The following is a 57671-nucleotide window of genomic DNA, read 5'->3' on the forward strand; positions in this document are numbered from 1 at the left end:
ACCGCCACCACCGCCGGAAAAACCGCCGCCACCAGATCCGGAACCAGAACTGCTTCCTGAACTTGAAGGTTGTGTCGCTGAAGACTGTATAGAATTGGTTAAACTTGAATTAAGCACACTTGCCATCGCAAAATGATTCATTGATGAGCCAACATACCAATTGCTTTGATATTCATAAGACATTTTTTTGAGCAGATCATCGAATTTCTTACCCCAAATTTCATCAACTCCTAAAACCATTGCAAAAGGCAACAGTTTTTCGAAAGACTGCGGCGTCATTTCCGGAGGATTGTGAAATTTAAGCTGTTGATTTTCGGCAGCTCCCATGTACATTTTAAAGCCTTCAATTAAAGATTTCTTTCTCAGTTTTTCTTCTGAAGGACGTTTAATTAAAAACTGATAAATCACCAGAGACATGAATCCTAAGACAATAAAAATATAACAAATATTAAAATTGTTGTCGATTGTAAAATCGCTTCCTTTATAAATAAGCATTCCTAAAAAAACAAAGGCAATGACAGGAAAAACCAAGAAAATCTTAAATAAACCAGGGAAAAATTTAAACAAAATAATTACAACCACAAAAGCTATCGTTAAAACTGCAAGAAGGAAAATTCCTAAAAACACTTTTTCAAATTCCGGGAAAATGGTAAAACTTATAAAAAGTCCGAGAAAATAAACTCCTAAGATCACTAAGATCGGTAAGATCAATTTTTTAGAATTATTCCCTTCGTTTAGCATTTTATCATGTTGAAATTTTAGAGCTGATTGAAAGCTGCGAACCGTTTGCTCGATTTTAGAATCGTATTTTCCGTCAAATTTTATACTGTCGGAAATATTAGAGAACAAACTGTTCATCAGATTAATTTCCTCTTTTGGCAAATTCTGATCTGCATTTTTCAGCTTTTTTACCGTAAACTGTTTCGATTTAAACAAACCAAAAACTCCTGCATCTTCATTTTCAATAATCTGCACATATCCTTTTATAGCCAAATTGACCAAAGCAGCCGTGAGATATTTATTTTTAAAACTTTCATTATGAATATAACCTAAAGAAGCCGGTGACAAATCATCGGGCGAGTTGAATTGTGGATAAACCGTAGGCGTTTCAGGATCGACGCCATATTTTTTCCAGGTTGAATAATAATATAACAGCAGTCCTAAAAAGATGATAATTCCGGCAATCAGAATTCCGAATTTCTCAAGAAAAGTGGGCGGCGGTGGTGGAACCATAATTCCTTTTTTAAAACCAACGGCAATCGTCAAACCTTCACCAGAACCTAGATTTTTCGCACTCCATTCAATTGAATGTTCTGAAAGCATTTTAGCAATACAATCCTGAGAAGTACTTCCATAAACGCCTTTATAACAAGAATTCTGAATAATTCCGGCTCCTTGCGGAAGATTTACTGTTGCTGAAATACTGTCAACGGGAAAATTCCATTCTGTTCCGTTGACGTTCCAATACAATTCGTCATACTTTTCAAAAAAACCGATTTGCTTTTCGGTGGTATATTTTATTTCGTAATTGTAATCTCCCGGAGATAAGATGACATCTTTGTTTCCGACATATACTTTAAGGAAACCATCTTCAATTTCTTCGTGAAAATCTTCATCAACCCCATCTTTCTTTACAGAAATAATATTGTATTTTACTTTCTGAGTCTGGCTATTGAGATTTCTCACTACAGGAAGAGTGCGAAAAATCCCCCGTTTAATTTCTTGACCGAGACTGTGAACTTTTATTTTCTCTGTAATGCTCAGTTTAGAATTTTTGTCAACATCTATATCTGCATGAAAATTGACAATTCGTTCGGAGCCACTAACGAAACCGCTCGACTCTTCACCAACAGCTACCGCTCCTTCAGCTTCCTGAGCAAAGCCTAGACAAAAGAAGATAAGAAAAAGAAATGCGAAAATATTTTTCATTCCTTAGAATTTTACTGAGGGAACTTCTCTGTCGGCAATATTTTCAAGCTCGAAGAATTTAGACTTCTCAAACTTATACATATTGGCGATAATATTGCTTGGGAAAGACTCTACCAAAGTATTGTTTTCTCTTACCGTTCCGTTGTAATATCTTCTGGATTTTTCTATATCGTTTTCGATTGAACTCAACTCAGCTTGCAGTTGCTGGAAGTTTGCATTGGCCTTTAAATCGGGATATTGCTCTGCGACAGCAAATAAATTCATCATTGCCTGGTTCAGATTTTTTTCTGCTGCTTCTTTAGCTTCCACAGAATCTGCTCCCACAGCCAAATTTCTTGCTTTGGTAACATTTTCAAGAGTTTCACGTTCGTGAGTAGCGTAACCTTTTACCGTTTCAACCAAATTTGGAATCAAATCGTGACGTTTTTTAAGCATCACATCAATACTGCTCCAAGCTTCCTGAACGAGATTTCTCAATTTTACGAGGCGATTGTAAATAGATACTCCGTACAATAAGGCAATAACCAAAACACCACCAATAATAAGTGCAATCATAATTTTGTAATTTAATTTAGATTAAAAATAATCTTTTTCTTGGAGAATTGAATAAAAATTTGAATTTCATCAATAATTCAATTTGATTATTTATTATCTGTTACAGTGCTTGATTTTAACGCAAAGTTTACAAAGTTTTATTAACAATTTTCTGTTTTTAAGTTCGCAAAGGCGTTTCACTCAGCAAAGAACACAAAGGGTTTTCAACTACACAGATTTCTGAAAATCAACTAATTGATTTATATATATATCCTTTAAGGCTTCGACTCCGCTCAGCCTGACAATGCTTAAATGTTACTATTTAATTAGAGATTCTTTAGGTCATAACTTCCTAAATAAAATCACATGTTTCAACATAAAATCCAATAAAAAAAGCGCTCAATAAATTGAACGCTCCTCAAACTATATGGACGTACAGCTTTATGAATACTTTCTGCAGGTATATTCGACAGTGGTATTCAAGAGTTTATTATGATTAAGGAAAAATTCTAATTCCTGAGATTCTTCATCTGTTGCATTGATGTATAATTGAAATGAGCCAAAATTGTTTCCGTTCATATACTCCACATTTGCGCTTAATACTTTGTAACAAATTCCCATCTGCTGATAAATAGCATTTAAAAGATGATCGAATTTCATTTTCCCGTTCAGTTCAACTTCAAGGATCAGTTCTTTTCTGATAAGGTTTACATTTTTTGGCAAAGCCTGCACATTGGCTGTAATCATAACTAAAACATTTTTGATTAAATAATACTTGTTGAATTACATATTTTTAAATATTTTCTCATTAATTCTTTCACAAAAGTATAAAAAAATATTAGTCCACCAAATTAGTAGACTAATATTTTTTAATTTTAACATAAAAAAAGAGAAGCCTTTCGGTTTCTCCCATTTTTATAAGGCTCAAATGATCACAAAAGCCACGAATGCACGAATATAATTCAATCTAGTTAAAATTAAATTCGTGTATTCATGGCAAAAAAGATCATTATAATTCTTTTATTCTTTCAATTTTATCTGAAGCAGCCAAACCATTTGGGTTACAGCCCGGTTCTCCTTCCGGAACTTTTAGATCTTTTTTAGTATAAAACTCTTCCCAGAACACATTTGTTTTTCCTGTTTTAGGATCAACGAAAGTCATTGGTTCTAATTTGAAGATCTTATCTTTTCTAAATGCTCGTTCGATATAATCTGAACAGTAATAGGAATTTTCATCTAAAATATAGTTGAAATTGTAAGGTTTTCCCAACATAGAATTTGCCTTTTCAATTGCATCAGGAATATTTTTCTGATACTGGGGCTTTAATCTGTAAGCAACAACTTTTTGTCCGTCATTCGCCTGATCTTTTAGAAAATCCTTCAGATCCTGTTTTTGAGAACCTCCTTTTGGGGCCGCATGAAGAACAAAAGTTCCGCTTTTATCTTTCTGCAAAATTCCGATATGATCAAACGAAGCATTTTTCTGTTTTTGGGTCACATTATTGATCGCTCCCGACAAACCGCTTTCTTTTGCCGTAACAAACAACAGATCTCCATTTTTCAAACCTAAGGTCTGAGAATTTTTACAACTTACAACAAAAAGTAAAATTGAAAAGAAGAGAGCTAAGTTTAATAGAGATTTATTTTTTAAGATTGCTTTCATAAATATTGATCCATTCATCTACAGTCATTTTTTTACTCAGTTCGGCAATTAATTCAAAAGGAATTTCATCCATTTTTTTGAAACGGATACAAGATTTTCCCATATCCAGTTTTCTTTTTGAATGTTTCGGGAATTCGGTTACAAACCAGTCTAAAAGCTCAGGTTTTGCATACATTCCCATGTGATACAAAGCGATAAAATTTTTCTGAGAAGCAAGACTCATAAAAGGAAGCGCCGAACCTGGTGTACAATAATAGCCTGCAGGAAAAGTTTCTAAAGGAACATTCCATCCTACCATTCCGTAACTAACCCCTTTCTCAAAACCTTGTGGTAAATTATCGTTGACCGTATCAAACATTTTTTTGAAAACATCCTGTCTTTCTTCAGGAATTTTTGAGATATAATCTTCTACTGATGTCGATGGAATTTGCATTGTTTCAATTTTTAACAAATTTAAAATAAAAGGCTTTATTAAATTACAATCTTACAAAAAAATAAAAACAGCCTTACATAAATGCAAGGCTGTTAAAAAAAAATAATTCAAAAATAATTTACTTTTTAATGGCTTTCACAGTAGCCTGAGAACCATCTTTAAAATATGTTGTAATCAAATACAGCCCTGATCTTAATGAGCCTAAACTGATTTCTTTTGAAGGACCTTCAATAGTTTTCACTACTCTTCCCGCTAAGTCGAATACTTTTACTGTTTTCAAATCTTTAGTTTCAGAAAGATATACGACATCGTTGAATGGGTTTGGATAAACAGATATTTCTTTATTCTTTGTTGCAAGATCTGAAGTTCCTAATGCATCTGTAACTTGAAGTTTAAAATCAAGATACTCTCCTCTAGTAGTTGGCCCACAAGCGTTAGAAGGTGCCGTTGCATTGTAATCACACATTACTCTCATTCTGTAATTTCCTAGAGCCGTTCCTGCCGGAATAGCAATTGACGCAGTAGAAGGTGTAGTTGTTTCATATGTACTTGTAACATACATTCTTTCAGTAGAACTGAATACTAGATCATTATTCCAATCAACCCAAACTGCCATTCCACAAGTTGGGCCACCTGCTGTCATAGAAATTGAAGTTGTACTTCCTGCAACATTTGCAATTGTATTGGTAGTTGCAGATAAATTTCTATACCCATTCGTTCCGGTAGCTGCAGTTGCAGAAGAATATGCCATATTTGTAATTGCTCCTGTTGAAGTAAATGCAGATATCCAAGAATTTTGGTTAGAAGAAGATGGTAAACAATATCCAGTGAAAGCATTAACCGACCCTACCCAAATACTTTGATCTGTAGCCGAACAATGAGATCTTACCCAGAAATAATAAACCGTTTCAGAAGCCAATCCCGGAACCGTAACTGTAGTTGTAGAAGAAGTTACAGAGTTGGTAGCATTCAAAACAGTACTTGTAGTAGGAGCTGTATTGGTTGTACTATAATAGATATCATAATTATTTACAGGAACCGTTGCGCTATCTGTCCAGGACAAGTTTACCGAAGTCATATTTTGTCCTGTAACCGCCAATGAAACTGGTTCTACACAAGATGGAATAGCTTCCACAGTAATATCATCAAGATAAATTGTTCTGTAAGTTCCTCCTAAATTATGTCTGATAGCTAAATAAGAGCCTCCTCCCGATGGAATATTAACAGTATACTGAGCGTAATTTGCAGTAATCGTTGTGGTATTGAAAGAAACAAATGTAGAAGGATCAGAAGGGTTCGTTAAAGTACCTACCTGTAAAGTATAGTTTGCACTACCTTTTGCATAAAATTTCACTCTCTTGGTTCCATCAGATAATGCAATCGTTTGAGGCGACACTAACATTTGATTTCCTGTACTTGCCGAAGTATTAGAAAGAGAATAACTGTTTGATGGTGAATTTGAATTACCGCTGGTAACATATCCGTATCCGGCAAATCCACTTGTTTCTAAATAAGACCAACAATTTGGTGCATTGGTATTCGAACTAGACCCAGTTGATGTGGTATCAAAATTTTCAGAATAAGGTACTGTAAATGTAGAACAAGGAGTTGTAAATGTTGTACCGTAAGACCATTCTCCCACATTACCACTACAGTTTGATCTTATCCAAACATGATATTTGCTATTAGAAGTGATTCCAGTTGTGATATTTGTAGCAACTCCGGTAACTCCAGATACCGTAGGTGTAGTAGCGCTATTGGGAGCAACTGTAGAAGTAGTATAATAGATACTGTAGCTTGTAGGTACCGTTGCAGGAGCCGTCCAACTTAGAGTAGCAGAGTTTGCTGTAACCGTAGGAGCTGTAACCGCAGTAGGCGCCAAACAAGTTGTATACCTATTTGCTGAAACTCCGAAAATGTTAACAAAACCGGTACCTGAAGTCTTACTAAAAGTAATGCTCTGTACAGTTTTAGACTGATTCGCAGAAGATATCGTTAAAGGGATCTGATAAATTCTAGGATTTGTACCTCCTCCATCTTCCAATGCATTAGTGGTAATTTTTATTCTCCCAATTCCCTGTATTGCAAAATTTGCCTGATCGTACCAGTCACCGACTGATAAACTTGTAAATGTTTCGCTTGTTCCGTCTGAAAAATTAACAACGGCACTCACAACACCCGATCCACTTCCGCCAGTTGCTAAGAAAAATAAATTAAATGCTGCGGTTGGTGTAGCAAAAGTTAATGTTCCAGAATCAGCAACAGCATTCAGTTTTAAAGCATTATTACTGCTGTAGGAAGCCAATTGATAAGTTAATCCCGGCGTAGTACCGACAACAGTCATAAATTGCCCAGATACAGGAAGTCCATAACCGAGAACGGGGCTTGTTGCAGTAGCCTGAAAATCTTTTGCTACATAAGCATAGTCTACTGCATCTACAGAAGCAGTGGTGCTTACAGAAGCATTTCCTACTCCATTCGCAATTACATCTTTAGTAAATCCAGTGACAGCAACAGGGTGATAGTATTGGGCAAATACCATTGGCGCATAGAACAGCGCACAAAGATTCACCAATCCAAAGAGTCTTTTTCCTTTCATAATTATTTTTTATTTAGTTCGGCGTAAAACTATGAATTAAATCTAAAAACGCAACACTTATTTTGTGTTATTTTCAGTATATCAACAATATTAACATATTATAATTAAAACAAAAAGACTTATATCTTTTTTAATTGTGTAATTTCCGAATTATTAACATCAAAAATACAATTACAATCCACCGCATAATATTGTCAATATCGATTCATATATTTTCTCATGAGCCGAAATATTTTGTTATTTTTGTGCATACAAATTTTAGATAATGCCAAACATTTCAAACAGAGCACAACAGATGCCGGCTTCACCGGTAAGAAAACTGGTCCCTTTTGCCTTACAGGCTAAACAGAGAGGAACAAAAGTATATCACCTTAACATCGGACAACCGGATATCGAAACTCCTGAAACTGCTCTGAATGCTTTAAAAAACATTGATTTAAAAGTATTAGAATATGCTCTTTCAGAAGGAAATATTGAGTACAGAAAAGCATTAACAGAATATTATCATTCTTTAGATTTTACAGACCTTACTCCTGATAATTTCATTGTAACAAATGGTGGTTCTGAAGCTTTAAATTTTGCCATTTCTACTCTTTGTGATGATGGTGACGAAGTAATTATTCCAGAACCTTATTATGCAAATTATAACGGATTTACAAGCACATTCAATGTGAATGTAGTTGCAATTCCTTCTTCTATTGATACTGGTTTTGCTCTTCCTCCGATTGAAGAATTTGAGAAGAAAATCACTGCAAAAACAAGAGCAATCGTAATCTGCAACCCTGGAAATCCTACTGGATATCTTTACACTCGTGAAGAACTTCAGAAATTAGCTGAAATTGCTTTAAAATATGACATCGTTGTTATTTCTGACGAAGTTTACAGAGAATATGTATATGACGGAAAGCAACAAGTTTCAATGCTTGCTTTTCCTGAATTGGCAGAAAACTGTATCATTATCGATTCTGAATCTAAGCGTTATTCGATGTGTGGTGTAAGAATCGGTTGTTTAATTACCCGTTCAAAAAAGATTCACGATGCTGCAATGCTTTTTGCACAGGCAAGATTAAGCCCAGTACTTTTGGGACAAATTGCTGCAACTGCCGCTCACCAGAATGACGGAGCGTACATCAGAGCCGTAAGAGAAGAATACACCCACAGAAGAAATGTTTTGGTAGATTTACTAAACGAAATTCCGGGAGTTATTTGCCCTAAACCAAAAGGAGCATTCTACTGTGTTGCTGAGCTTCCGGTAGATGATACTGAAAAATTCGCACAATGGCTTCTTGAAAAATATACTTTAAACAACGAAACGATTATGGTTGCGCCTGCAGGTGGATTCTACAGTAATCCTGAATTAGGAAAAAAACAGGTAAGAATTGCTTACGTTTTGAAGGAAGAAGATTTAAGAAAAAGTGCAGAGATTCTAAAACATGCACTTGTACAATACAAATTAGAGTTTAATCTTTAATAATACAAATATGTCGGCAGTAAAAATAAGTGATTTGAAAATTTTCGTTTCAATGTTTTTACTGCTGATTTTTTTTTCATGTGGTGAAAAAGCTGCTGATAAAAAATCAGATTCTAAAACTGAAGAGGTCACATTTATTGGCTTATCGGAAATTGGTGGTCAGCTAGGCTTTTACAGAGTGATAAAAGTAACCAAAGACTCCATTCATTTCGAAACGGGAGCGACCTCAACCAAGAATCACAAAGAATGGCATTCCGCCATCAAACCGGAGACCTGGAAAAGTATGATTTCTTCTTTTAAAATCAAAAATCTAGACAGCATTAAAAGTTCACCCAGCATTCAACCGATTGACGGGATTGACGAGAGCTTTCAAATCAAAACCAATAAGAAATCTCACGTTTACGTCAACGCACAAAACGATGTTCATTACAATCAGTTTGCTCGTTTCAAACAAGAGCTTTTAAAGATCATTCCTCAGGAATATCAATAAAATTTTATTTTTAAATTAATTCTAAAACATTTACTCAATCTAATGCAAGAAAATTTTTCATTAAAACCTTTCAATACTTTCGGAGTAGAAGCAAAAGCAAAATATTTTGTAGAAGTAAATACTGTAGAAAAATTAATTGAAACTCTAAAACTCTCCCACACCCAAACTCTCCCACTCCTATTCTTAGGCGGCGGAAGCAATATTCTTTTTACAAAAGATTTTGACGGTTTAGCAATACAATTAAATTTAAAAGGAGTTTCTGAAGAATTATTAAATGAAAATGAAGTTTTAGTAACAGCAAAAGCTGGAGAAAACTGGCATGAATTCGTCATGTTTTGCCTGAATAAAAATTATGGCGGACTTGAAAATCTTTCTTTAATTCCTGGAAATGTAGGCACTTCACCAATGCAGAATATCGGAGCTTACGGAACCGAGATAAAAGATCATTTTGTAAACTGTAAAGTTTTAAACTTAAAGACGTTAGAAGTAGAAACTTTTGATATGGAAAAATGCAGATTCGGGTACAGAGATTCTATTTTCAAACAGGAAGGAAAAGATCAGTATGTGATTTTAGAAGTTAGTTTTAAATTGACCACTCAAAACCACACCATTAAAACCGAATACGGTGCTATACAATCTGAACTGGAAAATTTAGGAATAGTAAATCCAACAATTCAGGATGTTTCAAAAGCGGTGATCAACATCAGACAAAGCAAACTTCCCGATCCGAAAAAAATTGGTAACGCCGGAAGTTTTTTTAAAAATCCAACTATTCCTTTAGCACAGTTTAAAGATTTAAAATTAAAATTTGAAAATATTCAAGGATACCCAAACGGAAATCTCGTAAAAGTTCCTGCTGGCTGGCTTATCGAACAATGCGGCTGGAAAGGAAAACAGATTGGAAACGTTGCTTCTCATCAATTACAGTCTTTGGTGATTATTAACGCTACAGGAAATGCTTCTGGAAAAGAAATCTTCGACTTTTCAAGTTTAATTATTGATTCCGTTAAAGAGAAATTCGGGATTGAATTGGAAAGAGAGGTTAATATTTTATAGTCTAAAAAACTCCCTCATGTCCTGTCTGACATTTGTCACTTATTTTAATTTATTCTAAATAAATTTCATATCCGTAGATTTAATTCTTATTTTTGCGGTCGATTTTGCTTTCGATAAACTAAAATAATGACGATCAGGCTTTTAACATTTATAATACTTTTTTTCTCGGGCTCTCAACTTTTATTGGCTCAAAACGAGAAATTACAATTAAGCATCAGTATTTCCGGTGAAAATCAACAAAAACTAAAAGGTGTTACCGTAAAAAGTTCTCAAAACTCTGCAGTTACGGATGAAAATGGTAATGCAATTTTGGTTTTAAGTGAAGGAAAATATCATATAAAAATCACTCACTCTAATTATCAGGAAAAAGAGTTTGATGTTAATCTAAATAGTTCAAAAACATTCAATTTCCAGCTTCAACCTGTAGATAAACTTGAAGAGATTATTATTTTCTCGAAAGAGGGGAAAGGTTTAACGACAAAAACCATTATCGACAGAAAAGCAATGGAACATTTACAGCCTTCAAGTTTTACAGACCTGATGGAACTTTTACCGGGTGGATTGGCAAAAACTCCATCATTAAGTGTAAATAACCGACCACTACTTCGTGAAAATAGAGGGGGTTTGAGTAACGAACCTGGAAAATACGATACTTCATCCCTTGGAGTCCAGTTTATGATAGACGGAAATGTCATCAACTCTAATGCAGATATGCAGGTTTCACTAGACAACAGACAATTTGGATATTCACCTGAAGCTAGAGAAACTGCAACAACAGGAGTTGACATGAGAACTATCTCAACCAATGATATTGAAAAAGTAGAAATTATCCGAGGAATTCCTTCAGCATCTTATGGAGATTTAACATCTGGCGTAATCAAAATAGAAAGAAAAATCGGCGAATCTCCTTTACAGGCGAGATTTAAAGCAGACGGTTTTAGCAAACAATATTACGTAGGAAAAGGTTTTAAAATTAATGACAATTGGCAAATCAGTGCTGGTGCAGATTTTTTAGATTCTAAAGCTGACCCGACGGATAATTTCGAAAACTACCAGAGAATAACCGCTTCTATTCGTTCAAAAAAGAAAGGAAATCTTTGGTCTAATCCTTTAGAATGGCGTTCAAATATTGATTTTTCATCAAATATAGATTCCAAAAAAAATGATCCGGATAATGGTGTTCCGGATATTGACCGTTATAAACAAACCAGAACAAGAATTAGTTTCACCAATAACTTTTTATACAGTTTAGAGAAATCTTCATTTTTTGATAAAATTATTTTAAATACTGCAATCAGACAGGGATTTGAAAAAATAGATCAGACAAAATTGGTACAATTGTCGGGACCAAGATCTTTTTCTTTAGCCACAGAACAGGGAGAAAATGTGGGAGTTTTTCCAGTTCTACGATATATCAGCGAGTATAGTACAGAAGGAAAACCGCTTGACATTACAGCTCTCCTTCAAACGACTGGAACAAGAAATACTTTTGGGATCAATCATCAGTATGAAGCCGGTTTAGACTGGAGATATTCTAAAAACAACGGACGAGGTTTGATTTACGATATGAATTCACCTTATGCAGCTGAATTAAACAATTTAAGACCGAGACCTTTTAACGACATTCCTGCCTCAAATTTGATGGCTGCATTTTTAGGAGATCAGATGAGCTTTGCGGTTGATGAGCATAAGTTTACCTTATACACAGGATTAAGATTCTCAAAACAAATGGGAATCGACAAATCTTATGCGATCAGCAAGAAAATTTTTGTAGAACCAAGAATAAATCTACAGTATAATCTTCCTCATTTAATGATCAATAATTCTCCTTTAAAAACAGATATTACTTTAGGATACGGACAATTTTATAAACAACCTACTCTTTTGATGTTGTATCCGAATAGAAAATATTGGGATTATACTCAACTGAATTATTACCACAATGATGCGCAATATCGTTATGTAAATTTCATGACGTATGTTCAGAATCTTGAAAATAAAGCGTTAGAAGCAGCAAAAAGCATCAAAAAAGAAATCAGATTAGATCTTTCGTACAAAAATCACAGCATATTTTTAACTTATTTCAAGGAAGATATGAGCAATGGTTTCCGTCAGATGAAACATACTGTTTTACATACTTATAAACAATATGATGCTTCACAAGTTGATCTTTCGCAGTGGAATAACGGACCTAATTTAGCCAACACCCCATACATTGAAAAAAAAACCAACGCCAACTATTCTTTAACTGAAAACGGAAGTGCAACCATTAAAAACGGTATTGAATTCGGTTACACTTCTCCACGTATCAAAGCTATTAACACAAGATTTACTTTAAGCGGTGCTTATTTTAAAACACAATATAGAAACTCCATCCCTGTCATTGAGCAGCCTACTGCTTCGATAGGATCGGACGGATTTCCTTACTACGGAATTTACCAAAATGATACTGGCTATGTGAATTCTAACATGAATTACAACCTTTTCGTTGATACTTATATCCCTAAACTGGATTTAACGATTTCTGCATCATTTCAGGGAAGCTTTTTCGATTATAACAGGAATGATCAAAGAATTGCAGAACCAATATCTTACTATGGAATTGACGGCATTATACATCCTTTTACCGAAGCAGATAAAACCGATACTTACAAACAATGGTTGGTAAGAAATGTCTCAACCTCAGATAATTTAGCAAGAGAATATACTTTTACTTTCGGAGCCAATTTAAAAGTAACCAAAAGTATTTATAAAGATATCAGAACCTCCATGTTTGTCACCCGAATCTTCAATTATAATGCACCTTATTATTTCAACAATTTAAAAATTGAAAGAAAAGGAACAAACAGACCTTATTTCGGGATGGAATTAACCTACAATTTTTAATATAATTTAAACAAATAGAAAACGACATGAAAAAAAGAGTTTTATTACTAAGCTTAGCAGTAGCTTTAGTAACAGGATTTACGACAACATCTTGCTCAAGCGATGATGATTTTGGAAAATCTGTTTCTCAGACAGGAGTTTTAACAATGAATTTCACAGGTGAAGAGATTGCAACTTACAAAACTTTAGATATTTCAATTAAAGAAATCAATACAGGAACTCTAACTGAATTTACAATTCAAAACACTAATGCGCATTCTATTGAATTGCCTTTCGGATCTTACAACATTACCGTAAACGGGATTGTTGTGAAAACAGATTCGGAACAGATCAATGTAGGAGCAACTGCAGTTACTGATATTAAAGTAAATGCTACCAATATCACTATTCCGCTTTTAGCAAAAAGATTTGGTAATGATTTTATTATAGAAGAAGTATTCTTTACAGGAGTAAGAACTCCGGATAATAAAAACTACAATTCAAGCAGATATTTTAAAATCACCAATAACACTGACAAAGTTTTAGATGCCGCAAATTTAATTATCGGGCAATCTAATTTCTACACAACATCAAACGATAATCCGACACCATACAATATTAATGATTATTTTCCTGTAAAGGCAATAATGATTTTGAAAAGCACTGAAAAAAAATGGGTTCAGCCAGGTGACTTTATTGTTGTGGCTGACAATGCAATCAATCATTCACAAAATACTTCAACAGCTTATAATTTACAAAACGCTGATTGGGAATTCCCGTCTACAAATCCCACTTTGGGACAGGTAGATAATCCTAGTGTGCCAAATGTAGATGTTGCTTACACTGAAATGACTTACAATATGTTTTTCCTTCACAACAGAGGTTTTGAAAGCTATGTAATTGCCCGTTTTCCTGCAGGAGAAGATAGAAATACCTTCCTTCAAAATCAGAAATACGATTACACGTTCGTAAATAGTGCAGGAGTAGTAAAACCAGTGAGCAGATACAAAATTCCAAACTCTTGGATTATTGACGGAGTAAATAACAGTATCCCTACCAATTTTGTTCAGACCCTTACATCAGCAAGTATAGATGCTGGTTGGACGTCAGTGGGTTCTATGGATAATGACGCAACACGTTACGGAAAATCTGTAAGACGTAAAGTAATCGGAAAAACTTCTGAAGGCAAAAATGTTTACAAAGACACCAACAACTCATCTTCAGATTTTGTAAAAGACTCTCAACCGAGCTTAAAAAACGGGATTGTACATTAATCTCGGTTTAAAATTTATTTAAAACATATTTATGTTCAATATTAAAACTTCTTTCGCAGCACTATTTGTTATTTGCTCTTCTTTGTTGAAAGCTCAAGACAGCCTTGATTTTTTTAATAAATATCGCAATCAGTACAGTGCGGAAAGAAATTTAAAATCTCAGTTTTACTATAATCCGGCTTCCATGTCGGATTATAGTTCTACTTCTTTCTCAGAATTCCGAATTGGTTATCATTCAGAAAAAAAAGATATTTACAGAGAACAGCTTGGCTCAGGAGATAAAGGTTTAAAAATTTACGTCAACTCTTTTCAAAAACTCAATAAAAAAAGAGCAGTTTGGGGAAAAGCGAGTTACGAAAGTCTAAAACAATTAAATATTAAATGGAACGAAAATCTCGATTTTAATCGCGTTGCGCCTTATGTTTTGGCAGATTCTGTAGGCGGAGATTTAAAATTGGAAAGATATTCTTTTGCAGGAGGTTATTCTGAGAAATTCAACCGTTTTACTTTAGGACTTGAAGCCAACTATACCGCACAATTGGGTTACCGCTCAAGAGACCCGAGAATTAACAATACAACATCAGATTTGTATGTAAATCTAGGCTTAAATTACAACGTTTTCAGAGAATATGAAGTCGGCGTTTTTGCAAGATTAAATAAATATACCCAAAACAGCAGCATCTCATTCGTGAGTCTTTTAGGAAATCCTTACCTCTACCAAATGGTAGGATTAGGATATTCTAACAACTTTTTTAACGGAGGAAAAAATGCTATTGCATTTGAAGAATTAGGTTACCAAGTAGGAGCTCAGATTAACAATAAAGCAGGAAAATATTTTTATATTCAAGCCATTGCTGGAAATTCTAAAAACACCAAAAATATTCAAATAAATAATCAATTTTTTGAAGCATCAGACTTACAGAACGAGCAGTTTATTTTCGAAGGTGCCAAGTTTTTCAATCTAAACAACCATCACAGATTCGGAATTTTCGCCAATTACTCTGCTTCTGTAAAGACAGGGACTGAGTTTGGTTATTCTATCAACACCCAGCGTACAGAACAAATTTTTCAGAGAAAAGCTTATCGCAATGAGACTTATGCTTCTTTATTTAAACTGATGTATCAATTCTCAAAAGATAATTTTACGTTAAATGCAACACCATTTTTCAGTCATCAGGAAATTAAAGAAAGAAGATTATATCCGGTTTCGGGGCAAAAATTCGTTTACAATTATTTTGGAATTAATGCAGATTTCCAGCAAAAATTAAACGAAAATCAAGTATTAAGCTTTAGTCCTTTTTTCACAAAACGAGTTGTAAATAAATCAATTTCTGCCATTACATCAGTTGGAAATGCTGCCATCAATGATTGGGTTCTTCAGGATTACCAATTTCAGGCGAGCGACATCAGTACTTTTGGTGCATCTTTAAGATACGACATTAAACTGGAGAAACTTCCGGCATTTTTTGTAAGTGCAGAATATCAATCACAGAAAATTCAGAAAAAAAACAATAATTTTGTCGGCGCAAGTTTAGGAATTACATTCTAAGGGGCTATTTAAATTTGATGTATATTTTTAACATTAAGAAATTGAGACCATTTAGCTTAAAATCTTAATCAAAATCAATGCATTGATTTCTTAACATTATCGGGCTTAATTAACTGAAATACTTAATGTTTAAAAATAGAATAAACAAAGTTTATTTTAATTAAGAAATCGAAAATTCGACATAGTCAAAATTAAGATAAAACAGTTAGTAATAGAAAACATTTGCAGACTTTGCATTAAGAAATTTATCAAAAAAGAATATTTAATTTAAAATGAAAAGAGGAATTTATTGGAGTTTAGGATTGATTTTATTTATTCTTTGGAGTTTCACTTCAAAAGTCGGAAACGAGTTATCAAACATTCAGGAGCCATCTATAGAAGACATTGTAAAAAGCTACAAAAAAGCAATTACAGAATGGCCAAAACCCAACATCGACAAAGGTGTAAAATGGTCAGAATTTGCTCCAATCAAAAGCGATTCCGCTTATTTTACAGAGCAGGATAAGCCAAATGTTATTTTAGGAAAAATGCTTTTTTTTGATCCTAAATTATCCAAATCAAACCAAATTTCCTGCAGTACTTGTCACGATCCTGAAATGGGATGGCAAGACCGAAGACGTGTTGCCCTTGGAAACGATCACCTTTTAGGAAACAGAAATACCATTTCTCTTTACAACATTGCCGAAAGAACTTCTTTCTTTTGGGACGGAAGAGCCAAAACTCTTGAAGAACAGGCTTCAGGACCACTTGGAGCACATCACGAAATGGCAATGGATGTGAAAACACTTCCTGCAAAAATTCAGAATATAAAAGGATACAAACCGCTTTTCAAAAATGCTTACGGAACTGAAAAAGTAACGTATGAAAAAATTGTAAAAGCCATTGCCGATTTTCAGAAAACCATAAAAAGCCAACCAAGCCGTTTTGATAAATTTCTTGAAGGAAAATACAGCTCGCTAACAGACGAAGAGATCTACGGAATGCATATTTTCCGTACGAAAGCTCGTTGTATGAACTGTCACAGTGGAAAATATTTAACTGATGAATCTTTTCACAATATCGGATTGGCTTATTATAAAAGAAAATACGAAGATCTTGGTTTGTATAATATCACCAAAAAAGCAGAAGATGCCGGAAAATTCAAAACTCCACAACTAAGAGATCTAACTCTTACTCAGCCTTGGATGCATAATGGACTTTTCGACAGCCTTGAAGGCGTTGTTAATATGTACAACAGCGGAATGCATCAGCTCGACCCCAATGCAGAGAAAAAGTTGGCAGATCCCCTTCACCCTTCAACAGATCCTTTGTTGCAAAAACTAAATTTAAATAAAGAAGAAGTAAAAGCTCTAGTTTCTTTTCTTGAATCTCTTTCAGGAACAAAATACAAAATGAGAAGACCTGAGTTTCCTGTGGAATAAATTAATTGCTTTTTAAAACCAATTCTTCGTTCGTTTTGGCAGAATAGCTTATTTTAGTTCAAATATTTCTAAAATAGCTATGGCAGATAAAATGCATTCTGACAAAGAATTAAAAAAAACGATTCAGGATCACCTCACTAAAACGCATTATGTAAAAGTTTTCTTTTCCGAAGAATGCCCGGAAGAGTTTACTTCAGGCTTTATTCTGAATGTATCTGAAAAGTTTTTAATGATTCAGGAGTCTCACAATTTTACTTTAGACGGAATTAAAATTATCCCTTTTAATAGAATTTCAGGGATCCGTCACAAGAAATTTGAAAAAACTTCTGAGAAAATATTTTCAGAAGAAGGTTTGATCAATTTCAATCAAAAGATCATCAGTAATACTTCGTTAAAGAATTTTGAATCCTTATTTAAATCTTTAAAAAAGCAAAATTTTCACTGCATCGTCGAAAGTTCCACAAAAAAGAAAAACATATTTTCTATCGGCGAAATTTTAGAAATAAATGAAAGATATGTAGTGATCAAAAACTATGATGCTACCGGAAAAATTGAAAAAAAATCTGACAAAATCCCATTTAAAAATATCCATTTCATTACTTTTAATGACCGATATTCACTAACGTTCAGAAAATATTTAATTGAATAAATAAAAACACAAATATGAAAATTGCCATCATCGGAGCCGGAAATATGGGTTTATCTTTTTCAAGATCATTTTTGAAATATGAACTCATTAAACCTGAAGACCTTCATCTGATCACAAGAAGCCAATCTAAGATCCCGAAAATAAAAGAAGAGTTTCCCAAATCTGAAATTTCTGTATTTGAAGAGGTTAAAAATTTGGATGCAGATCTTATTATCGTTGCCGTAAAACCACAGGATTTCCAAAAAACAGCGGAAAGTTTTCAGTTTTCATTAAACGAAAATCAGATGGTCTTGTCGATCATGGCAGGAATTAAAATTGAAAAAATTCAGAGATCATTAAACCACAAATCTGTGGTAAGAGCAATGCCCAACTCCCCTACTCTTTTGGGAATGGGAATTACAGGTTACACTTCTGCAGAAGGAATTTCCTTTAATCAGTTGATGAATATCGAAAGACTTCTGAACAGTACCGGAAGATCTGTTTATTTGGAAAACGAAGACCTCTTAGACGGAGTTACTGCTCTTTCAGGAAGCGGCCCAGCGTATTTTTATTATATCGTAGACGCGATGATCAAAGCCGGAACAGAAATGGGAATTGATGAAAATCTGTCTAAACTTTTTGTAAAGCAAACGATGTTGGGCGCTTATCATTTGATCAATAATTCTGATAAAAGTTTGGAAGATCTGATAAAAGATGTTGCTTCAAAAGGTGGTACAACGGAAGCCGCATTAAAAACTTTTGAAGAAAATAATTTTAAAGAAATTCTACAGCAGGGAATTTTAAATGCTGAAAAACGTGCTAAAGAATTAAATGGATAAACTTACTTGTTTTTTGTTTAAATCTTTGATAATAAGTACTAATAATAATTAAACCATACATTTTGAAAAGTAATATGATTGCAGCCCGACCTGAGTGGAAATCCTTTTTTGTTGCTGGAAAAACGAGGGCAAAAAAGATTGGGAACGGAGGGCGGAATAGCTGCCCAAAAATATATTGTTAATTGTTTCAACCTACTTATCTCTCGCTGATTTTGCTGATTAAGCAGATTTTTTCAATATTTCAATCTGCTAAATCTGTATGATCTGCGAGAATTTTTAAAATAAACAATTCTAAAAATCTCATTTTGATTCCTGCTGAATGACAAACCTGGCGTTGAATTATTCAACTACAAATTTGCTGAATCTAGTTTCTAATATTTTTTTCATTTGCCAACCCAGAAAAACACCAAAAGTATTCAGCAAAACATCATCCACATCAAAGACTCCCAATCTTGAAAAATACTGTAGAGCTTCTATGATCACAATGGTGGAAACAAAAGCGATGATTAGATCTTTTAAATTTTTTAGCTGAGGAAAAATCCAGCCTAAAAAGCCAAAAGGAATAAACATTACCACATTTCCTAAGACAATTCTAATAATATCAAGCCAGCTTATTGTTTCCTGAATAAACCAAATTGTTGAAACAATCGGTTTAATTCTCACAATATTATCATCATACTGCATTCTTCCCATCCCGAAAAACATCAGATAGAGCAGAAAAATAGTGTATGGCAAAATGATGAATTTATAAAATTTCTTTAACATCATTTGCAAAGTTATTCATTTCAAAAGCATTAAATTTGGTGTGTTAAACTAATTTAATGAAATACGTCTTACTTACGCTCATTTCAGCGATGTTGCTATCGGTTTCTTGGCCGACTTACGGAGTTCCGTTTTTTATATTCTTTGCCCTCGTTCCGCTTCTGATGATGGAACATGGTGTTTCTAAATTTTCAAATTACAGTAGAAAAAGTTGGATCGTTTTCGGTCTTTCTTATCTGTGCTTTGTCATTTGGAATGTTGTTACCACAGGCTGGTTGTACGGATCAAAAAATCCGGATGGAAGTCATTCGATGATGGCGGTCTTATTTCCGGTTTTGGTCAATTCTTTTTTATATTCACTCGTTTTTCAATGTTATCACTGGTATAAAAATGCACAGGGAACGTATTGGGGAATGGCTTTTTTAGTAGCGATCTGGATGAGTTTTGAAAAATTCCATCTCAATTGGGAATTAACGTGGCCTTGGCTGAATCTTGGAAATGCTTTTTCGGATTATCCGAAACTGATCCAATGGTATGATACTTTGGGATCAACCGGTGGAAGCTTCTGGATTTTATTGGTCAATTTACTCATATTTTACACCATCAGAATTTGGGAAGCCGGAAGAAAAAGAAAAGATCTGATCATTAATGTTTCTGCAACGGCACTTTTGATTGGTCTTCCGATGATCATTTCATTAATAAAATTCAATAGTTTTAATGAAAAACCGATTGGTGAAGTCAGTGTTTTAATGTTGCAACCAGATCTCGATCCTTACAACGAAAAATATTCTAAAGACAGCATTACGATCCAGAATGACCTTTTAGCTTTGGCCGAAAATAATACCAAAGGAAAAATTGATTATTACATTGCTCCCGAAACGGCACTTCCGGGAAGAGGTTCTATTTCTGAAACCGCTTTTGAAAAAAGTGAACTTTTAAATAATGTAAAAGGTTTTCTTACGAAACACCCAGGTTCTGTTTTTACAACAGGAATTTCTTCGCACAAATATTTTTTAGATAAAAATACAGCTCCAACAAATGCCTATCAAATCAACGTCAGAGTTTGGGTAGAAAGTTACAATTCTGCGGTGCAGATCATCCCAAATCAGAAAGTTGAAGTCTATCACAAAGGCAAGCTCGTTCCGGGTGTTGAGATTTTTCCTTACATGAGTGTTTTCAAGCCTCTTTTAGGTGATGCAATGATCAATTTGGGAGGAACGGTTGCTTCTTTGGGAACTGATAAAGAAAGAGTTGCATTTTCAAATCCTTATAATAAAGGAAAGATTGCACCAATCATTTGTTATGAAAGTATTTATGGTGAATTTGTAACCGATTATGTAAAAAAAGGAGCTAATTTTCTTGGAATTATGACCAATGATTCTTGGTGGGGCGTTACAGAAGGTCACAAACAGCTACTTTCTTACGCAAGAATGAGAGCCATCGAAACCCGAAGAGAAATTGTACGAGCTGCAAACAGTGGAATCTCTGCGCATATTAATGCAAAAGGAGAGATTTTAGGAGACACTTTTTACGGTGATCAGACTACTTTATTCGCTAAAGTTAATCTTTATGAAGGCAAAACATTTTATGTAAGAACCGGAGATTTTCTTTCCCGAGTTTCTATTTTTGCTTTAGGATTTTTGCTGTTTTATTTCCTGATCAAAAAGCTTCAGAATAAAATGAAGAAAGAAAACGGAAAGTAAACTTTTAAATATTGAAAGCTTTATATAAATAAAACCAGCCTTTTTCGGCTGGTTTTCTCAGTTTAATTTAAGTTTAAAAATCAAATTCAAACTACTATTTACTTGATTATTAGTTTTTGGGTCACCCAGTTGTTGTTAATTTTAATTTTCAGAATATACATTCCTTTTGGAAAATCAGAAACAGTTACAGACTGATCGCTGTTAAGCTGCACATTCAACTTTTTCCCATCCATTGAATACATTTCCACCGCAGTTGCCTTTTCACCTTTAATGAATACCTTTTCAGAAGCCGGATTTGGATAGATCGACAGTTTTGTTTTTGTTGAAAAATCATTGACACCCAACGTATTTTCTACCGATGGATTAGAATAAACTTTTGATGCATCAATGGATTTTACGCTCCAATATACTTGCTGAATAGAAGGATCTAGCGTCAAAAACCAAGAAGGCGTGGTTACAATATACTTTGCCACATCTTGCGCTCCCGGACTTGTCCCAACTTTAATTTCATATTGTAAAGCATTGACCGGAGTTTTATCATCCGTTGCACCACTCCATGTAAAATTGAATGTATTTCCATTTTTGTTTACATGTAAATTGGTTGGAGCAGTTGGTTTTAAATTGATTTCTGTAGAAGTATTCTGATAAAGTTTGGTGAATGAATTTAAATTGGGATCAGCCCAATCGAAGCCCGTCATTAAAACATCCAAATGATCATTTCCGTCATAATCAAAGAGTCTTATATTTCCTGTTCCACCCAAATTATACAAAGACGTATTGCTCGCTTTTGTAAAAGATTGAGAAGCCGGATCGTAAAGAAAAACATTCACCGCTCCGTCATTATTTTTATCATCACCAATGACTATAAAATCGTAATACCCATCATTATTAAGGTCTCCAACATCCACACTTGAAGCAGAAAGCCCTTCTCCGGAAATTTCATGAGTTGTAAACTGCCCCGTTCCGTCATTCATAAAGACACCAAGATATTCATCATAATTTCCATCCTGACCAATCGCCACCAAATCTAAGAAGCCATCTGCATTGAAGTCTGCATACGCTAATTTCCCGCTTGCTAAAGGCAATAAAGTTTGAGATTCCTGAAGAGTACCATTCGAATTTAAATATACTTTAAAAACAGGATCTGTATTTTTATCATAACCAAAAATGACTACATCCAACAATTGATCATTATTCAGATCTAAAACTTTGAAACTTCCGTTTTGCGTCCCTGGAAGCCAAGATTGAGTTAATTGAAAACCATTTCCTGAGTTTTGGTAAAGACTTAAATCATAAACAAAACCAGTTCCGTGCATATATTGAGGTCCGTTGATCGCATAATCTTGCTTACCATCATGATCAAGATCAAAAACCTCTATTGATCCAAAAGTTTTTCCGGCGGTATCTTCTACTTTTGAAAAACCTATTCCAGTATTTAAAAAGCGATAATGCTTATAATTAACGATATCCTGATAGCTCAATCCTGTAGAAATAATATCGAGTAAGCCGTCATTATTGTAATCTATGAATTCAATATCTCCTGAATGAGTAGCATCGATTCCTAAGTCTGCATACGCTGAAAAAACGCCATTATTGTTGGTAAAGATCTCATTGAATGTAACATCTGCAGCTCCGTCTGCATCTATATCTATTGCACCATTATACACAACATCCAGCTTTCCGTCATTATTAAAATCACCAATATCACTGGATCCGTAATAGAAGTTTTTTATATTCGTTGAAACTTCAGAAAAAGTCTGAGCCTGAAAAACCATTGGAATAAAAAAAGCAAAAACATACAACTTTTTCATTTTATTTTTATTTAGATTAATTAAAAACAAAGATAGTGTCAAATATTATTTTAGGCTTAAAATTGATACTGATATTTATCACATGACCGCATCTGACAGACTTTAAAGAAAATTAATGAAACGCTAAGTCATTAAAAATGATAAATATTTATTATAAAATTTACACAAAGACTTGTCTATCTAAAAAAATCTTCGTTATTTTGCAACCTCAAATATTATACAAATAAGAACATCGAGATATGTCAAGAATTTGCCAGATAACAGGAAAGCGTGCAATGGTTGGTAACAACGTTTCCCACGCTAATAACAAAACGAAGCGTCGTTTTGAAATTAACTTATTGGAAAAGAAATTTTACCTTCCAGAGCAAGACAAGCACGTTACGCTTAAAGTTTCAGCTCATGGATTGAGAATCATTAACAAGATTGGAATCGAAGAAGCTATCGAAAGAGGCATCAGAGAAGGATTGATTAAAAAGAACTAAGATCATGGCAAAAAAAGGAAATAGAGTTCAAGTAATACTTGAATGCACAGAGCACAAAGAAAGCGGTATGCCAGGAATGTCTAGATACATTTCTACAAAAAATAAAAAGAACACTACAGAAAGATTGGAATTGAAAAAATACAATCCTGTTCTTAAGAGATCTACCCTTCACAAAGAAATCAAGTAATTTATAAATATAATTTACCATGGCAAAGAAAGTAGTAGCAACCCTACAAAGCGGACAGTCTAAGAAAATGACTAAAGTCGTGAAAATGGTGAAGTCTTCTAAATCAGGAGCTTACGTTTTCGAAGAAAAAGTAATGAATGCAGACGAAGTTGAAGGTTTTTTGAAAAAATAATCTAGAACTTTATTTACAATACAAAAACTACTCATATTTTGGGTAGTTTTTTTGTTATCTTTGCTTTTCTAAGCTGGAAGCCAGATGTTGGAAGCTGGATGTTTACAATCATAATGTTTTATTTTGTAAGCATCCGGCTTCCTGCGCCCCGCTTCCAACATTAATTAAAATTCCGAAATTCATACAATGAGTTGGTTTAAAAATATTTTCAAAAAAGAAGAAAAAGAAACTTTAGACAAAGGTTTGGAAAAATCTAATCAGGGCTTCTTTGAAAAAATGACTAAAGCCGTAGTCGGCAAAAGCAAAGTAGATGACGAGGTTCTGGATAATCTGGAAGAAATATTGATTGCTTCAGATGTTGGTGCTTCTACGACCATTAAGATTATTGAGAGAATTGAAGAACGTGTTGCCAGAGACAAATATGTCGGTGTAAACGAATTAGACCAAATTCTACGTGAAGAAATCTCAGGACTTCTTTTGGAAAATCCTCACGCAGGAAGCGGAAATATCGATACTTCTAAAAAACCATACGTTATTATGGTTGTTGGAGTAAACGGTGTAGGAAAAACTACCACTATCGGAAAACTGGCGCATCAGTTTAAATCTGAAGGTAAAAAAGTAGTTTTAGGTGCTGCAGATACATTCAGAGCCGCAGCTGTTGACCAACTTGTCATTTGGAGTGAAAGAGTGGGCGTTACGATTGTAAAACAGGAAATGGGATCTGACCCTGCTTCAGTTGCTTTTGACACCGTACAAAGTGCCGTTGCTCAGGAGGCAGACGTTGTTATTATTGATACCGCAGGAAGACTTCACAATAAGATCAATCTTATGAATGAACTTTCTAAGATTAAGAGAGTAATGCAAAAGGTTATTCCTGATGCTCCTCACGAGATTTTATTGGTTCTTGATGGTTCTACAGGGCAAAACGCTTTTGAACAGGCAAAACAGTTCACAGCAGCTACTGAAGTGAATGCTTTAGCCGTAACAAAATTAGACGGAACTGCAAAAGGTGGTGTTGTCATTGGTATTTCAGATCAGTTTCAGATTCCGGTAAAATATATTGGGGTTGGCGAAAAAATGCAGGACCTTCAACTTTTTAATGGTACAGAGTTTGTAGATTCGTTCTTCAAGAAAAGATAAATTCTTTTTTTGAAAACAAATCATTCAAATTTATTAACATTAAAAAATTAAAATCATGGGATTTATTACATGGATTATCTTTGGCCTATTGGCAGGAGCACTTGCTAAAGTGATTATGCCCGGAAAACAAGGCGGCGGTTGGCTGATTACGATTATCTTAGGTATCGTTGGTGCTTTCGTCGGTGGCTTGATTGGAGTATATATTCTTCACTGGGGCGATGTAGATTCTTTCTGGAACTTCAGAAGCTGGTTCCTTGCCATTGGAGGGGCAATCATTGTTCTTTGGCTTTATGGAATGGCTACCAGAAAATAAAATTATATTTTTTAATAAAAAACAAAGATCCCGATTTGAAAATTTCAAATCGGGATCTTTTATGAACAATATAATTTAGTCTATTTTGATTCTGTAAGGCATTTCCATTTTTACCTCAGATTTTAATTTCTCGCTGGTAAGCTGCTCTAAGATTTCATAGTTGGCTTTACCAATTTTATTTTTAATCACTCTTGCAGAGATATCGTCTTCATTCATGTCTTCAAAAATTTGCTCAAAAGCCGTCATCTTTTTAGGATATGAAGCAACATTGTAAGATTTCAGGTTTGCTTTTTGTGCTGCAAATTTTACAGCATCATTTAAAGTTCCCAATTCGTCTACCAAACCAATTTCTTTTGCACGAACTCCACTCCAGACTCTTCCACCTCCGATGTTATCAATCTGCTCAAAAGTCTGCTTTCTGTTCTGAGTTACAAAATGTACAAATCTTTTGTACGTTCCTTCAACGCTTCTTGTCATTAAATTCACTCCGTAAGGTGTAAGACCATGCAATGAAGAATAATAAGCTGAATTAGCGTTGGTTGCAACAATATCAGAACGTACTCCGTTTTTGTTTGCAATATCTTTAAAGTAAGGTAATACTCCAAAAACTCCGATAGACCCTGTTAACGTATTCGGTTCAGAATAAATTTTATCTGCCGCCATTGCAATATAATAACCACCTGAAGCTGCATAATCACCGAAAGATACCACAAGAGGTTTCTTCTTTTTTAATTGTTGAAGCTCGAATAAGATCTCGTCAGAAGCATTAGCACTTCCTCCCGGAGAATTAATTCTTAAAACAACCGCTTTTACTTTATCATCTTCCTGAAGGTCTTTGATATATTTAATATATTTTTCGGAATAAATTTCATTGTATTCATCACCATTATTAATAGAACCTGATGCGTATAAAACCGCTACTTTTTCACCTGAACTCTCTTTATCATTATATGAATCGATATACTTTTGCAGTGAAACTTTATTTAGTTTATCTTTTTCAGCAATACTCAATTTTGCTTTGATTATTTGATCATATTCAGTTTTCTGAATCAGTTTATCTGCCAATTTGTATTTAACAGTTAAATCAGGAATCATTCCGTATAAACTGTCTACAACAGTTTTAAATTCGTCAGCTTTCATTTTTCTTGAAGCAGCCATTTTTGATGAAGTATTTCCCCAAATATCATTTAGTAAAGTACTCAACTGCTCTTTGTTTTCTGGAGAAATGTCATTTCTTAAGAATGGTTCCACAGCAGATTTAAATTTTCCGTGACGGATTACTTCAATCCCGATTCCATATTTTTCAGCAAAATCTTTGAAGAAAGTAACTTCTGTTGCTAGTCCTTTAAGCTCAATTCCACCTGATGGATTTAAATAATACTGATCAGCAACAGAACCTAAATAATAAGAAGCCTGAGAAACAGAATTTCCGTATGCGTAAACAAATTTCCCACTCTTTTTAAAGTCTTCAATAGCATTTCTCAAATCATCGATTTGCGTAGTTCCTGCGCTGATATGATCGGTCTCTATACTTATTCCTTTAATATTATCATCATCTTTAGCTTTATGAATAGCTTCTACAGCATCATAAATAAGAATGTTTGTATTTTTATTTTTGATATTAAAAATACTTTGTTGTTCTTCTGTAGGACTATCAATAATAGAGGTCTTCAGATTGATTGTTAACACAGAATTCTTTTTCACATCAACAGATTTCTCTCCGCTCATTGAGCCAATCGCAATCATGATAATAAAAAAGAAGAAAAACACGAAGCATAATATGACTATAGCCACTATATTTGCTAATACATTTTTAAAGAAACTCTTCATAAATAATCTTTTTTCTATATGTCGCAACATAAGGTGGTTTTGTTACTAGGAAGTAACATTGGTGATCAAAAAAATAATATCGATACGGCTTTAAGCAAAATAAGCGAAGCCAACTCCATATTAAAAAAAAGTGAATATTTAACATCAGAACCCGTAGAATTTGTCAGTTCTAATATTTTTTGTAATATTGCAGTAATAATATCTACTCACCTATCACCAATTCAACTGCTTGATTATGTGAAAAAAATAGAGATTGAGATGGGTCGACTTACTGACTCTACCATCTCCAAAGTTTACACAGACAGAATTATTGATATTGATATTGTGAAGTATGATGAGCTAAAATTTTTATCAAAAAGATTAGAAATCCCTCATAACAAACATCTTTTTGAAAGAGAATTTTCTAAGATATTATTAAAAGATTTTATTTAAAAAATACAAACACATAAAACATATTGTATGAAATTAGGTTTATTATTATTGGCCGCTTTGCCTATTGCTACTTATGCTCAAGACAGTATTTCCCTAAATCCAACAAACGAATATCCCAATACGTTTTCTTCTGGTTCTGCAAATGTTCAAAAATTTGACAACAAAGCAAGAAGATTCCGAGATTGGTCTGTTTCAGTGGGTGGAGGAGCTGCATTTATGGCTACTTCAGACCTTACCTCTTTTTATGGTAAAAAGATAAACTTGGGATACAACAGCTATGTAAGCTTAGACAAACAAATCTCGCACACTTTTGGGTTAAGCCTTGCTTACCAAAAAGGAGAAACAAACCAAAAAGGGGTACAGTTAGGTCCTCGTGGGAAAACAGCCGGTGTAGGAGAAGCAAAGACAAAATACGATCAAATTGCTCTAATAGGAGATGTTAATTTTTCAAATCTTTTAAGAAGAGTTGATAATTATTCACATTACAGATGGGCATTACATGGGTATGGAGGAATTGGTTTCATGAGTTTCAACACTTCTTTACATGATAATGACGAATTTAGATGGAGCAATTCACCTAAACGAGTGCCTTTATTTATAGAGCAAAAAATGGATATTAGTTCATTTTATTATCAAGTGGGTGCAGGTTTAAAATATAATGTTTCAAAACTTATCGATATTGAAGCTAGAGCAATGTACATTATCAGTGGTGATGATGAATTCGATGGTGGCGGATGGGCAGGTCCTGCAGATTATGATCTTACCAGTGGTAACTCTAAATACAATATGATCAACGACAAAAGATCAGATAATATGTTAACTGTTAATTTAGGGGTATCATTTAAATTAGGTAAACAAATGTCTCACTTAGCTTGGCACGATCCTTTACAAGAAGTATATTATAGAACAAATGTGCTCGACAACACGGCAAATGAGCTTGTAGTATGCGAAAAAGGAGATAATGATAATGACGGTGTTTGTGATGACTGGGACAGAGAATTGAATACTCCTGCAGGAGCAAGAGTAGATGGTGCTGGTGTAGCATTGGATATGGATCTTGATGGTGTCATCGATTTATATGACAAATGTGTTACGGTTCCTGGGTCACCAGACAATAATGGTTGCCCTATCAACTAAGCATACAATAAAAAACTCATTTAATTAACTAAATAAATAAAAATACATACTATGAAATTAAGTTTAGCAATTATTGCCTTAGCATTAGCTGTTCCCACAGTGAGCTATGCACAAGATTCAATAGCCGTAGTTTCTACCGACGAATATCCAAATACATTTTCTTCTGGTTCTGCCAACATTTCACCTTTCACTCAGAAATCTAAAAGATTTAATGATTGGGCTGTGTCATTTGGAGCGGGAGTACCTTTGATACAATCAGCGGATTTAACTTCTATTAAAAATGGTAACGGTAAAAATCTTTTCGGTTACTCTGCTTATGTAAGTATCGATAAAGCAATTACTCATGCTTTCGGTCTTAAGGTACAATACGACAGAGGAGAAACAAGACAAGGTTGGTTTAATACAAAAGACATGGCTCCTGACATGAATGCGGTAGGTGCAAGAACACAATACGACGCAATCTCTTTGTTAGGGGATCTTAATTTTTCAAATCTTTTAAGAAGAGTTGATAATAAATCTACTTATAGATGGGCACTACACGGATATGCAGGTGTTGGAGTTTTAGCATTTAGAGCGTATCAGAAAGATGCAACCGGACAAAGATTAATGACAGAAGTTACACCGTTTAAACTTAATGGGCTCTTCGGTCAAGCTGGAGCTGGGGTTAAATTTAAAGTAAACAGAAGATTAGACCTTGAAACAAGACTAATGTATGTTTACACAGGTTCTGACGAGTTTGATGGTGGTGGTGCACAATATAGCGCTATTAACCAAAGAGAAGAACAGGTTTCTGATAATTTCTTCAACGCAACTGTTGGTTTATCTTTAAAATTAGGAAAACATGAATCTCACCTAATGTGGCACGATCCATTGCAGGAGATTTATTATAAATTAGATGTTTTGGCGAATAAAAACCAGGATATTGAAGTTTGCAAAAAAGGAGATGCTGATAATGACGGAGTTTGTGACGATTGGGACAGACAGCTTGATACTCCTGCCGGGGCAAGAGTTGACGGTGCCGGTGTAGCTCTTGATGCAGATTTAGACGGAGTAATCGACCTTTACGATAAGTGTGTAACAGTTCCAGGACCAGTAGAAAACCAAGGTTGTCCTTTAACTCCTACTGAACCAAGTGGACCTGTGATAGAAACCGCTACAAATATGGAAGGTATTGAGTTTGATTTCAATTCAGACAGAATTTTACCTAACAACACTCCTATTCTTAACAATGCCGTTAATTATATCAACTCTTCAAATGCTACATATACTGTAATTGGAGCTACTGATACAAAAGGTACAGATGAGTATAACCAAAAATTATCTGAAAGAAGAGCAAACAGTGTGAAAAATTACCTTATCAAAAATGGTGTGGGTAAAGATAAAATCAATGCGGTAGGTAGAGGTGAAAAAGACCTTAAATACCCAGAATGTGACCCTGCTGAAAAATGTCCTGAATGGAAAAACAGAGCGAACAGAAGAGTTTACTTCGAAGCTAAATAATAAAAAGATTATTATTATAAAATTAAAGCCATGCATTGCGTGGCTTTTTTTGTCTCAATACTTTTCTTACATTTACCTTATGATTTCTCCGCAAGCTTTTAATGAACTTAAAAATAAAACCCTTAAGCATTTTTGGGGATATGATCAATTCAGAGATTCTCAAGAGCCCGTTATTGATTCTGTTATCAACAGAAAAGACACCTTAGTTCTTCTTCCTACAGGTGCCGGAAAATCATTATGTTATCAGCTTCCTGCTTTATTGCAAGAAGGAACCTGTCTTGTGATCTCACCTTTATTGGCATTGATGAAAGATCAGGTCAATCAATTAAAATTCAGAGGAATTGAAGCAGAATATCTAAGTTCAGAATTGGATGAGTTTGATGCCGAGGTCATTTATAACAGATGTAAAGACGGTTTAACAAAACTTTTATATGTTTCTCCCGAACGACTGACCAATAAACTTTTCCTTCAGCAGTTGGAAGAAATTCAGCTGTCATTTATTGCGGTGGATGAAGCGCACTGTATTTCAGAATGGGGACAAGATTTCAGACCCAGTTATCAGAATATCAAAGATTTCAGAAAAAATAATCCTGAAATCCCATGTCTTGCATTAACAGCAACAGCAACTCCTAAAGTTTTAGATGAAATTAAAACTAAGCTTGAACTTAAAGATCCGAAGGTTTTTCAAAAAAGTTTTAAAAGAGAGAATATTAAACTATTTTCTGAAGAAATTTCAGATAAATATCAAAAGGTTTTTACCATCCTTAAATATGCTAAAGAATCAGGGATTATCTATGTGAGAACCCGAAAAGATGCAGAATTACTCACCGAGTTTCTTCACCGACATAAAATTCAGAATGTAGATTATTTCCATGCAGGATTATCAACAAAGGAAAAGAATGAAAGACAGAATTTCTGGAATAACAGTGATCAAAATGTATTAATTTCAACCAATGCTTTTGGGATGGGAATCGATAAAGACAACGTACGCTTCGTTATTCACTTCTCCCCTTCTCAGTCGATTGAAAATTATTACCAGGAAATTGGCCGTGCCGGAAGAGATGGCAAAAAAAGCTATGCATTCATGCTTTGGAACAAGCAGGAAATTTCAAATTTTGATCAAATCTTAAGAAATCAAATACCCAATAAAGCAGAGTTTTTAAAGATCATTTCTTATCTCTATTCTAAATTTCAGGTGGCAGAATTTGAGCTTCCAGAAAAAGTTTTTCAGTTAAATACTTCAGGAATCCAAAGTTTCACCAAACTTTCAACAGCAAAAATAAAAAATGTTCTGAATTTCCTTCACACCCAGGAGATCATTTTTCATAACAGTAACAAAAGCTTATCCTCACTTGAGCTTTTAATTAAGCCTGATGAAATCGATCAGCTTCCACAGAAAGATGCTTATTTTATCGAACTACTTTTACGTTCCATTTCAGGAATTACGACACACAAAGTAATGTTCAGCGAGCAGAATGTCAGCAATAAAATAGGGGTCAGTGTTCATCTAATCAAAGAACGTTTGAAAGAATTACAACAGAAAAATTATTTAGAATATATCGATGGAGCTTTAGCCAGTGTAAAATTTTTAAAACCACGCGACGAAAGGACCATCAACGGAATCTATTGGAACCTTTTCGAACATATTCAAAAAAACAAAATCCAGAAATGGGAAGAAATGAAGTTTTTCATCGAAGACAATCAATACTGTAAAATGAAATTGATACTCTCCTATTTTGGTGAAAAAAACACTAAAAATTGTGGACAATGCACCGTTTGCGAAAAAAACAAACAATCTATTTTCGGAAAAAATGTTTCTTTGGAAATCATTAAGGTTTTAAATAAAAAACCGGCAACCATTGAAGAAATTTCTATACAGTTGCAGTTTCAGAGCAAAGAAAATATTTTAGAGAATCTTATCTTCTTACTAGATTCTGGAAAAGTAAAAATGTTGAATTTCCGTACTTACGCATTGACATAAGTCATGAATAATTGGTAATAAGTAATCGCAATTCTAAAATTCATAATTCCGAATTCATCACTTATAACTCAAGAGTTTTATCTTTGCACCATGAAATCATTGAAAGTCGTTTTTTTAGGCACTCCAGAGTTTGCAAAGACTGCATTGGAGGCCATTCACCAATCTCATCATGAAGTTGTAGGCGTTGTAACCGTTGCCGATAAAGCAAGTGGACGCGGACAAAAGATTAATCAATCTCCAGTAAAAGTTTTTGCAGTAGAAAATAATCTTCCCGTTTTTCAGCCTGAAAAATTGAGAAATCCTAAGTTTTTAGACGAATTAAAAAAACTAGATGCTGATGTTTTTGTAGTTGTCGCTTTCAGAATGATGCCTAAAGTTTTGTTTGAAATGCCTAGAATGGGAACTTTCAACCTTCATGCGTCACTACTTCCAGATTACAGAGGTGCTGCACCAATTAATTATGCGGTAATTAATGGAGAAGAAAAAACAGGGGCAACCACGTTCTTTATCAATGAAAAAATTGATGAAGGAAATATCTTGTTACAAGAAGAAATTCCGGTTTTAGAAAATGAAAATGCAGGAAGTCTTCACGACAGATTAATGGAAATGGGCTCGAAATTGGTGGTAAAAACATTGGATGGATTAGCCGAAAATTCAATTATTGAAAAACCTCAACCTGAAGTTGAACATCCGAAAAACGCTTTTAAGATTTTTAAAGAAGACACCAGAATCGATTGGACGAAAACTTCAAAAGAAGTTCACCAGTTTATTTTAGGAATGTCTCCTTACCCTGCAGCTTTTACTACTTTAAAAATTGGAGAAGATGAAAAGGGATTAAAAATATACAATGGAAAATTCGAAATTTCAGAGCACGAAAAACCTGTCGGAAGTTTAGAGATTTCTAAAAATGATTTTAAAATCTATACCAAAGACGGAATGTATTTTCCTTTAGAATTACAATTGGAAGGTAAAAAAAGAATGAATATCAAAGATTTTCTAAACGGCTTTAGAAATTTCGACGAAATAAAAATGGCTTGAGTGAATCAAGCCATTTTTTTTATTTTGAATTGTGAAAAGTTAATTTTGCTTCGCAAGTGAATTGAAAACGCAATCAAAAAATTGACAACGAAGTGAATTCACAATTAACATTTCACTTTTAAAGTTGAACCATCTCTGTCACCTCAACATCATAACCTCCAACCTGAGGTTTTACATTAGGATTTTGAGTAATTACTTTAAATTTATTGATTCCTAAATTCTTCAGAATCTGAGTTCCGATTCCGTAATCTCTGTAGTTAAATGCAGCAGTTGGATGCTTTTGCTGACCGTCCTGATAATTTAAAAACTGTTGTAATTTTCTTAGTGTATTTTCAGAATTTGAAACGTTATTGATGAAAATAATTGCTCCTTTTCCTGCTTCATTCACCATAGATGTCACTTTTTCCAATAATGGTTTTTCACCGTTATTCAATCTTGTCAACACATCAAAATAAGAATCAGAAGATTGTACTCTTACCAAAACAGGCTCATCAACAGTCCAAGACCCTTTTGTTAAAGCAAAGTGGATCTGGTCGTTTGAAGTCTCTCTGAACGCACAGAAATCAAATTCACCATAAGCAGTTTGTACTTTTCTTTCTTCAATTCTTTCGATTAAGTTTCCTTTTTTAAGCTGATAATGGATCAGATCTTCAATAGAAACGATTTTCATATCATGCTTCTGAGCAAAAACATGCAGATCCGGCAAACGAGACATAGAACCGTCTTCGTTCATAATTTCACAGATTACACCCCCTTCTTTTAATCCAGCTAAAGCAGTTAAGTCGATAGCAGCTTCAGTGTGACCTGCTCTTTTCAAAACACCACCTTTTCTTGCACGAAGCGGAAAAATGTGACCTGGACGCATAAAATCTGTTGGCTTAGATTTTTCATCCATCAAAGCCAAAATAGTTTTCGCTCTGTCGCTTGCAGAAATTCCGGTAGAAGTTCCGTCACCCAAAAGGTCAACAGAAACCGTAAATGCAGTTTCTTTAGGATCGCTGCTTCGGCTTACCATCACATCCAAACCTAATTCATCACATCTTTTTTCTGGAAGAGGCATACAAATCAATCCTCTACCATGAACTGCCATAAAATTAATTAATGCAGGGGTCGTTAATTCAGCAGCACAAAGAAAATCACCTTCATTTTCTCTGTCTTCATCATCTACTACTATGATTATTTTACCATTTTTAAGGTCTTCGATCGCCTCTGGAATAGTATTTAATTTAATATCTGACATTTTTACTTTAAATTTTCGCAAAGATACTCAATAAAATAAGCATCAACAATTAATATGAGCGGTTTGTTGTTTTCGTTGAATTTAACCACAAAAGTTTTTAACACATGAGTCACATAAGTTTTAGTTTAAAATATTGAAAACATTTTAGAACACATGAGCTTTGAAAATCAAAGATTTTCATTATATGCTTAATGAAATGGACAAACATTAATTTGAAATGCAAACTCATTTCATTTTGGAAATCATTCAAATAAGCATTTTTAAAAATCTTCGATTTTTTATCTAATATGTTCTAAAATATTTGCAGTAATTAAAAAATCTTTGTGACTTATGTGTTATTCAACCAAAGAATCTTTTGCTTTTCTTATTAAACTGTATGATTCTAAACGTTTTTGATGGTCGTAGATATGAGAATTGATCATTAATTCATCCACCTGATATTTTTCCTGAAAGTTTTTAATCTGTTCGGCAATTTCATCTTGGTTTCCGATAAAACTGAATTTTAATTTCTGCAAAAGCATTGATTTTTCCATTGCTGACCAAACCGTATCCATATCTTCAATCGGCGCTGGAAAAGGCTTCCTGTCATTTCTGATAATATTGATGAACGCCTGAAACAATGTCGTAGAAAGAAAATGGGCTTCTTCAGAAGTTTCTGCAGCAATTCCGTTCACACAAGCCAAAACAAAAGGTTTATCTAAATATTTTGAAGGCTCAAAATGCTCTCTGTAAATTTTAAAAGCCATATCCATTTGTTCGGGAGCGAAATGTCCTGCAAAAGCATACGGAAGTCCTAATTCTGCGGCCAACCAAGCGCTGTCTGTGCTGGAACCCAGAATATACATCGGAATATCTAAACCTTCACCGGGAATTGCACGAACCAACGCGTTTGAATTTTCTTTCGAAAAATATTTTTGTAATTCTAAGATCTGTCTCGGAAATTGCTCATTGATAATGGCTGGATTTCTTCCCAAAGCTTGAGCTGTTAAACCATCCGTTCCGGGAGCTCTTCCCAAACCAAGATCAATTCTTCCCGGAAAAAGAGATTCCAAAGTTCCAAATTGTTCGGCAATAACGAGCGAACTGTGATTTGGAAGCATAATTCCTCCTGAACCTACTCTTATTTTTTTTGTTCCGTTGGCAATGAAACCAATCAGAACTGAAGTTGCGGAACTGGCAATACTTTCCATATTGTGATGTTCGGCAAGCCAGAATCTTTTATAGTCTAAATTTTCAGTGTGATTTGCCAAAGACAAACTGTCCTGAAAAGTATCGTGAATGGTTTTCCCCTGTTTTACGGGAGCCAAATCAAGCACGGATATATTAAAATTTTTCATTTATTAAATTTAACCAAGCAAAGTTAAGGCTAATAAATCGTATTAGTTACTTTTTGTAATTGATGGAGTTGATTGGTGTGTTGTGGGAAAAACTATTGGAAAATATTTAATTTCAATAAACAAATCAATGCTTTTTTGTATATTTAAAACTTTAATTTTAAAAACATAACCATACCTTTAAAACATTAATGATGAAGATTTTGAGATTCATTTTCGCTATTCCTTTAGGAATCATCTTTTCAATTTTTGCAAGTATTATATTTGGCTTTTTTATAAAAATCTTTAATTATTTTAATACAACACTCTATGAGTACTCTGAATGGTTTCCAAAATTTATGGCAGGTATCATATTAGTAGTTGTAACTTATTTTATTGCGCCTTCAAAAAGAAAAATATTTTTATTTGCATCAATAATTATTGGCATTCTTGCATTTATTTTGAATAAAATATATTTTGATTTATTAGAATTTGCATTTTTAATAGGTATCCTTCTTGGAACTATAAATATATTTTTAAATCCTGATACTGATCAATAGAAGTAAACCACCTTACATAACAAAAGAAAGTAAAAAAAGGATTCAGTTTTTACCGAATCCTTTTCTATTTTAACTGTTATTTTTCTCCTTTTGATACGTAAAATGATTAATCAAAATTCTAATCTCATTAAATTCAAAATTATTTGGAAGAGCTGTTTTCCATTCATTTAATGTTTCTTTTGGTTCTCTGTAAAACATTTCCTGAAACGTTTTTATCTTATCAGAAGTTATCACTCTTGCAATGTCCAGCAAACCTTGTTCTGCAAATTTTGCCAAATGACCAATCACAGTTTCTTTTACCAAACCTCTTTCCATGGCAATTTCTGAAATCGTTTTTCCCTGTTCAAACAATTGGAAAGTAAGAACCTGAGACGGAACTTTTGCAATTTTCATGCTGACTTCCTTATCATTTTTTTCATCCAGAAGTTTGGTTTCCAGTAAATGAATTTCTTTTAGACTGTTCAGATATTCTTCAATATCTTCGAGCCAGTTTTTAAGCTCTTCATTGTATTGTTTTAAACCTTTTGCGCCTTTTATTTCAGCATAAAATTCTTTCAACGGATTAAAAACTTTATCTCTTATTTCGGTAAAAAAGAAATTGACTGCACCTTTTGATTTGCTTTCAATCTCGCTCCAATCTTCTTTCTTTTCAATAAATAAATTGACTTTCTGGAAAATAATACGCTCCAGTTTTTCGAAGATCTTACCTAAATTCAAAACATCACGTTTTAACTGAAGATACAGCTGATTCGATTTTGTACGGTCGATACTTTTGGTAACAATTGAAAGATTATTCCACTGCTCTACTTCTTTTAAAAACCATTGACAATCTACTGTACGAAGCACTTTTCTGATGCTGTAATCGTATTTTTCCTGATTTAAAATACTTTCAACATTATCATTTGCCTGAGTTTCGCCTTGGAATTTCAGAATTCGGTTGTCTTTAAAAATAACTTCTGGAGTAATTTTAGATTTTAAAACAATTCCCTCCAACGTTCGGCAACGCGACAAAGCCACATAAACCTGACCCGCCGTAAAGCTTTTTCCGGCATCGATAATCACTTTATCAAACGTTAAACCCTGACTTTTGTGAATTGTCACTGCCCAAGCTAATTTTATTGGAAACTGCTCAAAGCTTCCCAAAACTTCTTCTTTAATGTTCTTATCGGTATCGAGAGAATATTTTTTCTGTTCCCAAACCTCTCTTTTTACGGTAATTTCACGCTCGCTTCCTTCAAGAATAACTTTTACTTCGTTTTCATCTAAAGAAGAAATCTCGCCCAATTTACCGTTGAAATATTTTTTTTCACCCGTAATGTCATTTCTGATAAACATGACTTGAGCTCCGACCTTTAATTCTAAAAACTGTTCATTCGGAAACTGATTTTCTTTAAACTCACCAAAAAGTTTGGCTTCGTAAGACTTGGGACTTACTTTTATATCTTTCAGTTTTTCCTGATTGATATCATCTGCCATTTTGTTGTGCGAACAGAGATAAACATAAGGCTCTTCTCCCGCTTCGAAGCCCGGATCATACCTTTCATTCAGATGATTAAAATCGATATTGGCAACATCACCGTCACGAATCGCATTTAGAATTTCTAAAAAGTCCTGATCGGTTTGACGGTAAACTTTCGTTAATTCAATCGTCAGTAAGGGAATATCTTTAATCGCCAAACTATCAAAAAAGAAAGGCGAATTGTAAAACATTTTCAAGACATGCTCATCTCTCACCACTGGTGGAAGCTGATACAAATCTCCGATGAACAACATCTGAACGCCACCAAAACGCTGATTATTTCTACGGATAAATCTCAATGAAAAATCCATCATATCCAAAACATCGGCACGAAGCATCGAGACCTCATCAATGATCAAAACCTCAACTTCTCTTAACAATTTAAGCTTATCTTTTCGGTACTTGAAATGCTGCTGAAGGTCGATAATATTATTGGCCAAGCTACTGTCGATACGGTCTGTTGTCGGTAAAAAAGTACGCAAAGGCAAACCAAACATCGAATGAATGGTAACTCCGCCCGCATTGATCGCAGCAATTCCCGTGGGCGCCACAACAATGTGCTTTTTTTTCGTTTTCTTTACAAATTCGTTTAGAAATGTAGTTTTCCCCGTCCCTGCTTTTCCTGTAAGAAAAACACTTCGGCTGGTGTATTCAATTAAGTCAAAAAAATGATTGTTCATCGCGTACAAAATTACGGAAAATGTGAATAGGCATAAACTTTGATTTGCTTAAAAAAATTAATTTATGAAAAACTCGATCATTAAATATTCAACCATTGCATTAATCAGCGCATTTACAATCAGTTCATGTGCCTCTTCAAATTCTGCCAACAGCACAAATTTACCCATAGATATCGCAGACAGACCTGCAGATGAAAGCAGTAAAAAATATGATGAAGCCAATCTGGATAAATTAAAAAGCATCATTGAATCTGAGATTGCAAAAGAAAAATGCACCGTAACTTCTGAATGGACTTTTGCACCAATGGGAGCTAAAGCTTGTGGAGGTCCTGTTTCATATATTGCTTATCCTAAAAAACTGGAAACTTCAATTCTTAGAAAAATTGAAAATTACACACAAACAATGTCTGATTTCAATAAAAAATATGGCATTACTTCAGATTGTATGATGATTGCAGAACCTACAGGATTAAGATGCCAAGGGGAAAAAGCAGTTTTGGTTTATTAAAAAATTTAAATCAGTTTTATTGCGTGACAAAAAATATTTTAACCGCAAAAGATTCAAAAGAAATGGTTACGAAAATAAAAATTAAAAAGTTTACAAAATGTAAAAAACTAAATTGTCAATCATTTTTGCAAACTTTTGAATAACTTAAGTCCAATAAATCTTTTGATTCTTTTGCGGTTAAAAAGACACTATTTAATAAAAAAAGCTCTGAACTAATTTATAGTCAGAGCTTTTTAATTGTTTTAAGAGAAAATTCTAATCTTTATACCAAGAAGAATATTTTACATAATTATCTGCAATTCTATTCACTTCGCCTTCCAGAAGCGCTGCAGAAATATCTTTAATTTTTCTGGCAGGAACACCGCCCCAAACTTCACCAGATTTAATATGCGTTCCCTGAGTTACTACAGAACCTGCACCAACAATAGAATTTTCTTCAATTGTACAGTCGTCCATCACGATAGAGCCCATACCAATTAAAACATTGTCGTGAATTCTGCATCCGTGAACAATTGCATTGTGACCGATTGAAACATTATTTCCAATCTCTAAAGGGAATTTTTCGTACGTACAGTGTAACATCGCGTTATCCTGCACATTCACTTTATCACCCATCGTAATGTAATGCACATCACCTCTGATCACTGCATTGTACCAAATACTACAGTCTTTTCCCATCGTTACATTTCCGATAACCGTTGCCGTTTCTGCCAAAAATGTATTTTCACCAATTTTCGGTGCCTTTCCTAAAAGTTCTTTTATAAGTGCCATTTAAAATAATTTGAAAATTTGAAAATGAGCCAGTTTGAAAAAATTAATATTGAAATCACAAATTGCAAATTACAGTGATAGCAAAAATCTAACTCTCAACATCTAGCTTCTAACTTCTAAATCCGTATTTTTGTACTCTCAAATTTAACGAAAAAATGCGTACGATACTTATAGAACCAACAGAAAACCCAAAAGTGATGAAATTTGTAGCTGATTACAACTTGATTCCAGGGTCTTTAGAGTTGGACAGAGATTCAGATATATCAGAAATTCCTTTAGCACAAGAGCTTTTTAATTATCCTTTTGTTGAAAGAATTTTTATTACTGCTAATTTTGTAGCAGTTGCAAAACAAGATACTGTAGAATGGGAACATGTTGCAGAAAGTCTGAAAAATGTAATCGAAGACGAGCTTTTGGCCAATCCAAGAATTTATCTTCAGAAGAAAAAAGAAATGATTGAGATTTATGCTGAAATGACTCCGAATCCTAATGCAATGAAATTTGTATCAAGCAAAATGCTGATGGACGGTTTTGTAGAAGTAAAATCTAGAAATGAAGCTGAAGGCGTTCCTTTGGCGCAAGCAATCTTTACTGAATTTGATTTTGCGAAAGAAGTTTTTATTTCAGATAATTTCGTGGCAGTTACCAGAGATAATTCTGTAGAATGGCATCAGGTAATGATGGCTGTTCGTGGTTATATTGCAGAATATCTTCAAAGCGGAGGCGTAATTTCAAATATTGAGTCTCAAAAGCATGAAAACCCTGTAGAAAAAATTATCAACAGAGAGTATACCGATGATGAGCAGAAAATTTCTGACATTCTAAATGAATACGTTGCTCCTGCCGTAGAAAACGATGGTGGAAAAATTTCTTTGATGGAATACGACGCAGCCAACAAAACGGCAAAGATGTTGCTACAAGGTGCTTGTTCAGGATGCCCAAGTTCAACCGCAACATTGAAAGGAGGAATTGAAAATATTTTAAAACAATTCGTTCCTGAGTTAGTTGAACACGTAGAAGCTGTAAACGGATAAAAATATTAGTAATGAGTAATGTGCAATCAGCAATGCATTACTCATTACCAATTACTCATTACTTATATTTATGAAAGGAATATTATTAGTCAATCTCGGCTCACCAAGATCAACGTCTGTACCCGATGTAAGAGAATATCTTGATGAGTTTTTGATGGACGAAAAGGTAATTGATTACCGATGGTTTTTCCGTGCGCTTTTGGTGCAGGGAATTATTTTAAATACAAGACCCGCAAAATCTGCAGAAGCCTACAAAACGGTTTGGACCGATGAAGGTTCTCCATTGATTGTGATTACTCAGAAAATTCAGAAAAAACTTCAAAAGTTGGTGGATGTTCCGGTAGAGATCGGGATGCGATATGCACAGCCAAGTATTGAAGCAGGAATTCAAAAGTTGGTTGACCAAGGAGTTTCGGAAATCGTTCTTTTCCCATTGTATCCGCAATATGCGATGAGTACAACTGAAACGGTGATTGAAAAAGCCGAGGAAGTAAGAAAAAAGAAATTCCCGGGAATTAAGATCAATTACATTCAGCCTTTTTACAACAGAGAAATTTACATCGATTGTCTTGCAGAAAGCATCAGAGAAAAGCTTCCTGAAAATTTTGACGCATTACAGTTCTCTTATCACGGAGTTCCGGAAAGACATATTTATAAGACCGACCCTACCAATACGTGCAATTTGAACGACTGTTGTTCCAGAGAAAACAATCCAAGTCATCAGTTTTGTTATCGCCATCAATGTTTTGATGTGACCAATTCTGTAATCAAAAAATTAGGTTTACCGAAAGAAAAAGTGATGATTACTTTCCAGTCAAGATTAGGAAAAGACAAGTGGATGGAGCCTTATACTGATGAAACTTTAGAAACAATCGGTAAAAAAGGAATTAAAAACCTTGCCATTGTTTGTCCGGCTTTCGTTTCTGATTGTCTTGAAACTTTGGAAGAAATTTCTGTAGAAGGAAAACATCAGTTTGAACATGGTGGAGGGGAAAATTTCCATTACATTCCTTGTCTGAATGATGAAGACCGCTGGATCGATGTGGTAAAAACACTCTGCGAAGAAAAACTGAATGAGTTTTATTTAGTTTAAATCTTATTTTTAAAATATATAGAGGACATTTGAGAGATCAGATGTCTTTTTTTATTTATTTTCAACAATACCCCCTAAAAAAAACAATCAAAATAAAATAAAAATATGTTTTTTTTGAAAACTAACCACAATTTTAATAGGGGTTAGTTTTGTATTTTAATATTTTTTCATACTTTTACTCTATCAAAATATAGGGGTTAATTAAAATTTTTATAAATAATGAACACAAGTATAGAAATATTAAAAAAGAAGATAGAAAATTTCACTCCCGAAATTGCAGAAGCATTCATTAAGATCGTTGATAATTTAGATACCGCTGTAAGATCTAGTGTTCAACAATTTCAGTTGGATGAGGTCTCTAGCAGAATTGAATTTCACACAGAGAACCCTGCAACAAAACTTGATTTCTTTGAGAACATTTCTGAATTAGAAAAAATCTGTGCGTAATGAAAGTCTTACTGTCATCGATTGCAAAAAATGACATTAGAATGCTGATGCGGGTTTTCAATGCTGAAGAACAAAATAAAGACAAAGATTTCCTGAATGATCTAAAAGAATCGATCAATATTATTTTGAGTGATCATCACAAATTAGATATAAAAAATAGAGAACTTCAGGTTTACAAAACTAAAAATTTCCCTGTACAGATCCATTATTTATTTGAAGACAACGACAGTCTTTTTGTAACGGCCATTTTTAAAGAAAACAATTGAAAATACCCTTAATAAAGAACTTTTTTTGACATTATTATATAGTTTAATTTTTCTGTTGATGTCTTCTCTTAAGGCATTAAACACTTTCAACAGAACCTTCCAAATGTGCAAGTTTGGAAGGTTTTGTATTTTAAATTATAGCCTAAGTGCCTGTTTAAAAAGTAAGTTTATTTTTAACATTAAGGAATTAAGATCTTTTAGCTTAAAAATCTTAATAAAAATCAATTCATTGATTTCTTATTTGCATTTAGATCAATTAACTGAAATTCTTAATGTTAAAACAAGAATAAAGGTTATAAAAAAATATTGAATAAATTTTAAACAAGCTCTAAATATTACCTTACCGGTGTTCTGAATTCTCCGTATCCAGCCAAACCATCATAATTTCTACCGAACGGTTTGTAATATAAAAATGCCTGATAAAGATTTTCCGTCTGCCAGAAATTACCGTTGACCTCTCCTAAATTTAAAGAGCCATTCGCTTCTTTTGTTGCTAAAATATAATTGTAAAAACCTTGCTTCATATAAATTTTAGCAACATATTTCTTAGCGGCTTCATCGTAATGCATTTGGAATTCTTTGGTTGCTTTAAAATCATTAAATCCTCCTACAACATAGAGTTCTTTATCCATCAAATCAGAATCTAAAGAAAAATGCACCCAAGCATAATCAGCTTCACGAGCAGCATCTCTTTCTAATCCCAAATCATTTCTACGGTAATACCAAGCTCCGTTTACATCCGGTTGGTATTGATAATTTAAAGGATATGCCCAAACAGGATGAAGATACGTTTGATTGACTCCATCAACGATCCCAGTTTCTCGCACCATATCTGCCGCCATTCTCATGTTTTTATTATCAAAATAATAAAACTCATTATTTCCAGGAAAAGCAAGACCCAACTGTTGAAAAAGCAATTGATTACCCATCGTTGCACTTGGCTTCTGATTCGTGATCTTCATATTCGGGTTGTTATTCTGCATCACCGTAAGTGACATAGAATTTACATTCGAAGTCAGGTCTCCGGCTTTCGCAACCGCCTGCACTTCTACCCTTTGATTGATATTTGGATTTTTAGCATCTGCAATTCTTGAAATATTCAGTGCCAAATTCACATTCTCTTCTACAATCGAAAACCTTCTTTTGAAAAGCGGCTGATCTACCGAGCTTTTGTAAACGATCAATTCGAAATTCCCTGAAATTTTTGGTTGCATTTTCTCATTCGGAAACTTTAAAGTATAATGAGTATAAGCCTGAAGCGTATTAAAAGAATACTGAAACTGATCCAGCAAAGCATTCATCGAACCATTGGCAATTTCACTAAAAAAAAGATTGTCATCTTCCCAGTTTCTGTCGAAATGTTTGATGGTGTAACGATACAATTCGCTTGAATTGGTTAAATCATCAAAACTCAACACAAATTGCTGGTTCATTGTGATAACCGGCGTTTCGTCATTGGTCTGAGGATTAAACAACTGAATACTTTGAATGTTCTGCCCGAAAGCCAGCGAACCTAAACTGAGTAAAAATATCTGCAACGTTTTCATTATGACGAAGATAACGAATCTCTAAAGAATATTGTATTTTTGATAAAAAAATATTCAGAATATGTTTCAAATACAGGCCTTCGTGTTCAATTTTGCAAGTGAAAATACTTACGTTCTTTTTAATGAAAATAAAAATGCTTGGATCATCGATCCGGGAAATATGAACGAGCAGGAAACCAAAGCTATCGAAAATTTCATCAAAGAAAATGAGTTAAAGATTGAAAAGATCATCTTGACCCACGCTCATATTGATCATGTTTTGGGCTTACAGTGGGCTTTTGATACATATAAAGTTCCGGTAACGATGCACCAGGAAGACCAGGAGGTTTTAGATATGCTTCAGGCAAGCGGAGCAAGGTTTGGCTTTCAGGTCCCTGCAGTAAAAGTTAATACCGAATACATCAACGAAGGTGACGAACTGGACTTTGACGGAGAAAAATTTAAGATTTACCATGTTCCGGGACATTCTCCGGGAAGTGTGGTTTACCATAATGAAACTCAAAAATTTATGATCTCTGGTGATGTTTTGTTTGAAGGAAGCATCGGAAGAACAGATCTGTACAAAGGAAATTATGATCAATTAATTGATGGAATTAAAACCAAACTTTTTGTGTTGGATGACGAAACACAGGTCTTTTCAGGACACGGAAATCCCACAACGATCGGTTTTGAGAAGCAGTATAATCCGTTTTACAGAGTACAATCACAATAAAGAAACCAAAATTAAAGAGGTTAAAAAAATTAACCCATCCTACACTTCCTTCTTTCGACTGAAAGTTAAAAACCAAATAAAAATCAGGATTTAAATTGTGAATAACTCTGTGGATAAAATTGTGGATAACTTTTTAATTTCGTAAATTATTGATTTTAAGCAACATATACATAAAAGTCATTAAGACAATATTTTACTCATTGTTGATAACCTACAAAGATATCAACAATCCTTAATCAAAATAATTTCTAATAAACATAAAAACATTGATGATAGGGAAATTAACAGTGAACGACAGTAAAATTGTTCAACCTTACATTTCCCTCTCTCTTTTGTTTTTTTTATTGATGAAACACAAAAAAAAAACCCTCAAAAAAGCTACAGTTACATTTTTAACGGTTTTATATATTTTATAAATTTTATAAAACAGACAAGCCCCCTATTAAGAACTTATTTTTTGAAAAAAAACTTAATGCAATTCAACATTCAAAAAACTTAAAATAAAATCAGCTTTTAAATTGTGGATAAAATTGTGGATAACTCAAAAACATTATAAAATATCTATCTAAAAGCTATATAGAGGGCTATTTTTAAAAATAACAAGATTCTATATTGTTAGTAACTTATGAAGATATTAATAGTACTTATCTAAAAACAACCTCCATTTATGGAAAGTAGAATCACAATAAAGAAATCAATAATGAAGTTATCAACCAATTAATCAATCCTACACTTCCTACATTTTTTTTAAGCGGTTCAAATTACATTTACACAGCAAGTACACCGATACGATACACCAAAACGTATTATTGACAACACTGAGCAAAAGCATGCCAAAACAACCGCTACAATCCTAACTTTAACAGACTTAGAGCTGGTTTAAAATTTATTCAATATTTTTATTATAACTTTTCCTTAATTTTCTAAATTAAAATAAACTTTGTTTATTCTTATTTTAACATTAAGAATTTCAGTTAATTAATCTAAATTCAAACAAGAAACCAATGAATTGATTTTTATTAAGTCCTTTAAGCTAAAAGATCTTAATTCCTTAATGTTTAAAATAAACTTAATTCAGGCTCTTAATGTTTTTAATACTATTAAAAAGTATACTTAAAAAACACTGTACTAGTCGATGAAGAATTTTTCACACGATAAAATAAACGAAAATTTAAAAACTAAAGACGATATTAAATTTAAACCTAATTTTAATCGTATTTATCAACAATAAATTGTGGATAAGCCTGTGGATAACTTTGTGGATAACATTTAACCTAATCAATAATAGACTATCTATCAATTAGATAATATTAATTTTTTCAATTGAATTTAGAACAAAATAATAAAATCTATTTTTTTAAAAAAATTTACAAATTCAAGATTGTCAGAAAGTTAATAAAAAAGAGAATTTTTATTACTAAAATAGTTGTGGAAACTCTGTGGATAAAATTGTGGATAACTCTAAAAAAGTCTGATTATCAATAACAATATATATAAAAAGCTATCCCCAAAAGGACAGCTTATATATTATTTGCAAGAAAAATTAACCTGCAACAATCAACTTTAAAATTATTTCCACTTTATATTGCAACCCATGCTCGGTCTCTGAATTTCTTCCTGAGGTTCACCGATTAAAAGATTTTCAAAAGCAATAATTAAATCTTCACCCGTCACTTCTTTATGATTTCCAGGTCTTGAATCATCCATCTGCCCTCTGTAAATAAGGTCTAATTTATCATCAAAGAAAAAGAAATCCGGCGTGCAAGCTGCATCGTAAGCTTTTGCAATTGCCTGGCTTTCGTCATATAAATAAGGAAAATCAAATTTTCTTTCGATTTGAAACTCAATCATTTTTTCCGGAGAATCTGCAGGATATTTTTCTACGTTATTAGAATTGATGGCGATAAACTCAATTCCTGCCTCATTATAATCTTCATAAAGTTCTGTCAACTTATCAATAATGTGAAGTACAAACGGGCAGTGGTTGCACATAAAAATTACCAAAGTACCTTTTTCACCTTTCAAGTCGTCTAATGACTGAATTTCATTACTTTTTGAAGGATTTGGAAGTTCAAAAAAAGGAGCTTTTGTACCTAATGCCAACATATTTGAGGGAGTATTCATATCTTTTTTATTTATCAACAAAGATAAAGATTTCTTTTATTATGTAAGAGAGATGATGGAAGATGAATGATGGAAGTTTAAGCAGGTTCTTTCAAAAAAATCAATCTATTGAGTTAGACTATGTAATTCATCTATTTTTACAATAACATTAAAATGATCTCTATCAACTCCCATTCTTGCAGCATTCAGTAAATGATAATAGTTCTCCAAACCTTTCATAAAAAATTAAATTTTAAAATTTGTTTGGAAGATGTATTTAAAAGTTTGTAGTTTTGCTAACACTGTTAGTAAAATAAAATCATGGGTTTACATGAACGTCGTCAAAGAGAAATAGAATCTATCCGTGCAAATATTTTGCAGGCTGCATTCACTTTGGCTAAAACTGACGGTTGGGCATCACTTTCTATTCGTAAGATAGCAGATGCTATCGAATACAGTGCACCAGTGGTTTATGATCATTTCGAAAACAAAGAAGCGATTTTATATGAAATTTCTATCAACGGATTTCATTGCCTTCAAATAGAATTACTAAAAGCTCAAAAGAAACACGAAACCCCGGAAGACCAATTGACAGCAATTGTAGACGCTTATTGGAATTTTGCCTTTAAGAATAAAGAATATTACCAATTGATGTTCGGTTTGGGAATGCAGTGTAGCGGAAAAGGTTTAATGAAAGAAGAATTTTCGTCTTTTCAGGATATGATCTTCGACTGTACTTATGAAATTATCAAGAAAAAAGAATCCAACGAAGATGGTGCTTGTCACTCTTCTCATGCTTTGTTTTCTGCAGTTCACGGATTGATCTCGATCATGATGATGAGAAATGATGACATTCCTTCAACGATGAACAAGACCACTTTAGACGAAACGGTTTCGGCCTTTATTAAATCTTTGTAAATTTTTTTTTGAACTAAAAATTAACACTGTTAGGAAAAGTAACACAGAATAACTATCCTAATTTAATTAATATAAACAAAAACTTTAAAAATGAAATACGATTTTTTCACATTATTTCTTGCCATTTTTTTTTCTTCTCATTAACACTGTTAAGAAAAAACAACACCAAAAACAACTCAAACCAAAACTTAACTCAAAAATTGTGATCATGGAAATGACAATCTAAACCAACAGTTAAAATCAGGTATTTTTTTTGGCTTCTCAATTAACACTGTTAAGAAAAATAACACGCAAAACCACTCAAACCAAAATTTAATTCAAAAATTGTAATCATGGAAATGACAATCTAAACACAACGTAAAATCAGGTATTTTTTTTAACCCATTTATTAACACTGTTAGAAAATATAACTTATTTAAAATAAAAAACAACATTACTTAAATTAACACTTCATTAAAAAAATAAAACTTAAAATGAAAACAACTGCAAAAGCAAAATTGATCATACTAATATCGAGTATCACTCTTTTACAAAATTGCACAAAAGCAGCAGAAGGCACTAATGCTGCTCCACCCGCTCCAGAATTGCCAGTTTATACCGTTACTACATCTCCAGCAACAATATATCAGGAATTTCCAACCGCACTGGAAGGAAAGAACAATGTGGAGATCAGGTCTCAAGTTGACGGATATTTAGATAAAATTTATGTAGAAGAAGGTGCTTATGTAAGATCCGGGCAAGCTTTATTTAAAATAGATTCCAGAGCTTACGGGGAACAAATGAATATGGCCAATGCTAACTTACAGGTTGCTAATGCCAATATTCAAAAAGCAAAAGTTGAGGTGGACAGACTAGAACCTCTTGTATCTGCAAAAGTAGTTTCTGAAGTACAGTTGAGAACAGCAAAAGCAAATTACGCAGCAGCCGTTGCAGCCGCTTCACAAGCAAGAGCTTCAGTTGGCGGAGCAAAAATCAATGTAGGATTTACAACCATAACTGCACCAGTAAGTGGTTATATCGGAAGAATTCCTTATAAAAAAGGAAGTCTTATTTCAAGAACAGATCCAAGCCCGTTGACTTTATTATCAGACATCAGCGAAATTTATGCGTACTTCTCTTTAAGCGAACTTGATTTCATTGGTTTCCAGAAAAAATATTCGGGAGCAACTTTAAACGAAAAACTGAAAAATATGCCAATGGTAGATTTAGTGATTGCCGACAACAGCACGTATCCTGAAAAGGGTAAAATGAGCATTGTTGACGGACAATTCGACAAAACTACAGGAGCAATCAGTGTTCGTGCCGTTTTTCCAAATGCGAACGGAGCATTGAGAACAGGAAATACAGGTAGAATTCGTATGCCACAATTGATGTCGAATGCATTGATCATTCCACAGGAATCAACGTTTGAAATTCAAGATAAAACGTACGTGTATGTTGTTGGAAATGATCAGAAAGTGACCAGTAAACCCATTACTATTTCAGGAAAAACTGAAAACTATTACTTCATTTCTGATGGTGTAAAAGCAGGTGAAAAAATAGTTTATGTTGGCTTAGGTAACTTAAAAGACGGCGTTTCCATCAAATCCAAAAATATTTCTTCTGATAGTCTTTTGAAAGCAAGACCATTGTAAAAATCGTTTAAATTTTAACCACAAAAGTCACAAAAGATTTTTTTTCTGTTTGAAAAAGTGGAATGCTAAAATTTTAAAGTTCACAAAAACGAAGATCTAAGATTTTCAAAACTAATGTGTTTTTTTTAAAAGCAATACTTAAAACTTAATGTGACTAATGTGTTTAAAAACTATTGTGTCTTTTGACTTCGTCGAATCTTCGATTTGTGGTAAGAACATAGTTTAAACAACATTAAAAAAATAAACTTCTTATGTTAAAAAAATTCATAGATAGACCGGTACTTTCTACGGTTATCTCCATCATACTTTTGCTACTGGGAGCGATGTCGGTTTTCAACCTTCCGATCACGCTATTTCCCGATATTGCACCACCGAGTGTTCAGGTGACGGCATTTTATCCGGGAGCGAATGCAGAAGTTGTTGCCCGTTCCGTAGCAGTTCCGATTGAGGAAGCGGTAAACGGTGTTGAGAACATGACGTACATGACCTCAAACTCAAGTAACGACGGATCAATGACCTTGAGTGTATTTTTCAAGCAAGGTTCAGATCCAGATAACGCCGCAGTAAATGTTCAAAACCGTGTTTCGAAAGCCATGAGCCAGCTTCCACAGGAAGTTGTACAGGCGGGAATTTCGACTCAGAAAGTTCAAAACAGTATGATCATGTTCATGGGACTTTCGAGTAATGACCCGAAACAATACGACGAACTTTTCTTACAAAATTATTTGAAAATCAATGTGATTCCGCAAATACAGCGTATTCCGGGAGTTGCTCAGGCACAGGTTTTCGGAACAAGAGATTATTCGATGAGACTTTGGCTGAAACCAGATAGATTGGCTGCTAATAACCTTTCTCCGCAGGAAGTTTTAGCAGCAGTAAAAGATCATAATCTTGAAGCCGCACCTGGACGCTTGGGACAAGGAAGTAAGGAAACTTACGAATACATTTTAAAATATAAAGGTAAATTAAACAAAAACGAAGACTACGAAAATATTGCCATCAAATCGAACAGTGACGGTTCATTTTTAAGATTAAAAGATGTCGCAAGAGTAGAATTTGGTTCTTACACATACACCGCAGCGAACAGAGTTGATGGAAAACCGGTTGCAGGTTTTGCCATTCTTCAAACTGCTGGTTCTAATGCGAACGAAATTTTAACGGATATTGAAAAGCAGGTTGAGCAAATGAAGCCTTCGCTTCCAAAGGGAGTTGAGCCCATTATCATGTACAATTCTAAAGACTTTTTGGATGCATCAATTCATCAGGTTGTAGAAACTTTAATTATCGCATTCATTTTGGTATTTATTGTAGTATATATTTTCCTTCAGGATTTCAGATCTACATTAATTCCTGCAATCGCCGTTCCGGTAGCAATTGTTGGTACATTTTTCTTCCTTCAATTGTTCGGTTTCAGTATCAATATGTTGACATTATTCGCATTAGTTCTGGCCATTGGTATTGTTGTGGATGATGCAATTGTCGTCGTAGAAGCCGTCCATTCTAAAATGGAACAGACAGGAATGCAGGTTGAACAAGCCACAACTCATTCGATGAGCGAAATTTCCGGAGCGATTATTTCTATTACACTGGTGATGTGTGCGGTATTTATTCCGGTTGGTTTTATGCAAGGTCCTGCAGGAGTTTTCTACAGACAGTTTGCTTTTACTTTAGTGATTGCGATTTTGATCTCTGCGGTCAATGCATTGACATTAAGTCCTGCTTTATGTGCTTTATTATTAAATGATCCTCAAGGAGAACATGGCGAGCACGGTCAGAAAAAAGGTTTTGGAGCAAAGTTTTTTAACGCTTTCAACAAGAGCTTTAATAACATGACCAAAAAATACATTTACAGCCTTAAGTTTTTAATTAAAAATAAATGGGTTGCGGTTACAGGTTTAGCAGCAATCACAGCAGCAAGTGTTTTCTTGATCAATAAAGCACCAACAGGATTTATTCCTACAGAAGATCAGGGATTTGTTTTGTATGCAGTGAACACGCCACCAGGAAGTTCATTAGACAGAACACACAAAGCAACTGAGCAAATAGATAAAATTATCAATGGTGAAAAAGCAAAAAATCATCTTTGGGTTGCCGACGGGATGAATTTCATCAGTAATGCCAATGCTTCGCCATATTCTGCAGGTTTTATTAAATTGAAAGACTATGAAGACCGTGGCGAAATGAAAGATCCAGATCAGATAGCAGCAGCTTTAACAGGAAAAGTAGCACAGGTAAAAGATGCAAACGCATTCTTCTTCAACTTCCCTACCGTACAAGGTTTTGGTAACGTTTCAGGTTTTGAATTTATGTTACAAGACAAGACCAATGGCTCTTTTGAACAATTGGGGATCAATACTCAGGTTTTCATTGGAGAATTGATGAAACGTCCGGAAATTGCTTTTGCTTTTACAACTTACGCAGCCGGAAATCCTCAATATACCATTGATGTTGATACCGATAAAGCCAATCAGTTGGGAGTTTCTATTACAGAATTGATGCAGACCATGCAGATCTATTATGGAAGTAGTTTCGTTTCAGATTTCAACAGATTCGGTAAATATTATAGAGTGATGGCTCAGGCAGATATTCCTTACAGAACCGATGCTAATTCTATGGAAGGAATTTATGTTAAAAATAAATCGGGCGAAATGGTTCCTGTAAAAACTTTGGTTACTTTAAAAAGAACTTTCGGACCTGAAACGGTTTCACGAAACAACTTATTCAACGCCGTAACCATCAACGGAACTCCAAAACCTGGTTACAGTACCGGAGACGCCATTAAAGCCGTAGAAGAAGTTGCTCAAAAATCACTACCAAGAGGATATGGTTACGAATGGACCGGAATTACACGAGAAGAAATTAAAACCGGTGGACAAACTGCTTTTGTATTTATGCTAAGTATTTTGTTTGTGTATTTCTTATTGGCAGCTCAGTACGAAAGTTACATCCTTCCGTTTGCCGTTATTTTAACCATTCCTACAGGAATTTTCGGAGTATTTGCTTTCACAGGATTAGCCGGAATTGACAATAACATTTACGTTCAGGTCGGATTGATCATGCTCGTCGGATTGTTAGCGAAAAATGCGATCCTAATCGTAGAATTTGCCGTTCAGCGAAGAAAAGCAGGAAAAACATTGATTGAATCTGCACTTCAGGCTTCAAGATTACGTTTAAGACCCATTTTGATGACTTCATTTGCTTTCATTATTGGTATGTTGCCGTTAGTTTGGACTCAAGGAGCAGCAGCAAAAGGAAATCACTCGATTGGAATCAGTACCGTTGGTGGAATGTTTACAGGAGTTGTATTCGGAATCTTCATTATTCCGGTGATGTATGTAATCTTCCAGTATTTACATGAAAAAATGCCGAGCAGAAAACAAAAAAGACTTCAAAAACAAAAATTGGAGGAAGAACTTTTGGCAACAGCACATTAATAAAAATGATCAACAAAACTTTGAGAATGTTTTTTAAAACTAAAATTTTAAACGCAAAGAATTAGAAACATACTATTTATTAAAGGAGCAAAGAAATGCGACAAGTCGCTGATGAAGCGAGTGGATATTCGTTCGCTTTTTAAAATCAATTTTAATTGATTAAAACTTTGCTCCTTAAAAATAGTAAGAATTTAAATAAAACTTTGCGTTAAAAAAACTTAGAATCATTAAGCAAAAATATTCTCCTACTAAAGACATTTTGCTTAATCTCAAAGTTTTGTAATCAATTTAAAAATATAGACTTATGAAAAGAGTAAAAAATATAATCATCGCTTTTGGGATTGCATTAGGTGCAGTTTCCTGCGTACCAAAATTGGCATATCAGGAAACGAAACCCGAACTTCCCGAAACATTCAAATACACCGCAACTGCAGACACTGCAAGCGTTGCCAACTTAGAATGGAAACAGTTTTTCAACGATTCCATTTTACAGGATTTAATTGAAAAAGGAATTAAAAACAATTACGATCTACAAATTGCTTTAAAACAGGTCGCTTCTTCACAGGAAAAACTGAAACAGGCAAAATATCTTCAATATCCTGATGTAGGTTTCGGAGTTTCGGCACAGATTTCAAAACCTTCAAAAAACAGCATGAACGGACAAAGCTTAAATTTATTTTTAGGTCAAAGTCACGTTGAAGATTACAATGCCGCATTCAACTTATCTTGGGAAGCAGACATTTGGGGAAAAATTAAAAACCAGCAGGAAGTTTCAAAAATGAAGTATCTGCAAACTTATGAAGCTACAAAAGCAATTCAAACACAAGTTGTTGCGGCAATTGCTCAAGGTTATTATAACTTGTTGATGCTTGATAAGCAATTACAGATTGCAAAATCAAATTTAGAATTAAGTACAAACACTCTTTCTCTTACAGAAAAATTGTGGCAAAGCGGCGATACGACTTCTTTGGGAGTTCAGCAGGCAACCGCTCAAAAGCAATCGACAGAACTTTTGATTACTCAATTGGAACAAAATATTGCAATCCAGGAAAATGCTTTGAGTATTTTGGTCGGTGAAAACCCAAATAAAGTCAACAGAACCATTGAAATGTCTGACACTTCTTTACCACAAGATATTTCTGCGGGACTTCCGGCAGCGATGGTAAGTCGTCGTCCTGATGTTCGCCAACAAGAATTGGTTTTATTGGAATCAAATTCCTTGGTAGGAATTGCACAGGCAAATATGTATCCTGCATTGAAAATTACAGCAAATGGCGGAGTCAATTCATTTAAGATTGATAACTGGTTCCAGATTCCAGCATCTTTGTTCGGTTCTGTTTTGGGAGGTCTGACTCAGCCTATTTTCCAAAAAAGACAATTGAAAACAGATTTGAATGTTGCGAAAATTCAGAGAGAGAAAAACGTTTTGGCATTCCGTCAGTCTGTTTTGAATGCAGTTGGTGAAGTTTCTGATGCTTTGGTCTCTAATGAAAGTTTAAAAGTTCAGGAACAAAAAGCAACAGAACAGGTAACAACTTTAAAAAATGGAATCAAAAGCGCTGAAATGCTTTACAAAGGCGGAATGGCAAATTACTTAGAAGTGATCACAGCTCAGGGAAATTCTCTACAGGCTGAACTGAATCTTGCGTCTGTAAAAAGACAGAGATTAAGTAGCATTGTAGATTTATACCGAGCTCTAGGTGGCGGTTGGAAGTAGTAAATTTAATTATATTGTTAATGAAATGTGGTCTCTCGAGGCTGCATTTTTATTTTAAATTAAAAAACTTATAAATAGTCGCCGTCATTCAGAGCTGAACTAAGTGGAGTGAAGAATCTATAAAATATTTGCTGAGGTTCCTAATGAATGATATAGTGTACGCTGATTTTTTAAACGCAAAGTTTTATTTAAAAGATGTGTGATTTTTAAGGAGCAAAGAATAGCGACAAAGTCGCTTAAGCAGAAGCTTTATCAGAATCAATTTTATTGATTCAATTCTTTGCTCCTTAAAAATATTCAGAATAAAAATAAATCTTTGCGTTAAAAAAAGAAATTACTTTTGTGTTTGCTCATTAATATACCCAATCAATCCATCAAAATTCTCCTGAGAGTACCCCAATTGCAAATAATGAATATCATCTGCTTTTCGATACCAAGTCAATTGACGTTTTGCATATCTTCTGCTGTTTTTTTTAATTTCAAAAATGGCAAATTCCAAATCCCATTCGCCATCAAAATATTTAAATAATTCTGAATATCCAACGGTATTCAAAGCGGTCAAATATTTGAATTTTTCTAAGCTTTTCGCTTCATCCAGCAAACCTTTCTCCATCATGATATCCACTCTCCTATTGATTCTGTCGTACAGTTCTTCTCTCGGAGCTTCAATTCCAATTCGAATGACATTGAAATCTCTTGAATCTTGCGAAACAGCAATCAATTCAGAATATTTTTTATCGGTTTGCCAAATAACATCAATGGCACGTAAAAGCCTTCTATGATTTTGAAAATCCACAACTGAAAAATATTCAGAATCGAGTTCTTTCAACATTTCCTGAAGCTTTTCAATACCATCGTTATCCAGAATTTCCTGTAATTTAATTTGATTCTCTTCATTCGCTTCAGGCAAATCATTCAGACCTTCAATTACCGCTTTTTCATACATCATACTTCCGCCAACCAAAATGACAGTATCATATTTTTCAAAAAGTTCGTTGAGTTTTTTTAAAGCATCTTCCTCGTATTGCCCGATCGAATAATATTCCTCAACTGAAAGATTTCCAATAAAATGGTGAGGTGCTTCCGCCAATTCTTCTGCAGATGGAGAAGCCGTTCCAATAATCATTTCCTTAAAAAACTGGCGCGAATCGCAGGAAACAATTTCTGTACTGAAATGTTTCGCCAAATCAATGGCCAATCTTGTTTTTCCAATTCCGGTAGGTCCTACAACAGAAATCAAATTTTTATTTTTCACTTTGCTAATTTACGAAAATTGATTTTCTATTTTTCTGAATTTCCTGGAAGATGGAAGTCAAAAGCAGGAAGTTTAGAATTGGGGATAATTTATTCACAACAATCTTCCTACATCCAACTTCCAGCCAATCGACTTTAGCTAAACTATAAACTGAAATGTTTATCTTTGTACGACAATAAAAAACTATGATTTTATCAATGACTGGCTTCGGTAGAGCCGAAGGTGTTTTTGAAGGAAAAAAAATTTCAATCGATATTAAATCGCTGAACAGTAAGAGCTTTGATTTGAATATCAAAATTCCTTTACGTTATAAAGAAAAAGAATTTGAAGTAAGAAAAATTCTAAACGATAGAATCATCCGTGGAAAGGTAGATTGCTACATCAATATAGAGAATCTTGAAGAAACCAATGATGTGAAAATCAACAGAGGTTTAATAGATTCTTACATGAATGAACTTAAAAATATCGCTTCAGACGGACCTGATTTTGAATACCTTAAAATGGCGGTAAGACTTCCAGATGCAATTACTTCAAGACCTGACGAATTGGGTGAAGGAGAATGGGAAGCTTTGGCTAAAATCGTCAACATTGCGGTTGATAAATTCCAGGAATTCAGAAAAACGGAAGGAAAAATTCTTCACGAAGAACTGGAAAGAAACATCCAAAATATTGACAAATCTTTGGCAGAAGTTATTCCTTATGAAGAAGTGAGGATTAATGCAGTGAAAGAACGTTATTTGAAAACTTTAAAGGAATTTGAAAACGTTGACGAAACAAGATTCTACCAGGAAATGGCTTATTTCACAGAAAAATTAGACATTCAGGAAGAAAAAGTAAGGCTTTCCCAACATCTGAAATATTATTCTGAAGTGATGGAAAATGAAGATTTTAACGGAAAAAAACTTGGCTTTATTTCACAGGAAATCGGAAGAGAAATCAATACTTTAGGTTCAAAAGCCAACCACGCTGAAATTCAGAAATTGGTGGTAATGATGAAAGATGATTTGGAAAAAATTAAAGAGCAAACGCTTAATGTATTATAAATGATAGTTGGTAAATGATAATTGATCAAAATAGCAATCAAATTTTAATCGATTATCATTTATCAATCATCAATCATTATTTATGAATAAAGTTATCATATTTTCAGCGCCATCGGGAAGCGGAAAAACGACATTAGTAAAACATTCTCTGGAAGCAATTCCGGAGCTTGAATTTTCTATCTCTTGTACCACAAGACAGCCGAGAGGAAGTGAAATTCATACTGTTGATTATCATTTTATTTCTCCTGAAGAATTCAGACAGAAAATTTCAGATGATGCTTTTGTAGAATTTGAAGAGGTTTACACCGATAAATATTACGGAACTTTAAAATCGGAGGTTGAAAAGATTTGGAATCAGGGAAAAGTTGTTATTTTTGATGTAGACGTAAAAGGCGGAATTTCATTAAAAAAATATTTTGGCGAAAAAGCATTATCCATTTTCATAGAACCACCTTCAATTGCCGAATTGGAACGAAGATTGAATTCAAGAGGGACGGATGATGCCGAAACCATAAAAACCCGCGTAGAAAAAGCAGAAGAAGAGCTTACCTATGCGATAGAATTTGATAAGATCGTGATTAATTCCGATTTAGATATTGCAAAAAAAGAAATAGAAAGTTTAATAAAAAGTTTTATAG

The 57671-nt window shown here is 33.9% G+C and carries 49 protein-coding genes (1 of these 49 running past the window's edge); 33 read left to right on the forward strand and 16 right to left on the reverse strand.

Annotation, left to right across the window (positions count from 1 at the left end; genetic code table 11):
* The 6 genes from AB671_RS02505 to AB671_RS02530 form a co-directional block, all read right to left on the reverse strand.
* Nucleotides 1–1929: DUF2207 domain-containing protein (locus AB671_RS02505; protein WP_066764716.1), on the reverse strand; the 1929-nt coding region annotated here is incomplete at its 3' end.
* Between the two features lie 3 nt (nt 1930–1932).
* A complete protein-coding gene (locus AB671_RS02510; protein ID WP_066675037.1) occupies nt 1933–2484 on the reverse strand; it encodes a LemA family protein in 552 nt (183 codons plus the stop codon).
* A 420-nt stretch (nt 2485–2904) separates the two neighbouring features.
* The gene (locus AB671_RS02515; RefSeq protein WP_066675034.1) at nt 2905–3210 is read right to left on the reverse strand and encodes an NIL domain-containing protein; all 306 of its coding nucleotides are present in this window, start codon (nt 3208–3210) and stop codon (nt 2905–2907) included.
* A 262-nt stretch (nt 3211–3472) separates the two neighbouring features.
* Nucleotides 3473–4144 (reverse strand): YiiX/YebB-like N1pC/P60 family cysteine hydrolase, encoded by a 672-nt coding sequence (locus AB671_RS02520; protein ID WP_082987216.1) that lies wholly within the window; start codon nt 4142–4144, stop codon nt 3473–3475.
* Nucleotides 4104–4559, reverse strand: a complete 456-nt coding sequence (locus AB671_RS02525; RefSeq protein WP_066675045.1) for a DUF1801 domain-containing protein — start codon at nt 4557–4559, stop codon at nt 4104–4106. Before AB671_RS02525 ends, AB671_RS02520 begins: the two co-directional genes overlap by 41 nt.
* Nucleotides 4560–4677: 118 nt before the next feature.
* Nucleotides 4678–7158 (reverse strand): GEVED domain-containing protein, encoded by a 2481-nt coding sequence (locus tag AB671_RS02530; RefSeq protein WP_066675031.1) that lies wholly within the window; start codon nt 7156–7158, stop codon nt 4678–4680.
* Between the two features lie 265 nt (nt 7159–7423).
* Between AB671_RS02530 and AB671_RS02535 the strand changes: the two genes are divergently transcribed.
* The 9 genes from AB671_RS02535 (at nt 7424) to proC (ending at nt 18751) form a co-directional block, all read left to right on the forward strand.
* A complete protein-coding gene (locus AB671_RS02535; protein ID WP_066675028.1) occupies nt 7424–8629 on the forward strand; it encodes a pyridoxal phosphate-dependent aminotransferase in 1206 nt (401 codons plus the stop codon).
* Between the two features lie 10 nt (nt 8630–8639).
* Entirely contained in the window at nt 8640–9119 is a 480-nt protein-coding gene (locus AB671_RS02540) for a hypothetical protein (RefSeq protein ID WP_066675025.1), read from the forward strand.
* A 42-nt stretch (nt 9120–9161) separates the two neighbouring features.
* On the forward strand, nt 9162–10175 hold the full coding sequence (gene murB / locus AB671_RS02545; protein WP_066675023.1) for a UDP-N-acetylmuramate dehydrogenase: 1014 nt from the start codon (nt 9162–9164) through the stop codon (nt 10173–10175).
* Nucleotides 10176–10301: 126 nt separating this feature from the next.
* Complete coding sequence (locus AB671_RS02550; RefSeq protein WP_066675021.1) at nt 10302–13061, forward strand: TonB-dependent receptor; 2760 nt, start codon at nt 10302–10304, stop codon at nt 13059–13061.
* 26 nt (nt 13062–13087) lie between these two features.
* The gene (locus tag AB671_RS02555; protein ID WP_066675017.1) at nt 13088–14314 is read left to right on the forward strand and encodes a DUF4876 domain-containing protein; all 1227 of its coding nucleotides are present in this window, start codon (nt 13088–13090) and stop codon (nt 14312–14314) included.
* 31 nt (nt 14315–14345) lie between these two features.
* Nucleotides 14346–15863: a DUF6850 family outer membrane beta-barrel protein gene (locus AB671_RS02560; RefSeq protein WP_066675014.1), complete on the forward strand. Its 1518-nt coding sequence runs from the start codon at nt 14346–14348 to the stop codon at nt 15861–15863.
* Between the two features lie 272 nt (nt 15864–16135).
* A complete protein-coding gene (locus AB671_RS02565) occupies nt 16136–17284 on the forward strand; it encodes a cytochrome-c peroxidase (protein ID WP_066675012.1) in 1149 nt (382 codons plus the stop codon).
* A 79-nt stretch (nt 17285–17363) separates the two neighbouring features.
* Nucleotides 17364–17933, forward strand: a complete 570-nt coding sequence (locus AB671_RS02570; protein ID WP_066675006.1) for a hypothetical protein — start codon at nt 17364–17366, stop codon at nt 17931–17933.
* Between the two features lie 14 nt (nt 17934–17947).
* Nucleotides 17948–18751 carry a pyrroline-5-carboxylate reductase gene (proC, locus tag AB671_RS02575; RefSeq protein WP_066675004.1) on the forward strand — a complete coding sequence of 268 codons (804 nt, stop codon included), beginning with the start codon at nt 17948–17950 and terminating at the stop codon, nt 18749–18751.
* 339 nt (nt 18752–19090) lie between these two features.
* Here the strand turns inward: proC and AB671_RS02580 are convergent, their stop codons facing one another.
* On the reverse strand, nt 19091–19519 hold the full coding sequence (locus tag AB671_RS02580) for a VanZ family protein (RefSeq protein WP_317040101.1): 429 nt from the start codon (nt 19517–19519) through the stop codon (nt 19091–19093).
* A gap of 53 nt (nt 19520–19572) precedes the next feature.
* On the opposite strand from AB671_RS02580, the gene lnt reads away from it, so the two are divergent.
* On the forward strand, nt 19573–21216 hold the full coding sequence (gene lnt / locus AB671_RS02585; protein ID WP_066675000.1) for an apolipoprotein N-acyltransferase: 1644 nt from the start codon (nt 19573–19575) through the stop codon (nt 21214–21216).
* Between the two features lie 98 nt (nt 21217–21314).
* Here the strand turns inward: lnt and AB671_RS02590 are convergent, their stop codons facing one another.
* Entirely contained in the window at nt 21315–23027 is a 1713-nt protein-coding gene (locus AB671_RS02590) for a T9SS type A sorting domain-containing protein (protein WP_066674997.1), read from the reverse strand.
* Nucleotides 23028–23266: 239 nt separating this feature from the next.
* On the opposite strand from AB671_RS02590, the gene rpmB reads away from it, so the two are divergent.
* The 5 genes from rpmB to AB671_RS02615 all read left to right on the forward strand — a co-directional run bounded on the left by rpmB (nt 23267) and on the right by AB671_RS02615 (nt 25321).
* Nucleotides 23267–23509: a 50S ribosomal protein L28 gene (gene rpmB / locus AB671_RS02595; protein ID WP_034760742.1), complete on the forward strand. Its 243-nt coding sequence runs from the start codon at nt 23267–23269 to the stop codon at nt 23507–23509.
* 4 nt (nt 23510–23513) lie between these two features.
* Complete coding sequence (gene rpmG, locus AB671_RS02600) at nt 23514–23696, forward strand: 50S ribosomal protein L33 (protein ID WP_027373683.1); 183 nt, start codon at nt 23514–23516, stop codon at nt 23694–23696.
* A gap of 19 nt (nt 23697–23715) precedes the next feature.
* Entirely contained in the window at nt 23716–23868 is a 153-nt protein-coding gene (locus AB671_RS02605; RefSeq protein WP_066674993.1) for a DUF4295 domain-containing protein, read from the forward strand.
* 186 nt (nt 23869–24054) lie between these two features.
* Complete coding sequence (gene ftsY / locus AB671_RS02610; RefSeq protein WP_066674992.1) at nt 24055–25008, forward strand: signal recognition particle-docking protein FtsY; 954 nt, start codon at nt 24055–24057, stop codon at nt 25006–25008.
* A gap of 55 nt (nt 25009–25063) precedes the next feature.
* Nucleotides 25064–25321 carry a GlsB/YeaQ/YmgE family stress response membrane protein gene (locus tag AB671_RS02615; RefSeq protein WP_066674991.1) on the forward strand — a complete coding sequence of 86 codons (258 nt, stop codon included), beginning with the start codon at nt 25064–25066 and terminating at the stop codon, nt 25319–25321.
* Between the two features lie 75 nt (nt 25322–25396).
* On the opposite strand, the gene sppA is transcribed toward AB671_RS02615, so the two are convergent.
* A complete protein-coding gene (gene sppA, locus AB671_RS02620) occupies nt 25397–27151 on the reverse strand; it encodes a signal peptide peptidase SppA (RefSeq protein ID WP_066674990.1) in 1755 nt (584 codons plus the stop codon).
* 18 nt (nt 27152–27169) lie between these two features.
* Here sppA and folK point away from each other — a divergent pair, with 18 nt between their 5' ends.
* From folK to fmt, 5 genes are all read left to right on the forward strand, one after another.
* Nucleotides 27170–27583 carry a 2-amino-4-hydroxy-6-hydroxymethyldihydropteridine diphosphokinase gene (gene folK, locus AB671_RS02625; RefSeq protein ID WP_066674989.1) on the forward strand — a complete coding sequence of 138 codons (414 nt, stop codon included), beginning with the start codon at nt 27170–27172 and terminating at the stop codon, nt 27581–27583.
* Between the two features lie 27 nt (nt 27584–27610).
* On the forward strand, nt 27611–28720 hold the full coding sequence (locus AB671_RS02630) for an outer membrane beta-barrel protein (RefSeq protein WP_066674988.1): 1110 nt from the start codon (nt 27611–27613) through the stop codon (nt 28718–28720).
* A 51-nt stretch (nt 28721–28771) separates the two neighbouring features.
* Nucleotides 28772–30220, forward strand: a complete 1449-nt coding sequence (locus tag AB671_RS02635; RefSeq protein ID WP_066674986.1) for an OmpA family protein — start codon at nt 28772–28774, stop codon at nt 30218–30220.
* A 79-nt stretch (nt 30221–30299) separates the two neighbouring features.
* Entirely contained in the window at nt 30300–32201 is a 1902-nt protein-coding gene (locus tag AB671_RS02640) for an ATP-dependent DNA helicase RecQ (protein WP_066674984.1), read from the forward strand.
* 90 nt (nt 32202–32291) lie between these two features.
* A complete protein-coding gene (gene fmt, locus AB671_RS02645; RefSeq protein ID WP_066674982.1) occupies nt 32292–33239 on the forward strand; it encodes a methionyl-tRNA formyltransferase in 948 nt (315 codons plus the stop codon).
* A 118-nt stretch (nt 33240–33357) separates the two neighbouring features.
* Here the strand turns inward: fmt and ribB are convergent, their stop codons facing one another.
* Both ribB and AB671_RS02655 read right to left on the reverse strand, forming a co-directional pair.
* A complete protein-coding gene (ribB, locus tag AB671_RS02650) occupies nt 33358–34479 on the reverse strand; it encodes a 3,4-dihydroxy-2-butanone-4-phosphate synthase (protein ID WP_066674980.1) in 1122 nt (373 codons plus the stop codon).
* Nucleotides 34480–34814: 335 nt separating this feature from the next.
* Nucleotides 34815–35816, reverse strand: coding sequence for an LLM class flavin-dependent oxidoreductase (locus tag AB671_RS02655; RefSeq protein WP_066674978.1), 1002 nt, complete (start codon nt 35814–35816; stop codon nt 34815–34817).
* 191 nt (nt 35817–36007) lie between these two features.
* Here AB671_RS02655 and AB671_RS02660 point away from each other — a divergent pair, with 191 nt between their 5' ends.
* Nucleotides 36008–36352: a hypothetical protein gene (locus AB671_RS02660; protein WP_157444108.1), complete on the forward strand. Its 345-nt coding sequence runs from the start codon at nt 36008–36010 to the stop codon at nt 36350–36352.
* A 69-nt stretch (nt 36353–36421) separates the two neighbouring features.
* On the opposite strand, the gene AB671_RS02665 is transcribed toward AB671_RS02660, so the two are convergent.
* A complete protein-coding gene (locus tag AB671_RS02665) occupies nt 36422–38551 on the reverse strand; it encodes a helix-turn-helix domain-containing protein (RefSeq protein ID WP_066674974.1) in 2130 nt (709 codons plus the stop codon).
* Nucleotides 38552–38615: 64 nt separating this feature from the next.
* Between AB671_RS02665 and AB671_RS02670 the strand changes: the two genes are divergently transcribed.
* Entirely contained in the window at nt 38616–39059 is a 444-nt protein-coding gene (locus AB671_RS02670) for a hypothetical protein (protein ID WP_066674972.1), read from the forward strand.
* A gap of 255 nt (nt 39060–39314) precedes the next feature.
* Here AB671_RS02670 and AB671_RS02675 read toward each other — a convergent pair whose 3' ends face one another.
* On the reverse strand, nt 39315–39830 hold the full coding sequence (locus tag AB671_RS02675; RefSeq protein ID WP_066674969.1) for a gamma carbonic anhydrase family protein: 516 nt from the start codon (nt 39828–39830) through the stop codon (nt 39315–39317).
* A gap of 155 nt (nt 39831–39985) precedes the next feature.
* Between AB671_RS02675 and AB671_RS02680 the strand changes: the two genes are divergently transcribed.
* The 4 genes from AB671_RS02680 (at nt 39986) to AB671_RS02695 (ending at nt 42670) form a co-directional block, all read left to right on the forward strand.
* Complete coding sequence (locus AB671_RS02680) at nt 39986–40864, forward strand: NifU family protein (RefSeq protein WP_066674967.1); 879 nt, start codon at nt 39986–39988, stop codon at nt 40862–40864.
* A gap of 70 nt (nt 40865–40934) precedes the next feature.
* A complete protein-coding gene (gene hemH, locus AB671_RS02685; RefSeq protein ID WP_066674959.1) occupies nt 40935–41957 on the forward strand; it encodes a ferrochelatase in 1023 nt (340 codons plus the stop codon).
* Between the two features lie 219 nt (nt 41958–42176).
* Nucleotides 42177–42404, forward strand: a complete 228-nt coding sequence (locus tag AB671_RS02690; RefSeq protein ID WP_066674957.1) for a hypothetical protein — start codon at nt 42177–42179, stop codon at nt 42402–42404.
* On the forward strand, nt 42404–42670 hold the full coding sequence (locus AB671_RS02695) for a hypothetical protein (protein WP_066674955.1): 267 nt from the start codon (nt 42404–42406) through the stop codon (nt 42668–42670). The genes AB671_RS02690 and AB671_RS02695 overlap by 1 nt, the downstream gene beginning before the upstream one ends.
* 335 nt (nt 42671–43005) lie before the next feature.
* Here the strand turns inward: AB671_RS02695 and AB671_RS02700 are convergent, their stop codons facing one another.
* Entirely contained in the window at nt 43006–44217 is a 1212-nt protein-coding gene (locus AB671_RS02700; RefSeq protein WP_066681852.1) for a DUF5103 domain-containing protein, read from the reverse strand.
* 61 nt (nt 44218–44278) lie between these two features.
* Between AB671_RS02700 and AB671_RS02705 the strand changes: the two genes are divergently transcribed.
* Complete coding sequence (locus tag AB671_RS02705) at nt 44279–44929, forward strand: MBL fold metallo-hydrolase (protein WP_066681849.1); 651 nt, start codon at nt 44279–44281, stop codon at nt 44927–44929.
* A 1569-nt stretch (nt 44930–46498) separates the two neighbouring features.
* Here the strand turns inward: AB671_RS02705 and AB671_RS02710 are convergent.
* Entirely contained in the window at nt 46499–47053 is a 555-nt protein-coding gene (locus tag AB671_RS02710; RefSeq protein ID WP_066680864.1) for a thioredoxin family protein, read from the reverse strand.
* Between the two features lie 300 nt (nt 47054–47353).
* On the opposite strand from AB671_RS02710, the gene AB671_RS02715 reads away from it, so the two are divergent.
* The 4 genes from AB671_RS02715 (at nt 47354) to AB671_RS02730 (ending at nt 54735) form a co-directional block, all read left to right on the forward strand.
* Nucleotides 47354–47950, forward strand: a complete 597-nt coding sequence (locus AB671_RS02715) for a TetR/AcrR family transcriptional regulator (protein WP_066680863.1) — start codon at nt 47354–47356, stop codon at nt 47948–47950.
* A gap of 473 nt (nt 47951–48423) precedes the next feature.
* Nucleotides 48424–49584, forward strand: a complete 1161-nt coding sequence (locus tag AB671_RS02720; RefSeq protein ID WP_066680861.1) for an efflux RND transporter periplasmic adaptor subunit — start codon at nt 48424–48426, stop codon at nt 49582–49584.
* A 251-nt stretch (nt 49585–49835) separates the two neighbouring features.
* Nucleotides 49836–53018: an efflux RND transporter permease subunit gene (locus tag AB671_RS02725; protein ID WP_066680859.1), complete on the forward strand. Its 3183-nt coding sequence runs from the start codon at nt 49836–49838 to the stop codon at nt 53016–53018.
* A gap of 304 nt (nt 53019–53322) precedes the next feature.
* Complete coding sequence (locus AB671_RS02730) at nt 53323–54735, forward strand: efflux transporter outer membrane subunit (protein ID WP_066680858.1); 1413 nt, start codon at nt 53323–53325, stop codon at nt 54733–54735.
* Nucleotides 54736–55069: 334 nt separating this feature from the next.
* Here AB671_RS02730 and miaA read toward each other — a convergent pair whose 3' ends face one another.
* Entirely contained in the window at nt 55070–55990 is a 921-nt protein-coding gene (gene miaA, locus AB671_RS02735; protein WP_082987217.1) for a tRNA (adenosine(37)-N6)-dimethylallyltransferase MiaA, read from the reverse strand.
* Nucleotides 55991–56175: 185 nt separating this feature from the next.
* On the opposite strand from miaA, the gene AB671_RS02740 reads away from it, so the two are divergent.
* Together AB671_RS02740 and gmk are read left to right on the forward strand one after the other, a co-directional pair.
* The gene (locus AB671_RS02740) at nt 56176–57033 is read left to right on the forward strand and encodes a YicC family protein (protein ID WP_066680855.1); all 858 of its coding nucleotides are present in this window, start codon (nt 56176–56178) and stop codon (nt 57031–57033) included.
* A gap of 82 nt (nt 57034–57115) precedes the next feature.
* Nucleotides 57116–57671 carry the 5' portion of a guanylate kinase gene (gene gmk / locus AB671_RS02745; protein WP_066680853.1) on the forward strand. 17 nt of this gene lie beyond the right edge of the window, so only the first 556 of its 573 coding nucleotides appear in the window; the start codon lies at nt 57116–57118; its stop codon lies off the right edge, out of view.

Source organism: Chryseobacterium sp. BGARF1 (assembly GCF_001677955.1).
Lineage (GTDB): Bacteria > Bacteroidota > Bacteroidia > Flavobacteriales > Weeksellaceae > Chryseobacterium.

Coding starts and splice junctions, on each gene's coding strand:
- AB671_RS02510 (WP_066675037.1), bottom strand. CDS start 2,484: ATGATTGCACTTATTATTGGTGGTGTTTTGGTTATTGCCTTATTGTAC.
- AB671_RS02515 (WP_066675034.1), bottom strand. CDS start 3,210: ATGATTACAGCCAATGTGCAGGCTTTGCCAAAAAATGTAAACCTTATC.
- AB671_RS02520 (WP_082987216.1), bottom strand. CDS start 4,144: ATGAATGGATCAATATTTATGAAAGCAATCTTAAAAAATAAATCTCTA.
- AB671_RS02525 (WP_066675045.1), bottom strand. CDS start 4,559: ATGCAAATTCCATCGACATCAGTAGAAGATTATATCTCAAAAATTCCT.
- AB671_RS02530 (WP_066675031.1), bottom strand. CDS start 7,158: ATGAAAGGAAAAAGACTCTTTGGATTGGTGAATCTTTGTGCGCTGTTC.
- AB671_RS02535 (WP_066675028.1), top strand. CDS start 7,424: ATGCCAAACATTTCAAACAGAGCACAACAGATGCCGGCTTCACCGGTA.
- AB671_RS02540 (WP_066675025.1), top strand. CDS start 8,640: ATGTCGGCAGTAAAAATAAGTGATTTGAAAATTTTCGTTTCAATGTTT.
- murB (WP_066675023.1), top strand. CDS start 9,162: ATGCAAGAAAATTTTTCATTAAAACCTTTCAATACTTTCGGAGTAGAA.
- AB671_RS02550 (WP_066675021.1), top strand. CDS start 10,302: ATGACGATCAGGCTTTTAACATTTATAATACTTTTTTTCTCGGGCTCT.
- AB671_RS02555 (WP_066675017.1), top strand. CDS start 13,088: ATGAAAAAAAGAGTTTTATTACTAAGCTTAGCAGTAGCTTTAGTAACA.
- AB671_RS02560 (WP_066675014.1), top strand. CDS start 14,346: ATGTTCAATATTAAAACTTCTTTCGCAGCACTATTTGTTATTTGCTCT.
- AB671_RS02565 (WP_066675012.1), top strand. CDS start 16,136: ATGAAAAGAGGAATTTATTGGAGTTTAGGATTGATTTTATTTATTCTT.
- AB671_RS02570 (WP_066675006.1), top strand. CDS start 17,364: ATGGCAGATAAAATGCATTCTGACAAAGAATTAAAAAAAACGATTCAG.
- proC (WP_066675004.1), top strand. CDS start 17,948: ATGAAAATTGCCATCATCGGAGCCGGAAATATGGGTTTATCTTTTTCA.
- AB671_RS02580 (WP_317040101.1), bottom strand. CDS start 19,519: ATGATGTTAAAGAAATTTTATAAATTCATCATTTTGCCATACACTATT.
- lnt (WP_066675000.1), top strand. CDS start 19,573: ATGAAATACGTCTTACTTACGCTCATTTCAGCGATGTTGCTATCGGTT.
- AB671_RS02590 (WP_066674997.1), bottom strand. CDS start 23,027: ATGAAAAAGTTGTATGTTTTTGCTTTTTTTATTCCAATGGTTTTTCAG.
- rpmB (WP_034760742.1), top strand. CDS start 23,267: ATGTCAAGAATTTGCCAGATAACAGGAAAGCGTGCAATGGTTGGTAAC.
- rpmG (WP_027373683.1), top strand. CDS start 23,514: ATGGCAAAAAAAGGAAATAGAGTTCAAGTAATACTTGAATGCACAGAG.
- AB671_RS02605 (WP_066674993.1), top strand. CDS start 23,716: ATGGCAAAGAAAGTAGTAGCAACCCTACAAAGCGGACAGTCTAAGAAA.
- ftsY (WP_066674992.1), top strand. CDS start 24,055: ATGAGTTGGTTTAAAAATATTTTCAAAAAAGAAGAAAAAGAAACTTTA.
- AB671_RS02615 (WP_066674991.1), top strand. CDS start 25,064: ATGGGATTTATTACATGGATTATCTTTGGCCTATTGGCAGGAGCACTT.
- sppA (WP_066674990.1), bottom strand. CDS start 27,151: ATGAAGAGTTTCTTTAAAAATGTATTAGCAAATATAGTGGCTATAGTC.
- folK (WP_066674989.1), top strand. CDS start 27,170: ATGTCGCAACATAAGGTGGTTTTGTTACTAGGAAGTAACATTGGTGAT.
- AB671_RS02630 (WP_066674988.1), top strand. CDS start 27,611: ATGAAATTAGGTTTATTATTATTGGCCGCTTTGCCTATTGCTACTTAT.
- AB671_RS02635 (WP_066674986.1), top strand. CDS start 28,772: ATGAAATTAAGTTTAGCAATTATTGCCTTAGCATTAGCTGTTCCCACA.
- AB671_RS02640 (WP_066674984.1), top strand. CDS start 30,300: ATGATTTCTCCGCAAGCTTTTAATGAACTTAAAAATAAAACCCTTAAG.
- fmt (WP_066674982.1), top strand. CDS start 32,292: ATGAAATCATTGAAAGTCGTTTTTTTAGGCACTCCAGAGTTTGCAAAG.
- ribB (WP_066674980.1), bottom strand. CDS start 34,479: ATGTCAGATATTAAATTAAATACTATTCCAGAGGCGATCGAAGACCTT.
- AB671_RS02655 (WP_066674978.1), bottom strand. CDS start 35,816: ATGAAAAATTTTAATATATCCGTGCTTGATTTGGCTCCCGTAAAACAG.
- AB671_RS02660 (WP_157444108.1), top strand. CDS start 36,008: ATGAAGATTTTGAGATTCATTTTCGCTATTCCTTTAGGAATCATCTTT.
- AB671_RS02665 (WP_066674974.1), bottom strand. CDS start 38,551: ATGAACAATCATTTTTTTGACTTAATTGAATACACCAGCCGAAGTGTT.
- AB671_RS02670 (WP_066674972.1), top strand. CDS start 38,616: ATGAAAAACTCGATCATTAAATATTCAACCATTGCATTAATCAGCGCA.
- AB671_RS02675 (WP_066674969.1), bottom strand. CDS start 39,830: ATGGCACTTATAAAAGAACTTTTAGGAAAGGCACCGAAAATTGGTGAA.
- AB671_RS02680 (WP_066674967.1), top strand. CDS start 39,986: ATGCGTACGATACTTATAGAACCAACAGAAAACCCAAAAGTGATGAAA.
- hemH (WP_066674959.1), top strand. CDS start 40,935: ATGAAAGGAATATTATTAGTCAATCTCGGCTCACCAAGATCAACGTCT.
- AB671_RS02690 (WP_066674957.1), top strand. CDS start 42,177: ATGAACACAAGTATAGAAATATTAAAAAAGAAGATAGAAAATTTCACT.
- AB671_RS02695 (WP_066674955.1), top strand. CDS start 42,404: ATGAAAGTCTTACTGTCATCGATTGCAAAAAATGACATTAGAATGCTG.
- AB671_RS02700 (WP_066681852.1), bottom strand. CDS start 44,217: ATGAAAACGTTGCAGATATTTTTACTCAGTTTAGGTTCGCTGGCTTTC.
- AB671_RS02705 (WP_066681849.1), top strand. CDS start 44,279: ATGTTTCAAATACAGGCCTTCGTGTTCAATTTTGCAAGTGAAAATACT.
- AB671_RS02710 (WP_066680864.1), bottom strand. CDS start 47,053: ATGAATACTCCCTCAAATATGTTGGCATTAGGTACAAAAGCTCCTTTT.
- AB671_RS02715 (WP_066680863.1), top strand. CDS start 47,354: ATGGGTTTACATGAACGTCGTCAAAGAGAAATAGAATCTATCCGTGCA.
- AB671_RS02720 (WP_066680861.1), top strand. CDS start 48,424: ATGAAAACAACTGCAAAAGCAAAATTGATCATACTAATATCGAGTATC.
- AB671_RS02725 (WP_066680859.1), top strand. CDS start 49,836: ATGTTAAAAAAATTCATAGATAGACCGGTACTTTCTACGGTTATCTCC.
- AB671_RS02730 (WP_066680858.1), top strand. CDS start 53,323: ATGAAAAGAGTAAAAAATATAATCATCGCTTTTGGGATTGCATTAGGT.
- AB671_RS02740 (WP_066680855.1), top strand. CDS start 56,176: ATGATTTTATCAATGACTGGCTTCGGTAGAGCCGAAGGTGTTTTTGAA.